This window comes from Nonomuraea sp. B5E05 (assembly GCF_039880665.1).
Lineage (GTDB): Bacteria > Actinomycetota > Actinomycetes > Streptosporangiales > Streptosporangiaceae > Nonomuraea.
On the sequence record NZ_JBDPMJ010000029.1, the window covers coordinates 57672 to 103842 of the forward strand.

Consider the following 46171-nt stretch of genomic DNA (forward strand, 5'->3'; position numbering starts at 1 on the left):
TGCTGGCCGACCGCTACCCCAAGCGGCCGATCCTCGTCGGCGCCCAGGTGCTGATGGCTTCGCTCGCGCTGACCATAGGCGTGCTGACGATGACCGGCACGGCCCACGTGTGGCACGTGTACGCGATGGCGTTCCTGCTCGGCATGATCTCCTGCGTTGAGGTGCCGACGCGGCAGGCTTTCGTGGTCGAGATGGTCGGCCGTGACGACCTGTCCAACGCGATCGCCCTGAACAGCTCCATCTTCAACCTGGCCCGCGTGGTCGGCCCGGCGCTCGCCGGTCTGCTGATCTACGTGCTGGGCGGGACGGGCCCGATCTTCCTGATCAACGCGCTGACGTTCGGCGCCGTGATCTCCAGCCTGGTCTTCATGCGCGGCTCGGAGCTGAACATCACCGAGCGCGTGCCCAGGGCCAAGGGCCAGCTCCGCGAGGGGTTGCGCTACGTGGTGCGGCACGAAGAACTGCTCATGCCGGTGCTGCTCATCGGGTTCGTGTCGATGTTCTCGCAGTCGTTCTCGATGTCGATCGCGCTCATGGCCCGCGAGGTGTTCAAGGCCGGCGCGTCCTCGTTCGGCCTGGCCTCCAGCATGTTCGCGGTGGGCGCGCTCGGCGGGGCGCTGCTGGCGGCGCGCAGGGCGCGATTGTCGCGCAAGGTGCTCTTCGCCGGGGCGATCGGCTTCGGCCTGTTCCAGATCGCGACGGCGCTGGCCCCGTTCTACCCCGTCTACCTGCTGCTGCTGGTCCCCACCGGCATCGCGTTGATCACCATCAACACGGCCGCGAACGCCAGCGTCCAGCTCGCCACCTCCCCCGACATGCGAGGGCGGGTCATGGGCATCTACATGCTGGTCTTCACCGGCGGGGCGCCGCTCGGGGCGCCGCTCATCGGCTGGCTGTCCGAGCTGGGCGGGCCGCGGGCGGGCGTCATGTTGTCGGGCGTGCTCGTCCTGGCGGGCACGGGGCTGGCGGTCCTCGTGACGCGGCTGATCAGCACGCGGGTACGCAGGCCGGCGCTCGCCACGGCTTGAGCGACCCGTCTCCGCCACGGGGCACAATCGGATGGCATGAGGCTCTTCGCGGCCCTGGTGCCGCCCGACGAGGCGCTGGACGAGGTGTCCCGCGCGATAGCGCCGCACGTCGGGCAGGTGCCGGGCCTGCGCTGGCCCGACCGGGCCACCTGGCACATCACGCTGGCCTTCTTCGGTGAGGTGCCCGAGCGGGCGCTGCCCGAGCTGGAGCTGCGCCTGGACCGTGCCGTGCGCCGCTACAGCGTGCTCGACCTGGCCTTCGCCGGTTTCGGCGCGTTCTCGTCCGCCCGGCGGGCCAGGGTCCTGTGGGTGGGCGTCACGGGCGACTCCATGACCCGGCTCGCCGACTCCGTCAAAGCCGGCGCCCGCCGGGCGGGGGCCGCGCAGACGGACGGCAAACGGTTCCACCCGCACCTCACGCTGGCCAGGACCAAGACGGAGACGGACCTTCGCCCGCTGATCGAGTCGCTGTCGGGATTCAGCGGCTCGCCGTGGCGGGCGGAGCACGTCCGTCTCGTCCGCAGCCACACCGGACCGCAGGTGAGGTACGAGTCACTCGCCGAATGGGCGCTCGCACCCTCCGAGCGGGGCTAGGCTCCAGGGCGTGGATCGTCCTCGTTCCTGGTTGTTGCCCCTCGTGCTCGGCCTGCTGCTGCTGATCGTCGTGATCGGCGCCCTGCTGACCTGAGCGCTACCAGGCGTAGTCCTCCGGCGCGGTGCGGTGGCCGGGGAAGATCTCGTCAAGCCGGGCCAGCGCGGGCTCGTCCAGCTCGATCTCCAGGGTGCGCATGCTGCCGTCGAGCTGCTCCAGCGTGCGCGGGCCGATGATCGGCGCGGTGACCGCCCGCTGCTTGAGCAGCCAGGCGAGGGCCACGTACGCCGGGTCCTCGTTCAGCTCGTCGCAGAACTTCTCGTACTGCTCGATCTTGTCGCGGTGCTTCTCGAGCTGCTTGACCATGGCGTCCGAGGCCGACCGGCCCTTGTCGATCTTGCGGAGCACGCCGCCGAGCAGGCCGCCGGCCAGCGGGCTCCACGGGATCACGCCGAGGCCGTAGTCCTCGCAGGCGGGCAACACCTCCAGCTCGACCGCGCGGGTGAGCAGGTTGTAGTGCGACTGCTCGCTGACCAGCCCGGTGGTGTTGCGCCTGGCGGCGCTCTCCTGGGCCTTGGCGATGTGCCAGCCGGCGAAGTTGGAGGAGCCCACGTATATGATCTTGCCCTGCTGGCGCAGGGTCTCCATGGCCTCCCAGAACTCGTCGAACGGGGTGTTCCTGTCGACGTGGTGGGCCTGGTAGATGTCGATGTAGTCGGTCTGCAGCCGCTTCAGCGAGGCGTCGCAGGCCTTGCGGATGTTGAGCGCCGACAGCTTCTGGTCGTTGGGCCAGTCGCTCATCCCGCCGTACAGCTTGGTCGCGATGACCGTCTTCTCCCGGCGCCCGCCGCCCTGAGCGAACCACCGGCCGATGGTGTTCTCGGTGATGCCCTCGCCGAGTTTCCAGCCGTACACGTTGGCGGTGTCGAAGAAATTGATCCCCAGCTCATGCGCCCGGTCCATGATCGCGAAGGAGTCTTCCTCCGTGGTCAGCGGGCCGAAGTTCATGGTGCCGAGGCAGAGCGGGCTCACCTGGAGGCCGCTGCGTCCGAGATTGACGTAATCCATGTTTGCAACCCTAAGTACCTGGAGTGCGCTCCAGGCCATAGGATCCAGTCGTGATCTACAGAGAAATGGGGCACTTCCCGCCGCGCCGTCTCTCCCTGTGATCGCCCTGCTCCGGGCGGCCGTCCCGCTCTTCCTGGCCATGGTCACGGGCATGATCGGCTCGCTGGTGGTCACCTCCGTGCTCGGCCGGTACGACACCGTCGCCCTCGCCGCCTTCGCGGTCATGACCGCCGTGCTCAACCCGGCGTCCGCGACCGTGCAGGGCGCGCTGCGCGGGCTGGGGCCGTTCGTCGCCCAGCACAGGGACTCGCCCGCGGCGGCCGTGCCGATCGTGCGGGACGCGCGCTGGCTCAGCATGGCCGCCGGCGCGGCCGGGGCGCTCGCGGTGATCTGCGTTCCGCTGCTGGCGCACGCCACGGGGGTGCCCGGCGCAGTGGTGCGCGAGCTGGGCGCGCTGCCGTACCTCGTCGCGGTCTACCTCGTGGTCTTCGCCTCCACCGGCGGCGCGAGCACCATCCTGGTGGCGCTCGGGCGCAACCGCAGCGTGCTCTGGCCGTCCCTGACCTTCGGGCTGCTGCTGAGCGTCCTCACCGTGGCGCTGGTGCCGTCGCTCGGGCTGACCGGGGTGGGCATCGCGTGGGTGGCCGGGGGAGTCGCGGCGGCGGTCGTGGCGAGCCTCCTGCTGCGTCGCGCGCTCGGCGGCCCGATCGGGCAGGCCAGACCACGGATCGGCGAGATCGTCAAGCTCGCGAGGGTGAGCGTGCCGCTGGCGGGCACCGTACTGATCAAATTCGCGGTGCTCGGGGTCGTCACCCTCGCCGCGGGCGGGACCGGCGCGCGTGACACCGCCGCCCACGCCGTGCTGACCACGCTCACCGCGCTCATGATGATGGCCTCGCTCTCCATCGGCCAGGTCGCGGTCCCGGAGATCGCCCGCGCCGCCGACCCGGCAGGGGCGCGGCGGGCCAACAGGACGGCGGCCCTGCTCGCCCTCGCGGCCTCGCTCGCCGGCGCGGGCCTGCTGCTGGGGTTCGGCCCGGCGCTGGTCACGCTGTTCAGCGACGATCCCGGGGTACGCGAGCGCGTGCTCGCGTTGCTCCCGCTCATGGCGCTGGCGTCGATGGCCGACGCGGCCCAGGCCGTGCAGGGGACCGGGCTCACCGCACTCAAACGTTCGGGGGCCAGCCTGGGCTACTTCGCCATCGGGTACGGGCTGCTGGTCCTGGCCGCCGTGCCCGTGGCCAGGACCTGGGGCATCACCGGGCTGTGGGCGGCCATGGCGGTGGCCAACGTGCTGCTGGTGGTGCTCCAGGGCACCGGCTTCCACCGCCACAGCGCCAAGGTGTCCGGTTGAGGCTCAGGAGCGGCACTGTCCCGCGCTGGTGAGGTCGGTCGCGGTGGCCCAGTAGCCGGAGGTCGTCTTCAACCGGCCGAACTTGCCGGAGCCCTGGTAGACGCTGACGATGTCCTGGTAATTCCACCAGCCCTTGATGTAGACGGTGGTGGCGGACAGCCACTTGGGAGTCGTCTTCGTCTTCACCTGGTAGGGGCAGATGACGGCCGCGGCCGCGGATGAGGTGGCGGCGCCGGCGGCGGGCGCGGCCATGAGTGCCCCGCCTCCCGCCAGCACGGTCGCGGCGAACACGGTGGCCAAACGGCGATTAGTGATGATCATTCGGTCAGGTTAGCTCGGCCGGCGCGAATGTCCTTGTCGGAGCGTGGCGAGACCTTGACGCTGCGTCTTCATCGATGCGGCTGCCGGTGCTGTCGTGCGGACCGGGTGGCCGGTGGGTGGGGCATGATGGCCGCGTGGGGGATGTCGTGATCAGGATGCTCGCGGTCGTCACGGCGATCTGCTGTCTGTCCGCCGTTCCCGCCTACGCGGCGGACGACGGCACGGAGAAGCTCTTCACCTTCCGCGATCCCGCGATCACGGAGTCCAGCGGCCTGGCCGTGTCGCCGACGCACGACGGGGTCTTCTACACGCACAACGACAGCGCCGCCGCCCCCACCTTCTACGCCGTCGACGGGAAGGGCCGTACGAAAGCGACCTTCCAGGTGCAGGGCGCCCAGGCGCGGGACTGGGAGGCGATGGCGGCGACCAAGGACCCGGAGACGGGCCGGGGGGTGCTCTGGTTCGCCGACATCGGCGACAACCTGGACGGCGCCTGGCCCGATATTTCCGTCTATCGCGTGATGGAGCCGCAGACTCTGCGCAACGCCACCCTGCCCGCCACCCGCTACCGCTTCCGCTACGCCGACGGAGCCCGCAATGCCGAAGGGCTCATGATCAACCCCAGGACCGGCCGGCTCTACGTGGTGTCCAAGGAGTTCGCCGGCTCGGTCTACGCGGCGCCGAAGAAGCTCCGCACCGGCCGGACGAACATCCTGCGCAAGGTCGCCGGCGCCCCCCTCATGGCCACGGACGCCGCCTACGCCCCCGACGGCTCGTCGTACGTCATCCGCACCTACTTCTCCGCGACCCTCTACCGGCCCTCGGGCGAGACGATCGCCAAGGTGACGATGCCGGAGCTCGAACAGGCCGAGTCGATCACCTACACCGCCGACGGCACGGCGCTGCTGGTCGGCTCGGAGGGGCCGCGCAGCCCGGTCTACCGTGTCCCGCTGCCCGAGCGGGCCACCCCCACCCCGACCCCGACCCCGGAAGAGACCCCGGAAGAGACCCCGGACGAGAGTCCTGACGAGGTGGCCGCCGACGCCGGCGCGTCCGGGTTGACGATCAAAGACGTGCTCATCTGGCTGGCCGCGGCCGCCACCGCCGTGGGCGTGATCACGTTTCTCGCCCGCCGCACCCGCTGAGGGCCGGTCATCTGCCGGAGCGCCGCATCGTGGCGGTGAACAGGTCGCCGCGCAGCGCCCGCTCCACCACCTCGACGGAGCGCGACAGCCGGACCAGCCGGGGGCCCTCCTCGCGGTAGACGTCGAGCACCGCCTCGATGGTGTGCGGCGGCAGGTGTCCTTTGAGGTCGACGGCCGCCGCCCGGTAGCCCGCGCGGGCGGCTTCGATGGCCGAGGCGACGTGGTGCCTGGCCATGCTGGCGAGGGCGATCGGGTGCCGCCTGAGCACCTCGTGGGCGCGGTAGTCGGGGGGCACCGCGTCGAGCAGCCAGGCCACCGCGGAGGTCTCCCAGTCGGGCACGCTCGGCGGCCGGACCTCGGGCGGCCACTCCGGCGGAACGTACATGGCGACATCGTACTCATGTTCGATTCGTCCGGATATGGCGGGGGAGGGCGGTAAGTCGGAAAATTGTCATGTGACGGAGAAGATCGGGATCGTGGGCGCGGGCATCGTGGGCCTGGCGGTGGCGCGCGAGCTGGCCAGGACCAGGGGCGCCGAGGTGACCGTGCTCGACAAGGAAGACCGCGTCGGCGCCCACCAGACCGGGCACAACAGCGGCGTCGTCCACGCGGGCATCTACTACCCTCCGGGCTCGCTGAAGGCGAAACTGTGCCGCGAGGGCGTGGCGCTGCTCAAGGACTACTGTGCCGCGCACGCGCTGCCGTACGCCGAGGTCGGGAAGCTGGTCGTGGCGAGCACCACGGCCGAGCGGCCGCGGCTGAGCGCGCTGGCCGAGCGGGCCAGGGCCAACGGGGTGCCGGGCATCTCCGAGCTGGACGGGCTGGCGCTGCGCGAGATCGAGCCGCACGCGGTCGGCGCCGGCGCGATCCACTCGCCGCACACCGCGATCTGCGACTTCCCTGCGGTCGCGCGCCGGCTCGCGCGAGACGTCGCGGAGCTGGGCGGGTCCGTACGGCTCGCGCACCCGGTCAGGGCGATCAGGGAACGCCCGGGAGGTGTGGAGGTGCTGGCCGGTCGGCGCAAGCTCGTCTTCGACCGCCTGGTCGTGTGCGGCGGGCTGAGCACCGACGCGGTGGCCAGGATGGCGGGCTCGCCGGGAGACGTCAGGATCGTCCCGTTCAGGGGTGACTTCTACGCGCTCCAAGGGGCGGCGAAGGACCTCGTCCGGGGGCTGATCTACCCGGTGCCCGATCCGCGCTATCCGTTCCTGGGCGTTCATCTGACGCGGCAGACCGACGGCCGGGTGCTGGCGGGGCCGAACGCGGTGCTCGCCCTGGCCTATGAGGGCTACGGTTCCGCCGTGCGTTGGCGAAATTACTGCAATTTCCGGCAAATTCTTGGCTGGCCGGGGACGCTGCGTCTGGCCCGCGCCCACTGGCGTACCGGGCTCAAAGAACTCCACGGCTCCCTCGTCAAACGCGAGTTCCTCCGCGCCACCCGCCGCTACGTCCCCGCGCTCACCGCCTCCGACCTGGAAAGAACCGAAGGCGGCGTACGCGCCCAGGCCGTGGCGCGGGACGGCCGCATGGTCGACGACTTCGTCGTGGACGTGCACGGCCGGGTCGTGCTCGTGCGTAACGCGCCCTCGCCCGCCGCCACGTCCAGCCTGGCCATCGCCCGGCACATTGCCGGAATTGTCCCGGCACCCGTCCGATGAGTGCATCCTTGTAGGTGATGGAAGCACGCCTGCTGATCGTCGAGGACGATCCGAACATCCTCGAGCTCCTCGCCGCGAGCCTGAGGTTCGCGGGTTTCGACGTGACCACGGCCAAGAGCGGTCTCGACGCCGTGGCCGCCGTGCAGCGGCACCGCCCTGACCTCATGGTGCTCGACGTCATGCTGCCCGACCTCGACGGATTCGAGATCGTCAGGCGGCTGCGCGGCGGCGGGCTGCACACGCCGGTGGTGTTCCTGACCGCTCGTGACGAGACCGAGGACAAGATCCGCGGGCTCACCATCGGCGGTGACGACTACGTGACCAAGCCGTTCAGCCTGGAGGAGGTGATCGCCAGGATCCACGCGGTGCTGCGCCGTACGAGCGGGGAGCAGCAGTCGCCGCCGCCGAGGCTGACGTTCGCCGACATCGAGCTGGACGAGGAGAGCCACGAGGTGTGGCGCGGGGGCAACGCCGTGGCGCTGTCGCCGACCGAGTTCAAGCTCCTGCGGTACTTCATGACGAACGCCGGCCGGGTCCTGTCCAAGCCGCAGATCCTCGACCACGTGTGGGACTACGACTTCAGGGGCGAGGTGGGCATCGTCGAGTCGTACGTGTCCGTGTTGCGCCGCAAGATCGACAACCGCAGCCCGCGGCTCATCCACACGCTGCGCGGCGTCGGCTACGTCCTCCGCCTGCCGCCGAGCCCGTGATGCGCGGCCTGCCGCTGCGGATCAAGCTGATCGCTTCGATGCTGGCCCTGCTGGGGTTCGGTATGACCTTCATCGGCCTGGTCAGCGTCTCGGTGCTGCACGGCTACCTCATCGACCGGGTCGACAGCCAGCTCCACCTGCTCAGCCTGCGCATGCACAAGAAGGTCCTGAGCGACTGGAAGAGGGACAGGGAGACCTCCGACCGGCCGATCGCCATCGAGTCCGACGCGATCGTACTGGTCAAGGAGCCGGGCGGCGCGTTCGAGCCGATGCTGATCGACCGTGACGTCGACCTGAAGCCGAAGCCGGTCCTGCAGTCCGCCCCTGATCGCGAGCCCTACAACGCGCCCGCGATCAGGGGCAACGGCGAGTGGCGGGTGCTGGAGAGCATGGTCCGCCGGCGCACGCTCATCGTCGCGGTGGACCTGGAGGAGGTCGACGCCATCACCCGGCGGCTCGTGCTCATCGAGCTGCTCGGCGGCGGCGGCATCCTGCTCATCCTGGCCGTCGTGGGCATCACGATCGTACGGCGCAGCATGCGTCCCCTCGCCCAGATCGAGCGCACGGCCGAGGCCATCGCGGCCGGCGAGCTGGGGCGGCGGGTGCCGGACGGCGACCCGCGTACCGAGGTGGGCCGCCTGGCCAGGTCGCTCAACGGAATGCTGGCGCAGATCGAGACCGCGTTCGCCGCCAGGTCGGACTCCGAGGCCGCGGCCCGGCGCTCCGAGGTGCGCATGCGCGAGTTCGTCGGCGACGCCTCCCACGAACTGCGCACCCCGCTGACCTCCATCCGCGGCTTCGCCGAGTACGCCAGGCAGAACCCCGGCGCCGACCCCGCCGAGCTGATGCAGCGCGTGGAGAAGGCCGCGGGGCGGATGAGCCTGCTCGTGGACGACCTGCTGCTGCTGGCCAGGGTGGACCAGCAGCGACCGTTGAAGATGCGCCCGGTCGACATGCTGGCGCTGGCCGCGGACGCCGTACACGATGCGAGGATCCTCGCGCCCGACCGTACGGTGAAGCTCGACGTGATCGGCGGCGCTGCCCTGATCGTCGCCGGCGACGAGGTGCGCCTGCGGCAGATCGTCAGCAACCTCGTCACCAATGCCATCACCCACACCGAGCCGGGCTCGCCGATCACCGTGCGTGCCGGGGCCGGCGACGGCACGCTCTTCATCGAGGTCGCCGACAGCGGCCCCGGGCTCTCCCCCGACCAGCTGGAACGGGTCTTCGAACGCTTCTACCGGGCCGACTCCGCCCGGTCGCGCCGGTCGGGGGAGGACCGGGGCAGCGGGCTCGGCCTGGCGATCGTGCAGGCGCTGGTGGAGGCGCACGGCGGCACGGTGACGGTCGAGAGCTCGCCCGAGGAGGGCTCCACCTTCCGGGTCGAACTCCCACTCGCCTTGGAGTGAGCCTTCAGCAAACCCTCAGGTGATTTTGTCACGCTGAGTAGGTGACGAAACCCGAGGCGCTGATCATGGTGGTGGACGACGAACCCAGCATCAGGGATCTCCTCTCCGCCAGCCTGCGCTTCTCCGGTTTCGAGGTGCTGACCGCCGCCGACGGCCAGGAGGCCGTGGAGGTGGCGGAACGGGCCTCGCCCGACCTGGTCGTGCTCGACGTCATGCTGCCCGACCTCGACGGGTTCGAGGTGGCCAGGCGGATCGGCGCGCCCGTGTTGTTCCTGACGGCCCGCGACGCCACCGAGGACAAGATCGCCGGGCTGCGGGTCGGCGACGACTACGTGACCAAGCCGTTCAGCCTCGAAGAGGTGCAGGCCAGGATCCGGGCGGTGTTGCGGCGCACCCGCGGGGAGGGCGGGCCCGCCAGCAGGCTCAAGGTGGCCGACCTGGAGCTCGACGAGGACGCGCGCGAGGTGTGGCGGGACGGCAGGCAGGTACGGCTGTCGCCGACCGAGTTCAAGCTGCTGCACTACTTCATGGTCAACGCCGGGCGCGTGTTGTCGAAGGCGCAGATCCTCGACCACGTCTGGAACTACGACTTCGGCGGCGACGCCGGCGTGGTCGAGTCGTACGTCTCCTATCTCAGGCGCAAGGTCGACGACGTCGAGCCGCGGCTCATCCACACGCTCCGTAGCGTCGGCTACGTGCTGAGGGAGCCGCCCGCGGGCTGAGCGCGCGACACCATCGGCGCCGCGGGCCGGTGAATGTCGTTCACGCTGGGTAGCGTGGGGTTCATGGACCTGCTGGGCGCGTTGGAGACACTGCGCCGTCCCCTCGACCGCGACTTGTTCCAGCTGGCGATCGGGGAGACCGCGGCCGACAGGCGCGCGCTGCGCGAGCTGACCGGCCAGCTCGACGACTACCTGCTGCCCCGGCTGCGCTCCCTCGACGCGCCGCTGCTCGCCGTCGTCGGCGGATCCACCGGCGCGGGCAAGTCCACGCTGGTCAACTCGCTGGTCGGCGCCGACGTCGCCGAGCCGGGCGTGCTGCGGCCCACGACGCTGGTGCCCACGCTCGTGGTCAGCCCCGCCGACCGCGACTGGTTCATGGGCCAGAACGTGCTTCCCGGCCTGTCCCGCGGCACCGGCGCCGGCCCCGGCACGCTGCGCGTGGTGACCTCCGACGCGCTCGGCGCCGGGCTCGCGCTGCTCGACGCGCCCGATATCGACTCCGTGGTGACCGCCAACAGGGAACTCGCCGCCCAGCTCCTGGCGGCGGCCGACCTGTGGTTGTTCGTCACGACCGCGGCCCGCTACGCCGACGAGGTGCCGTGGGGCTTCCTGCGCTCCGCCCGCGAACGCAGCACCGCGCTGGCCGTCGTCCTCGACCGCGTGCCGCCCGACGCCCTCGACCCCGTCTCGCGCGACCTGTCCCGCCTCCTCACCGAGAACGGCCTGGCGGACACCCGGCTGTTCACCGTCCCCGAGGCGCCGCTCCCCGACGAGAAGGCCCGGCTGCCCCGTGAAATGGTGCGGCCCATCGTCGCCTGGCTCACGGGGCTGGCCTCCGACGCCGCGGAAAGGTCCCGCGTCGTACGCCAGACGCTGTCGGGGGCGCTCGACAGCCTCGCCATCCGGGTGCCGTCGCTGGCCGGGGCCGTCGACCGCCAGCGCGCCGCCTTCGACGGCCTGCGCTCGATCGTCACGGCGGCCTACGCGGGCGGCATGGCCGACTTCGACGAGGGCATGCGCGACGGGTCGCTGCTGCGGGGCGAGGTGCTGGCCCGTTGGCAGGACTTCATCGGCACCGGCGACCTCATGCGCTCGCTGGAGAGCCGGGTGGGCCGGCTGCGCGACCGCGTCGTCGGCTTCTTCACGGGACGGGTGCCGGAGGTCAAGCTCAGAGACGCCCTGGAGAGCGGCGTCGGGGCGCTGATCAGGGGCGCGGCCGACGGCGCCGCCGAGCGTGCCCTGGAAGGGTGGTCCGCCGCGCCCGGCGGCCCCGGGCTGCTCGAACGGCTCGGCGCCGTCGAGTCCGCCCGGCTCGGCCGCGCCTCGCCCGACCTGGCCAAGCGGGCCGAGGTAGCGGTGCGGGGGTGGCAGGAGTTCGTGCTCGACCTCGTACGCGAGGAGGGCGCCGAGAAGCGCACGGCCGCCCGCGTGGCGTCGTTCGGGGTGAACGGGGCGGGGCTGCTGCTCATGCTGGCCGTGTTCGCCTCCACCGGAGGGCTGACCGGGATCGAGGTGGGGATCGCCGGCGGGACGAGCGTGCTGACGCAGAAGCTACTGGAGGCCGTCTTCGGCGACCAGGCGGTGCGGACGCTCACGGTGCGGGCACGGGAGGATCTGCGCGAGCGGGTACGCACGTTGCTGGCCGAGGAGGCCGCCCGGTTCACCGCCCAGCTGGAGGCGGTCGAGCCGCCGGCGGACACGGCGGGGGCGCTGCGCGCGGCGCTGGCCCGCATCCAGGCCCACCGCACCGAACTCCCCGCGCCCGCCCTCGAACCGCCCACCGCCGACCATCCGGCCGTCGAACCCGCTGGACCCGCCGAACCGCCAGGACCGCCCACCGCCGAGCTTCCGGTCGTCGGGCCCGTGCAAGGTCCGATGCCGCCCGACCCGGAGGAGAGGCCGTGAAGCTGCTGCGCCGTAAGGAGGGCCCGTCTCTCGACTCCAGGCTCGCCGCCCTTCTTGAGGCGGCGTCACTGGCCGAGGGGCGGCTGCCCGAGCAGGCGGTGTCCGGCGCGCGTTCGGTCGCCGAGCGGGCCGGGGCACGCCGCGACCTGTCGGTCGACCACACCGTGGCCGCGCTGGCGGGGGCGACCGGCAGCGGCAAGTCGTCGCTCTACAACGCCCTGGCCGGTGCGGAGCTGGCGGCCGTGGGCGTCACCAGGCCGACGACCTCGACCGCGCAGGCGGCTCTGTGGGACGGCGAGGGCGCGGGTCCGCTGCTGGACTGGCTCGACGTCCCGCAGCGCCACTCCGCCACCGCCGCCGGCGACCTGTCCGGGCTCATCCTCCTGGACCTGCCCGACCACGACTCCATCCGGCTCTCCCACCGCCTGGAGGTGGATCGCCTGGTGGAGCTGGTCGACCTGCTGGTGTGGGTGGTGGATCCACAGAAATACGCCGACGCGGCGCTGCACGAGCGCTACCTGCGCCCGCTGGCCGCGCACCGGGACGTGACGGTGGTGGTCCTCAACCAGGTGGACCGGCTGCCCGCGCAGGCCGTCGACCGCTGCCTGCGCGACATGCGCCGGCTGCTGGACGACGACGGGATGCAGGGGGTTCCGGTGCTCGCCGTCTCCGCCAGGACCGGGACGGGGCTGCCCCAGCTCCGCTCGCTCCTCCAGGACCGGGTCTCAGAACGTAAGTCGTGGTCCGCCCGCCTGGCCGCCGACGTCACCACCGCCGCCACCCACCTCACCACCGCCGGCCCGGCCTCGGAGGGGTTGCCGGGTGCGGCGGACGAGCCGGACGGCGTCCTGGCGGCCGGGCGGGGCACGGAGGGGGCGGCGCAGCTGACGGGAGGGCCGGGCAGGGCGCTCACCGGGGCGCTGTCGCAGGCGGCCGGGGTGCCGCTGGTCGTCGAGGCCGTGGCCAAGGGGCACCGGCACCGGGCGATCGTCGCCACCGGGTGGCCGGTCACGAGGTGGCTCAGGAGGTTCCGGCCCGACCCGCTCCGGAGGCTGCGCGTCGACGGCATGGCCCTCCAAGGCGCGGTGACCGGCGGGGCGGGCAGGGAGATCGAAGGGCCGGGCGGGGAGCCTGGGAGCGAAATCGTGGGCCGCACGTCGGTTCCGGCGGCGTCGGCCGTACAGCGGGCTCAGGTCGAGACGGCGGTCAGGGACGTCGGCGAGGCGGCCGCGTCCGGGCTGCCCGGCCCGTGGGCGGCGGCGGTGCGGCACGCGGCGCGCTCGCGCTCCCAGGACCTGGCGGACGCGGTGGACCGGGCGGTCGCCAGGACGTCCGCCGGCGCGACCAGGCGACCTCGGTGGTGGCGGGCGGTGAACGCGCTGCAGTGGCTGGTGTTCGCGGCTATGGTGGCCGGCGCGCTGTGGCTGGGCGTGTTGTTCGGGATGGACTACCTGCGCCTGCCGCAGCCGCCGCTCCCGACCGCCGGCGTGGTGCCGTGGCCGACGGTGCTGCTGGTGGGAGGCGCGCTCGCGGGCGTGCTGATCGCGCTGCTGGCGAGGCTGGCCGCCTGGGCGGGTGGCAGGCGCAGAGCCCGGCGTACGTCCCGGGCCCTGCGCGCGGCCATCGGCCAGGTCGGCGAGGACTTCGTGCTGGATCCGGTGAGGGCGGAACTGGACAGGTACGCCCGCTTCACCGAGGCGCTGGAACTGGCCCGATCCTGAACCGGGGCCCGGTCTGCTGTCAGGTGCGGCCCTTCCTGAGCAGCACGGTCGCCAGCCTGCACGTTCGCGTCGTGAACAACCACGAGGGCCATAGTCAGATGCCCAGATCTTGCCCTGGCTCAGCAGGTTGGTCGGCAGCCGTGCGGCGCTTGGCGTCGTCACGGCGCTTGTACTTCTGGAGATCCTCATAAGTGATACGCCGATGCTTGCCGATCAAGCGGAAGGGGATCTCTCCTGACTCCAGGAGCGGCCTCACGAGGAAGGATCAAAGGATCCTCACCACCATGCTCGCCGGCGACGCGAAGGGTCGACTGCTCGGGATAGCGCATGAGCTAGGGCGTTCCGAGCGAACCGGAAATCGTACGGAGCCCCGACAGGAGCGGGCGCAGGAGGGGATGGGAGTCGGCCCCGCGGCGTACGGCGGCGAAGACGCGGCGCTCCGGCCCCGGCGTGTGGCGTACGACGACTCCGGGCAGCGCCATGTCGCGCAGCGCCAGCCGCGGCACGAGAGCCACCCCCGCGCCCGCGCCCACCAGGGCGACCACGGCGCGGAAGTCGTCGGAGCAGTGGGCGAGGTCCGGCGTGAAGCCCGCCTGCCGGCAGGCGAACGCGATCACGTCGTGCACCGGATTGCCCGGATAGGGGCCGATCCACGTCTCGGAGGCGAGCGACTCCAGCGTGGCCGACCCCGCCAGGAGATGGTCGCGGGGGAGGACCAGGTCGAACGGCTCCGCGTACAGCGGCATGCGCGACAACCGGCGGTCGGAGGCGTCGGGCGCGTCCCGGTATTCCACCGCGATCGCCAGGTCCACCTCTCCGTCGAGCAGCATGGCCAGGCTCTGGTCGCCCTCGGCGTCTCGTATGCGTACGCGCAGGCCGGGGGCGGTGGAGCGCAGGGCGGCGATCGTGGGTGAGAGCACGGCGCTGATCGCGGTGGCGAAGCAGGCCACGGTCGCCTCGCCGGCCTCGCCTGTGGTGTACGCGGCCACCTCGGCCTCGGCGCGTTCGAGCTGGGCGAGGACCTCGTTGGCGTGAACGAGCATGATCTTGCCCACCGCGGTCAGGTGCACGCCGCGCCCGTCACGCGTGAGCAGGCGGTGGCCCACCTCGTGTTCCAGGGCGGCGAGTTGCTGGGACACGGCCGAAGGGGTGAGGTGCAGCGCCGCCGCCGCGGCGGTGACCGTGCCGTGGTCGGCCACCGCGCGCAACGTACGCAGCCGCCGCGTGTCTATCACGCAGCGAGAATACTGACTCGCCCAGCTCGGTCACACGTCGAGGAACACCGTCCGTGGCCGGCAGTTGGACGCGGATCCTGGCTGGCCATGAGGCACGACAGGGTGTGAAGAGCCGGCCACGTAGGTGCGGCCTGGCTGGGCGCTGTCTTAGTCAGCCTCCGGTCGACGAACTTTTGAGCGGCTGGTCTTCGCCTTGGGAAACTTCGGCCCAGGCCCGTATCGGACGGCCGTCCCTCGCTTCTGCTCGGACGTCCGGGTCAGCAGTTCTCTCCCGACCAGGTCTCGGATGATGTCCCGGGCTTGGTAGACACCTACGTCGAACAGTCGCTGAACGGTCCGGCTATTGACCTCGCCATAGTCGCGCACGTGCTCGATGATCTTCCTGTCGATGTCATCCGCCGCACGGCTGTGGTACGCGACGGCGCTTCCGAGGTGAGAAACCACCTCTGCTCGAAGCCGATATGCAGGGTAGTGATGTTGCATGGTGGCTCGAGTGGGCTCCAACACGCCCGCAGGTTCCGCTGCCAGTCGATGGAGTGCCGCCTGCGCCTCATCTTGTGACCGTTGAATGACGGGCGCGACCTCGGAGGAGCGAACCGTACGCTTCGCGCACAGCATGCGAATGATGAGCATCGCATCCGTGTCGTCCTGCTCTTCTTGGGGGAGTGAGGCCACGAATTTCGCGATCCGGGTGTTGGGCGGCTCCCCTCGAAACAGCACAACTACGTGTTCGGCCCCTTCGGTGATCACTGGCACATCCCGCCCGGACTTGATCATCTCCCGGTACATTCGATCGACTCCCTGCCCGACCTCCTCTGCCAGGCCTAGCAGTCGAAAGCCGGAGGCCAGCGCGGGGAAGCGTGCTCTCGACCCTCTCGTCAGAATGTTGTTCGTGGTCACTCCGGAGACCAGAGGGCCTGGTGATTCAATACGCAGGTATTGCGGTGAATGCTCTACTTCTACGGTGCCCCTCAAACGCCAATCGCCGTGGATGAACGCGTTGACCAGGGCTTCACGTATCGCCGCCGACGGATAGTCCTCGATCTGCAACTGGCGTCCGTCGGCAAGGGTTACGGGGGTGATGCCTTGCCGGGCCCTGATGGCCTGGAGGACCTCATCGAAAGCCAGCACCAGAGGAGCGCCGACGCGCAACACCGCATCGGCCTCACCGGACTGAGTGCGCTTGTGTTGGTAGACCGCTGCGTTGATCCCGACGCTCGATGGGTTCTGGCAGAGCATCAGTTCCCCGCTGCGAGACAAGCTCCCATCGTCCGCGATCGCGTGTAGTGCGTTCAGCAAGTCCCTGTCCCCGAACTGCGAGTATCGCTGCCGAGCCGGATCGGTCGAACCGGCGAGAAGCCTTCTGCAATATCTCAGGGCCAGCGGATCCACGTCGTCCAACGACCGGCCGCTCGCGGTGGCAGACCAGTCGAATCCGCGACGTTCTTCCGAGAGTCGGGTCACATCGAGAGGACGCATCGGCAGACAGTCCGTGTTGATCCGCTGATACGTATACCCCTTTGCCGTGGAATACACCTCAAGGCCTTCCGGGATGATGATCTCCAGAAGTCGCCTTCCGGCGAACTTCAGCTCCCGCACGTCCACGAGCAGGGAAGGCATGGTGAGCTGGTGAACCTTGCTCCGCAGGATTGATGCGTCCATGTCGCAGCCGATGAACGCATCTTCACCCGACTTGTTGTCCGCCACACCGACGATCACGGTCCCCCCGCCGGCATTGGCGAAGCAGACGCACGCCTCCGCGAGGTCTTGGAACGCCTCTTTGAGGTTGGGCTTCGCCTGCTTGAAATCGAGGGTGTCCGTTTCGCACTTGGCGGCGGTCGTCCCCGACAGGATCTTCTTGAGGACCGGCATTGAAGACGTCACCTTTGGGGCTCCTTTGAGATTTCCGTTGGACCAACGGTATCCCCAAAGGGTCCCCAAAGGACAGCGTTTCGACTGCCCCTTCCCCTGGCGTGGCAAGTCTGATGGGCTATGGGAACCTGTCCGTCTTGCGACCTATCTCAGTGCCTATCCATCTGTTGACCAGCACTTTGCGTCCAGTGCGCAGGACTGAAGCGGGTCGCCTTTGGCGACTCCTTTGACAGGGCCGTTGGGCCAACGCGTTGCCCAAAGAACGTTCCACGCGGTGCACAAAGCGACTCAGCCGCGGGCCTGGATGAAGGCCTGGATCGCGCGGTCGACGTCCGCCTGCGAGTGCGCGGCCGAGAGCTGGACGCGGATCCTCGCCTGGCCGTGCGGCACGACGGGGTAGGAGAAGCCGATCACGTAGACGCCGAGGTCGAGCAGGCGCTCGGCCAGGGCGCCCGCCTCGGCGGCGTCGCCGATCATCACGGGCACGATCGGGTGGTCGCCGGGCAGGATGTCGAACCCGGCCTCGGTCATCCGGTCGCGGAAACGGGCGGTGTTGGCGCGCAGCCGCTCGCGGGCGTCGTTCGAGGTCTCCAGCAGGTCGAGGATGCGCAGCGACGCGGCGGCGATGACGGGCGCGAGCGAGTTGGAGAACAGGTAGGGGCGCGAACGCTGGCGCAGCAGCTCGCAGACCTCCTTGCGGGCCGAGACGTAGCCGCCGCTGGCCCCGCCGAGCGCCTTGCCGAGCGTGCCGGTGATGATGTCGATCCGGTCGGTGACGCCGTGCAGTTCGGGTGTGCCGCGCCCGGTGGGCCCGACGAAGCCGACGGCGTGCGAGTCGTCGACCATCACCATGGCGTCGTACCGCTCGGCCAGGTCGCAGATGTCACGCAACGGGGCGAGATATCCGTCCATGGAGAACACGCCGTCGGTCACGATCAGCCGCCGCCGCGCCTCCGACGCCTCCTTCAACCTGGCCTCCAGCTCGGCCATGTCGCGGTTGGCGTACCGGAACCGCTTGGCCTTGGAGAGCCGGATGCCGTCGATGATGCTGGCGTGGTTGAGCGCGTCGGAGATCACCGCGTCCTGGGCGTCGAGCAGCGTCTCGAAGACGCCGCCGTTCGCGTCGAAACAGGAGCTGTACAGGACGGTGTCCTCCATGCCGAGGAAGTCGGACAGGCGGGATTCGAGCTCCTTGTGCACCTCCTGGGTGCCGCAGATGAAGCGTACGGACGCCATCCCGAACCCCCACCGGTCGAGCGCCTCCTTGGCGGCCTCGACCACCGTGGGATCGTCGGCCAGGCCGAGGTAGTTGTTGGCGCAGAAGTTCAGCACCTCGCGCCCTGCCACGCTCACCTGGGAGCTCTGCGGGGTGCTGATCACGCGCTCGGGCTTGAGCAGCCCGGCCTCGGTGATCTCGTCGAGCGTCGTACGCAGCTGCTCGCGCACGTTCGTGAACATCAGGCGCTCCTGTCGGTGGTCGTGGCCGCTTCGGCCGGCGTTGCGCTCCAGTCCAGAATGACCTTGCCCGTACGGCCGCTGGCGGCCGTGTCGAAGGCGGCGTCGAAGGCGTAGTAGGGGAACCGGTCGGTGATCACGGGGGAGAGGTCGAGGCCCTTCTCCAGCAGCACGGACATGTTGTACCAGGTCTCGTACATCTCGCGGCCGTAGACCCCCTTGATCGTGATCATGGACGTCACGACGGTGGACCAGTCGACGGCGAACTCCTCGGCGGGCAGCCCGAGCATGGCGATCTTGCCGCCGTGGGTCATGCAGGCGATCATGTCGCGGAGCGCCGCCGGGCTGCCGGACATCTCCAGCCCCACGTCGAAGCCCTCGCGCAGGTGGAGCCGTTGCATGCCCTCGGCGATCGACGATCTGGAGACGTTGAGCGCGAGCGAGACGCCGAGTTTGCGGGCCAGGTCGAGCCGCTCGTCGCTGATGTCGGTGATCACTACGTGGCGCGCGCCGACGTGCGTGGCCACGGCCGCCGCCATGAGCCCGATCGGGCCCGCGCCGGTGATCAGCACGTCCTCGCCGACCAGGGGGAAGGAGAGCGCGGTGTGTACGGCGTTGCCGAACGGGTCGAAGATGGCGGCCACGTCGGGATGGACGGGGACGCGGTGCACCCAGACGTTCGAGGCGGGCAGGGTGACGTACTCGGCGAACGCGCCGTCCCTGTGGACGCCCAGCCCGATCGTGTTGCGGCACAGGTGCCGGCGGCCGGCCATGCAGTTGCGGCACTTGCCGCAGACGAGGTGCCCCTCGCCGCTGACGAGGTCGCCGGGGGTGATGTCCTCGACGTCCGGCGCCACCTCGACGACGTGGCCGGAGAACTCATGACCCACGATCAACGGAGGTTTCAGGGTGTGCCGCGCCCAATCGTCAAATTTCCGGATATGCAGGTCGGTGCCGCAGATGCCGGTCCGCAGGACCCGGATCTTCACCTCGCCGGGCCCCACCTCCGGCTCCGGCACGTCCACCAGCGCGAGGCCGGGTTCGTCCCGCTCCTTGACCAGCGCCTTCATGCGCGTCCCCCTACGTCGAACCATCAGTAACGCACTGTGCCCGTTCCCCGCCGAGCGTGTCCATCGAGGGTTTCTTAAGTGCCCCCACAGCACAGCTTCACGCCGCCGCCCGGTAGCAGGTGCCCTGTACTATTTCGTCCGCCTTCGGAAGGAACACTGGTGAACGACCTGCGTATCGGCGTCATCGGCCTCGGCCTGCGCACGAGCCTCGCCCTGACGGCCCACCGCCCCGGCAAGGGCTCGGTGGTGGCCGCCCTGTGCGACTCCGACCCGGCGGTGCTCAAGAGACAGGCCGGCCGTTTCCAGGCGGAGCTGCTGACCGAGCACCACCACGAGCTGCTCGGCAGGGACGACCTCGACGCGGTCATCGTGATGACGCCCGACGACACGCATGAGCGCATCGCCATCGACTGCCTGGAGGCGGGCAAGGCCGTCTACCTGGAGAAGCCGCTGGCCATCACCGTGGAGAGCGCCGACCGCATCCTGCGCGCCGCCCGACGCACCGGCACCCGCCTGTACGTCGGCCACAACATGCGCCACATGGGCGTGGTCCGCCTGATGCGCGACATCATCCGCAAGGGCGTCATCGGCGAGCCGAAGACCGTCTGGGTGCGCCACTTCGTCTCCTACGGCGGCGACTACTACTTCAAGGACTGGCACGCCGACCGCACCAGGACCACCGGGCTGCTGCTGCAGAAGGCGGCGCACGACCTCGACGTGATCCACTGGCTGGCGGGCGGCTACACCACCAGGGTCAACGCGTTCGGCGACCTGATGCTCTACGGCGACCTGCCGCGCCGGGACCCCGGCACGCCACGGCCGTACGGCTGGCTGCAGGACTACACCTGGCCGCCGTCCGGGCATCGCGACCTGTACCACGTCGTGGACGTCGAGGACGTCTCCGTCATGAACATGCGTCTGGACAACGGCGTCATCGCCGCCTACCAGCAGTGCCACTTCACGCCCGACTACGTGCGCAACTACACGGTCATCGGCACCGAGGGCCGCCTGGAGAACTTCGGCGACGGTCCCGGCGACACGGTCAAGGTGTGGAACACGGGGCCCACGGGCTACCGGGGAGAGGGCGACATCACGTACAAGGTGCCTGCCGCGCTGGGCACGCACGGCGGCGCGGACGCCGAGATCGTGACGGAGTTCCTCAGGTTCGTCAGGGACGGCGGCGTGACGGACACCTCGCCGGTGGCGGCGCGGATGAGCGTGGCGGCCGGCTATATGGCGACGATGTCGCTGCGGAACGGCGGCATGCCGTACGACGTGCCGGACCTCGACCCCGAGCTGGCCGCGTACTTCGACCGGGGGCAGGTGGAACCGGAGTAGGCGGGCGGACAGTAGACATATGTGGATATACGCACCCGGATCCGGGATGGAGACAGGGCGGCCTTCGGCGAGCTCTTCGATGAGTGCTCCAAGGCCGTGTACAACCATGCCTTCCGCCTGACCGCCAACTGGTCCACGGCCGAGGACGTGACGGCGCTGACATTTCTCGAAGCCTGGCGGTTACGCGGGCGCATCGACCCCAGCGGCGGCTCCCTGCGGCCGTGGCTCCTGGGCATCGCCACCAACGTGACCCGCAACATGCGCAGGGCCGCCCGCAGGCACGACGACGCCCTGGCCAGGCTGCCCAGAGGCGAGCCGGTGCCCGACTTCGCCGACGAGGTGGTGGGCCGGATCGAGGACGCGGAACGGCTGGCCGCGGTTCGTGCCGCCTATGGCCGGCTGCGCCGCCAGGAGCAGGACGTGTTCGCGTTGTGCGTCTGGGCGGGCCTCGACTACGCCCAGGCGGCCGAGGCGCTGGGCGTCCCGGTCGGCACGGTGAAGTCGAGGTTGTCACGGGCTCGCGGGAAACTCGCCGCCGCGGGGGAACCCGCGCCGCCGGACCGACAGGTAACAGGTGACCGTGGCCCTCGTCAGAAGTGGGAGATTCGATGAACTGGCCGACCGAACGTGAACTTCCCGAGGGCCGTCACCGACTGCTCAAGGAGTTCGTGATGACCGAGATCGACAAGCGGCCCGCGAAGCGGCGGGTCCCGCGCCTCGCCGTGCTGGCGCCCGTCCTGGGCCTCGCAGTTGCCGCCGCGGTGGCCGTGCCGGCGCTCTTCGGCGGCACCCCCGCGTACGCGGTGGAAAAGCGCCCCGACGGCCTCATCGACATCACCATCAACGAGGCCAAGAACCCCGAGCAGCTCCAGGAGGACCTGCGGGCCATGGGAGCGAACGTGGTGGTGACCTACATCCCCCGCGGCAAGAAGTGCAGCCCGCAGCCGCGCAGCAGCCACTTCCTGAGCCAGGAGGACGCGCCGTTGGCGCCGTTCCCGGTGCCCGGAGGTAAGACCGAACCGGGCTTCGCCATCGACCCGCGGGTGATCGGCGAGGGGCAGACGGGGGTGCTGGAGTTCAGCGTCTCTGAGAACAACGGTGGGGTCGTCGCGGGGATCTGGGCCCGCGTGGGCCAGGACCCGATCGCCGAATGCGAACTGGTGGACACGACGGACGCACCTCTGTCGCACTGATCCCAGCACTCCGGCGCCCGCCACACGCTTTCGTGTGGCGGGCGCCGTCGTGTGTCAGCTGGAACGCCAGGGTTGGAATCGCCGTACTAAACGTGCAACACTGTTGCAAGGTTGGTACATGGTCAGTAGAGGAAGACATCAGCACAACGAGATCAATGCGGCGATCAAAGCGCTTCGTCAGCTCAGCGCCGCCTTCTCGGTTGTGGAAGATCACAACGGGCACCGCTGGGGATGGATCATCTGTGTCTGCGGACAGAACCCCTTCGCGGTCAACTCCACGCCCCGGAATCCCGGCGTACACGCGAAGCAGATTCGCAGGTGGGCCATCACCCACTGCGCATGTGGCGAAATAGACAAAGAGGAGATGTCATGACTGTCTGGGACTTCCGGGTCATGCTCAACCGCGAGCCGGACACCGACGAGTTCAACCGGCTCTTCGAGGCGGGCATGGACGACTGCGCGCTCGTCGGAGGGTCCACGCCCTACTTCATGTGCGACCGGGAAGCCGAGACCCTGCTCGACGCCGTTGCATCCGTGCTCACCCAGATCAGGACGGTTCCAGGTCTGTGGGCCACCGGGGTCGGCCACGACGACGGGGTGACGCTGGGGGACGCGGCGCGCCGGCACGGGGGCCGCACACAGGCCAGCCTCCGGCAGCTCGCCACGGGCCAGCGCGGCCCCGGTGGTTTCCCGAAGCCGCTGATGGAGGCCGACAACATCAGCCTCTACTCCTGGGCCGAGATCTCGGAGTGGCTGCGCACCAAGATGGGCGATGACATCGCCCCGGCGAACCGCGACCTCGTCATCGCCGATGCGGCGGTCAAACTGGCCTGCCGGGCCCGTGACGCCCATCGGGAGAGCCAGGTGGCCGCCATCTTCGAGATCGCCTCCTGATCCGGTGGCGGCCGGCCTCCCACCCCTCAACTGACCTGCCGGCCGCCCGGAGCAACTCTCTTGATCGAAAACCTCAGCGCTCGGCCTCCGTCGGCTTCTTGTCCAGGTCGGGGAATGCGGCGGGCTCCCGGGCGCCCTGCGTGAGCTGGCGCGGCCCCTTCGGGCTCTCGGCCTGCTGGGCGTCGGCCACGGCCTCGGCAGCGGCCTCCGCGGCCTTGGCGGCCTCCTCCTCCGCGGCCGAGCTCTCCGGCATCTCCTCGCGGGTGGCCGCCGACTTCGGCAGGGCCTCCGTGAACGCCTTCGACACCCCCTGCAGCGCCGACGTGACCTCGCTCGGGATCACCCAGAACGTGTTGCCGTCGCCCTGCGCGAGCTGCGGCAGCACCTGGAGGTACTGGTAGGCGAGCAGCTTGGGGTCGGGGTCGTTGCGGTGGACGGCCTGGAAGACCTGGTCGATGGCGCGCGACTGGCCCTCGGCCTCCAGGATGGCGGCCGTGCGCTGGCCCTCGGCGCGCAGGACGCGGCTCTGCTTCTCGCCTTCGGCGGTGAGGATCTGCGACTGCCGCTGGCCTTCGGCGTTGAGGATGGCGGCGCGCTTGTCGCGCTCGGCCCGCATCTGCTTCTCCATCGCGTCCTTGATGGTCTTCGGCGGGTCGATGGCCTTGATCTCGACGCGGTTGACGCGCAGCCCCCACTTGCCGGTGGCCTCGTCGAGGACGCCGCGCAGCTGGCTGTTGATGGTGTCGCGGGAGGTCAGGGTCTTCTCCAGGTCCATGGAGCCGACGACGTTACGCAGCGTCGTGACGGTGAGCTGCTCGACGGCCTGGATGTAGTTGGCGATCTCGTACGCCGCCGCGCGCGGGTCGGTGACCTGGAAGTAGAGGACGGTGTCGATCTCGACGACCAGGTTGTCCTCGGTGATGACAGGCTGGGGACGGAAGGAGACGACCTGCTCGCGGAGGTCGATCATGGGGTAGACGCGGTCGATGTAGGGGATGACGAAGTTGAGGCCGGGCTTGAGGGTGCGGTGGTATCGGCCGAGCCGCTCCACGTTGCGCGCCCGCGCCTGTGGGATGATCCGCACTGCTTTGAGCACGGTGAACACCGCGAAAAGGATGATGAAGATTCCGACCAGCAAGAGCGGATCCATGAGTCACTCCCGGGGATAGACGAGGGCTGTCGCCCCTTCGATCTCGATGATGTCGACGGTCGCCCCTGTGGGGATCACCAGGGTTTCGTCGTACGCGCGCGCGGACCACTCCTCACCCCCGACGCGCACGCGACCGTCGTGGCCCGTCACCTCCGAGATCACATAGGCGGGCTTGCCGACGAGTGCTTCCACCCCGAATCGTTGCAGTGCCGGCTGCTTGACGTGGCGCATCGCGATGGGCCTGAGCACCAGCAGGCCTGCGGCGGACGAGGCGGCGAAGAACATCAACTGCAGAGGAACGGGCAAGCCCAGCGCCGCGGTGGCGGCGGTCAGGAGAGCGGCCGCACCCAAAAGCCCGAGCGAGGCCGTGAGCGTGAATATCTCGGCCACGCCAAGAACGACAGCCAGGATTATCCAGATGATCCATTCATCCATATCGGCCCTCCTACTAGGACAACGGGCCTGGACCGGCGGGTTGTTCCCTTGCTCTAAGGTAGCCCTGGATTCACCCTTGCGGCACCCATGAGTGCGTCGCGCCCGGCTTTCTGAAGCGCGCTCCCTTGCCGCCATTTCTCCCACGGGAGTTGCCAGAAACCCCACCCGTTGTCCCATTCGAGGGTGCGGTCGGTGCCCGTGATGACGACCGGATCGCCGCGCAGGGTGGTGGTGTAGAACCACTCCGCCTGGTCTGGCCGGGCATTGACGCAACCGTGGCTGACGTTTTCCCTGCCCTGTGCCCAGAGATTGTCCTTGGCGTGCACGTATTCGCCGGTGTCGGAAATGCGTACGGCATGCTCGATCATCATGTCGTAAAAGTCGGGTTCACCCTCGTCGCGGCCCGGTGAAACCATGCGGACCGGATTGCCTTTGTCCATGGTCAGGTGGATGCCGCTGGTCGTGGTGTATTCCTCAGTGGTGGCCATGCCCGCGCTGATGGCCATGCGCTGCACGATCTGGCCGTCGCGGCGGACGACCATCCGGTGGGTCCTGGTGTCGATCGTGCTGGTCTGCGAGCGGCCCACGGTGAAGACGAACGTGGAGTCGACGGCGCCGTGGAGACCGTCGGCCGCGCGCACGCCCGCCAGGTGCGCCGTGACGGTGACCTGCTGCCGGGGCGCCCAGAACTCCCGAGGGCGGAAGGCCACCCGCGTGTCGCTGGTCCACCGCCACACGCCCTCCACCGGGTGCTCGGCCGTGACCTCGAGCGCGCGCTCGACGGCCGCCCGGTCTTCCACGGGGGTGTCGAAGTCGATGATGATCGGCATGCCCGTGCCGACCGTCTCTCCGGGCAGGGGGGCGGTGGCGGCCACCTGGAACGTACGCCCGGCCGCGCGGGTGCGGAAGCGGCCCAGCGCCACCGTCGCGGGGCCGCCGGCGACCGTGGCCGTGGCGCTCACCGTGTATTCGGCCGCGGGTCTGAGCGTCCAGCGGGAGCGCCAGACCGTGCCTGATCGGTCGAGCCCGCCGGGCACGGGCTCGCCGCTTTCGTGGACCGTGACCTGGGAGAGCGTGCCGCCCTGCGCTTTGATCACCAGCCCGCGGTCGGGGCGGGCGCGCTTGGCGTCGAGGGGCGGCCACACGCGCACCACGGGCGGGGCGGGCGAGGTCTCGGCCGGGAACGACGCGCAGCCACAGACCAGGAGGAAGGCGACAAAGGTCACCACGGCACGCCGCATGTCCACTCCTGCTTTCCGAGGGTGAGGGGCTCCCTAGAGTAGCGGTGTGTCAGCATGCAAGCACGCGGAGTGACTTATCGGACGGTTCCGGAAACCTCCCCCAACGTCAGGTCGCCGGCCGTCGCCCGGATCGTCACGGTGTCGCCGTCCTGCAGGAACGCGCGGGTCTCGCCGCTGGCCAGCTTGATCGGGTCGGTGCCGTTCCACGTCAGCTCGGTGAGCGAACCCCGCTCGCCGCGTTCGGGGCCCGAGACCGTGCCGCTGGCGAACAGGTCTCCGGTGCGCAGCGAGGCGCCGTTCACCGTCATGTGCGCCAGCATCTGGTCGGGCGTCCAGTACATCGCCGCGTACGGGGGCCGCGACACGACCTCGCCGTTCAGCACGATCTCCAGCGTGATGTCGAGCCCCCAGTCGCCCTGCCTGCGCAGGTAGGCGGCGGGCTCGGGGTCCTGGGCACGGCCGGGGATCCTCGGCAGCGCCTCCAGCGGCGTGACCCACGGCGAGACGGACGTGGCGAACGACTTGCCCAGGAACGGGCCGAGCGGCACGTACTCCCAGCCCTGGATGTCGCGGGCGCTCCAGTCGTTGACCAGCGTCACCCCGAACACGTGCTCCTCGAACGCCCCCGCGGGCGAGCCGTGATCGGACGGCACGCCCACCACGAACCCCAGCTCGGCTTCGATGTCGAGCTTCCTGCACGGCCCGAACACCCCAGGGCCGAGCTGGCCGTGCGGGCGCTTGACCGGTGTGCCCGACACGACGACGGTGCCCGACCTGCCGTGGTAGCCGACCGGCAGGTGCCGCCAGTTGGGCTTCAGCGGCTCGTCGCCGGGGCGGAGGATCTTGCCGAGGTTGCTCGCGTGGTCGATCGAGGCGTAGAAGTCGACGTAGTCGGCGACCTCGAACGGCAGGTGCAGGCGCACCTGCTCCAGCGGGATCAGGTGCGCCTCCGTCACCGAGAGGTCGCCGGTCAGTTTGTTCTGAATCAGGGTCCTGGTGTCGTGCCAGGCGGCGCGGCCCCTGGCCATGAACGGGTTGAGCGTGGGAGCGGCGAACACCTCGTCGTGCAGCGCCGGCGCCAGGTCGAGCACTTTGTCGCCGTACCGTACGCCGACCCTGGGCGCCTGTCCCGGGCAGGAGAAGACCCCGTAGGGCAGGTTGTCGACCCCCCAGCTCATGCGTTCACCTCCACGAGTCCGAGTGCGCGCAGGTCCTCGACGGGCGTGCCCGTGCTGCACGAGCCGTAGCTGACCAGCAGCTCGCGGGCGCGCTTCGCGGTGTCCTCGGTCACGGACCGCGCCAGGCGTACGAGATGGCCGACGTCGGTGGTGCGCAGCGCCGGCCCGGGGTCGCGCCCCTCCACGGCCTCGCAGACCGCCACCAGCAGGTTGAGGAAGCCGTGCCGGTCGACGCCGAGCGAGGGGTCGAAGTGGCGTACGGCGTGGTGCAGCCCGGCCGTGGCCTTGAACGGGATGCCGTGCTCCACGCACGACCTGATGAACGCCGCGAGGTGGTCGACCGGCGGGAAGTCCTCAGGCGACGGGCCGCCGCAGCGCACCTTCAGCCCCACCCCCGCGGGCGGTTCGAAGGTCACCCTGTGCGGCGGGACCTCGACGAAGAGCCGCACCCCCTGCGGCAGGGACAGCCGGGCCGCCACCGCGGCGACCGGGGTGTCGGCGGGCGCGCGGATCTCGACGATGTCCACGGGCAGGTCGTCGAAGGCGGGCAGCTCGTCGGTGTCGAGGATGAGGCCGATCCGCCGCGGCCTGAACTCCATGCCGCGCAGCCGGTCGAGCCGGCTGGCCGGGCAGAGGAACCGGTGCGTGAGGACCGGGCTGCCGGCCTCCAGGTCGCGCCGGTTGCGGGACAGGGCCTCGTCCATGTGCAGCGACGTCGGCGGGAACAGGCCCGCGTCGTCGATCAGTGCCGTGAAGATGCTCATCGTGCCCAGGTCCAGGCGTATCCGGGATCCTCGCAGGACAGCGCGGCCGGGCCGAGGTCGAGCGGGCGGAACGTGTCGACCATCACGGCCATCTCGCTCGTCGTCGTGACGCCGCGCCCGACCGCCTCGATCACCGCCTCGACCGCTCCGGGCTGCGGCCCGTGCGTGAACCCGGCGGGATGCAGGGAGATCGAGCCGACGTCGATGCCGGACCCCTTGCGCGCGGAGTAGTCGCCGCCCGCGTAGAACATGAACTCGTCGGAGTCGACGTTGTGGTGGTTGTACGGGATCGGGATGGCCTCGGGGTGGTAGTCGAGCGGCCGAGGGCAGAACGAGCACACCACGAACCCCGGCCCCTCGAACGTCTGGTGCACCGGCGGCGGCGCGTGCGTCTTCTTCACGATCGGCTCGAAGTCGTTGATGTTGAACGCGAACGGATAGAGGCAGCCGTCCCAGCCGACCACGTCGAAGGGGTGGTTGCGGTAGACCAGCCGGGTCAGCCCGCCGCGCGTGCGCACGTGCACCGGCACCTCCTCGCCCTCCACGACGAGCGGCTCGGCAGGGGCGCGCAGGTCGCGCTCGCAGTAGGGCGCGTGCTCCAGGAACTGTCCGTGCTGCGACAAGTAGCGCTTGGGCGGCCTGATGTGCCCGCCCGCCTCGATGGCCAGCACGCTGACCTGGCCCTCGGGCACCCAGCGGTGGATGGTGCCGGTCGGGATGACGACGTAGTCGCCCTCGCCTGCCTCGATCACGCCGTACGTGGACTCGAAGCGCACGGCGCCGCGCTGGACGTAGACGCACTCGTCGCCCATGGAGTTGCGGTAGAGCTCGCTCGGCCGGTCGCTGGTGGCGTACGACAACCGGACGTCGCCGTTGCCGGCCAGCAGCATGCGGCCAGTGACGAGGTCGCCCGCGCTGGACAGCTCCTGCGTGCGGAAGTGGCGGGGCGAGAGGGGCAGGTTGGGTTCGAGGCGGGCCTCGGCCGTGGGCGTGACCGCCTCCGCCTTGACGATGGCGGTGGGCAGGTGGCGGTGGTAGAGCAGCGAGGAGTCGGACGAGAAGCCCTCCTCGCCCATGAGCTCCTCCGCGTAGAGACCGCCGTCCGGCCGTCTGAACTGCACGTGCCGCTTGCGCGGCACTTCCCCCACGACCCGGTAGTACGGCATCTGCCCCTCCAATGTGTCCGTTAATCGGACGGCAGTGTCCTCTATACGCGACTACCGTCCGCTATCGGTCTGGAGATGTCAACCCAGGGCCTCGGCCAGCTCGGCCGCCGCCGCCACCACCCGCGGCCCCGTGGACACCTCCAGCGGCCCGAACGTCACCACCCCCACCGACGCCTCAAGCCAGGGCAGCCCGGTGACGGGCGCGGCGACACCCCGCGCACCCTCCTGCAACTGCCCTTCCGTGACGAAATAGTCGTCGCCGCCCTCGCGAAGCCCCAGGATCGCCCGCCCCGCCGCGCCTTTCGCCAGCGGATGGCGCGAGCCCTCGCGGTAGGCCACGTGCATGTCGGTCCAGGACGGCTCCACCACCGCCACGGCCAGCCCGTCGTCGCCCTCGGCCACGGTCAGGTGCGCGGTCGCGCCCACCTCCTCGGCCAGCCGCCGCAGCGCCGGCATCGCCGCCGCCCGCAGCAGCGGCTGCACGGCCTGCGCCAGCACCAGCACCCCGAACCCCAGATGCACCCGGCCGTCGGCGTCCCTGCGGACGAACCCCTCCTTCATCAGCGTCGTCAGCAGCCGGTAGACCACCGGACGGCTCAGCGACAGCTCGGCGCTCAGCTCGGTCGGCGTGCGGCCGTTCCTGCCGTCGGCGAGCAGGCGCAGCAGGCGCAGCCCGCGCTCCAGGGTCTGGGCGGATTCAGCGGCCATGCGACCGATTATCCAGCCGCGGCGGCATGGGGCGATCGAGCCCGCCTTACGGAGTGAGGCCATGAACATGCGAGGGAGCGCCGTCGCGTGGAGGAGTGTCGGGAGCGGAGCGACCAGAGCGGGGGAGGGCGGCGGCATTGGGCGATCGAGCCCGCCTCACGGAGTGAGGCCATGAACACGCGCGGGTACGTATCGGAGGGAAGAGCCTGGGGGTGACGATGCGGCACAGATCGCTGCTTCTGATTGCCGGTCTGACCATGTGCGCACTGATTCCCGCGGCGCCGACGCTCACCGGCCCCGTGGCCACGGTGTCCACCCGGACCTCGTACGACCAGGCCGGCGAGAGCCTGGTCGAGGACACCTTCCACTTCACCCAGGGCATCGAGGTGCGCCGGCGCCTGCTGCCCATCGCTGAGGGCGTCACGTTCCGCCCCGGCCACGTCGCGGCCGGGGTCCGGGTCGACGGGAGCGGCCTGCTGCACGGCACGCCGCAGCGCTCCGGCACCTTCGTCGCCCCCGTCGGGATCTGCTCGGAAGGGTCGTGCCGGGAGCAGGAGCTGACCCTCGTGGTGCTCGGCTACGAGCCGTGGGAGCCGCGCGAGCTGACCTTCCCCGGCAGGGTGGGGGTCGCGCTCGACGGCGAGATCGGCATCGAGGGCGGCCCGCCCGGCGTGCTCCCGACGTTCACGGTGACCGACCAGGCCAGGCTGCCCGCGGGCGTGAGCATCGGGCCCGACGGCCAGGTGGGCGGCGTCCCCGCGGCTCCGGGCGTCTTCGAGGTCCCGGTACGGATCTGCGTGGCGGGCAACTGCGCCGGCGTGGTGGCCCGGATCATCGTCGGCTGAGCCTTGCGGGCACGTGCCTTTTGCGGTCACCTGGTGTCATGAAATCGGTCATCGTGGTCGGAGCGGGCATATGGGGGTCATCACTGGCGTTGCGGCTGGCCGAAACCGGCTGGCAGGTGACGCTCGTCGAGCAGCACAGGCCGGGGCACGTCCGGCAGTCCAGCGCCGGTGAGACCCGGCTCCTGCGCTGCTCGCACGGTGACGACGCCTGGTACGCCCAGCTCGCCTGGCAGGCCAGGGACGGCTGGCGCAGGCTGGAGGAACGGGCCGGCGAGGAGCTGTACCACGAGTCCGGCATGGTGTGGTTCGCGAGGACGCCCGACGGGTGGGAGCACAAGAGCGCTCAGGTGCTAGAAAATCTGGACATCCCGTGTGAGGTGCTGGACCCGTCCGACGGCGGCCGCTTCTTCCCCGACCTGCGCGCCGACGACCTCCGCTTCCTGCTCTGGGAGCCGAACGCGGGCGTGCTCAGGGCCAGGCGTGCGACCCAGGTGACCGCCGCCCTGGCGGTGGCGTCCGGGGTCCGGCTGGTCAGGGCGCGGGCGGTGCCCGTGGCGGGCGGCACAGCGGGCGGCACAGCGGGCGACGCGGCGCCGTACCGGGCCGCGGTCGAGATCGACGGCGAGGTGCGGCACGCCGACCGGGTGGTGTGGGCGTGCGGCGCGTGGTTGCCCGCGCTCTTCGGCGACGTGCCGGTGACCGTGACGAAGCAGGACACGCTGCACTTCGCGGTGCCGTCCGCGTGGTCCGTGCCCGAGACGCCCGCCTGGGTGGACCACGGGGCCTCCGCCTACGGGCACGGCGACGTGGACGGGGTGGGGATGAAGGCCACCTCCGACGCGGAGGGGGAGCCGTACGAGCCGGAGCACGGCTCGCGGGAGGTGGACGCGGCCGCCGTCGAGCGGGCACGCGCGTACCTCCGGCGCAGGTTCCCCTCGCTGGCGCAGGCGCCGGTGCTGTTCAGCCAGGTGTGCCAGTACGCGCTCACGCCGGACGCCGAGTGGATCGTCAACGAGGTGTCGCCGGGGGTGTGGCTGTTCGGCGGGGACTCGGGGCACGGGTTCAAGCACGGGCCCGCGCTGGCCGGCTACGTGGCAGGCGTGCTCGACGGTGACCACGCGCCCGAGCCGCGCTTCGGGCTGCACGGGCGGATCTCGTCGCGGGGGCTGAGGACCAGCGGCAACGTCCTGTAGGCCCGGGGGTGGTAGGGCCTGCCCTACTGGGCATTCGGGGGACGGCGGGCATGATCGCGGCGGTGCTCCCGGTGGAGACTTCAGAGGTCACCACGTCTTTCCAGGAGTCCCGCGATGAGCACCGTCACCCGGCAGTCCACCACCCCGCCCGTCCAGCCTCCTCCCGTCGTGCAGACGGCCGCCACGCTCTGGCTTGCGGCGGTGGCGCTGGGCGCCTTCGAAGCCGTCCTGATCGTCTCCGGGATCCTCGGCGAGGGCTCGGCCACGCTCGCCGAGCTGCTGCCCGGCCTCGGGTTCCGGGTGGCCGTGTTCGCCGGGGCGACCTATCTGGCCCTGCGGCTGCGGGCGGGGGCCACCTGGGCGCGCTGGGCGCTGGCAGGGACGCTGGGCGTGTTCGGCACGATCTCGCTGCTGATCGAACCGGTCGAATGGCTGCTCGCGGGCGGCTCGATCAGCCAGGCCGTGGCCGGGATGGACCTGATGGGCGTGGTAGGGGCCGCCGCGAGGATCCTGCACCTGGGGGCCGTGATCGGCGCGCTGGCCCTGATGTTCCAGCCGCGGGCCAATGCCTATTTCCGGGCCTCTCGCAGGTCAGGTTGAGGCCGGCTCCAGCGGCGCCTTCGGCTCCGGGGCGCGCAGGTTGCGCACCCCTGGGGAGAGCAGCGCCGCCAGCGTCGACAGCACGACGATGACCGCGCACCCCAGCAACGCCGCCTCGATGCCGAACAGGCTCGCCGCCGGCCCCGCCAGCAGCAGGCCGAGCGGGCCGAACATCAGGGACCCGAGCATGTCGTACGAGCTGACCCGCGACAGCGACTCGGTGGGGATCTCGCGCTGCATCGTGGTCATCCACAACACGCCGAACACGTCGAAACACACGCCGAGTACGAACGCCCCGGCCACGATGCCCCAGAGCGGGGCGTCGAGCCCGAGCAGCGCGGTCGGCAGCGCGGTCGGCAGGCAGAGCAGCACGGCCACCAGGATCGGCCGCTTCGGCCGCAGCCGCAGCGACACCAGCACCCCGGCGATCGTCCCCACGGCCTCGCCCGCCAGGAACGCCGACCATGCTGCGGGGCCGCCCAGGCTCTCCTTGGCCAGCAGCGGGCCGAGCACCCCGTGCGAGGCCTGGATGGCCATGATCATGAGGGAGAACTGCGCGACCACCACCCAGATCCACTGCCGCGAGCTGAACTCCCGCCACCCGTCACGCAGGTCGGCCAGCACCGAGTGCCGCTCGCCCCTCGGGCGCTCGCCCGGCTTCATGCGCAGCAGCGCGACCAGCACGCCGGCCACCGCGAACATCGCGCCGCTCACCGCCAGCGCCCAGCCGCCGCCGAACAACACCACGGCGCCGCCGCCCAGCACCGCACCTGCCACGCGGGAGACGTTCATGCCGAGGCCGAGCAGCGCGTTGCCGGTCTGCAGACGGTCCTCAGGCACGACCTCGGGGATGATGCCGGTCAGCGCGGGGAACGCGACGGCCGTGGCCACGCCGCTCAGCGCCGCCGCCACGCTCAGCGCGGGCAGCGGGGTCCAGCCGGTGAGCATCATCACCGCCAGCGCGAAGAAACCCGCGGCCATCAGGAACTCGGCGGCCATCAGCACCCGATTGCGCGGCAGCCGGTCCGCGATGACGCCGCCCACCAGGGTGAACACGACCATCGGCAGCGCTTCGGCGGTGAGCACGACCGACAACGTCGAGGCGGTGGCGCCGGGCAGGTTGAGCACGCCGAACGCCAGGGCCACCGGCGCGAACGCGCTGCCCAGCACGGAGATCGTCCGCGCCGCGAGCAGCAGCGCGAACCTGCGGTCGCGGAGCAGCCCGAGATCGCTCATGAAACTGTGCACCCGCGGCCCCCTGTGAAGGTCAAACCCCACCATTCTCCAGGGGTGTCGCGCTGTTGTCGCGCGAATATTTCTTGTCACGCCGGTGACAAGAGCGGCCCCCGGAATGTGCCGGCGGCGGGCAAGAATCGAGCCCGCCCGTCCCGTAATTTGCTAGGTCCCTGCAGTCGGCGAGGGGATCGGGCCATGCGGTACACGCGGATCGCCCGTGTGCTGCTACTGCTGGGCCTGGTGGGGGCGGTCCTCGCCGCGCCGCCGGGGCTGGAGCTGTTCGGGCGGATGACGGGCGGCGCCGGGGACCCGCGGTCCGGCTCGGCGACCGCCGCCCGCTGGAGCGAGGAGTGGTACGCCGCCCCCGACGTGGTGGTCCTCTACCGGCACCCGTCGGTCAAGGTGCGCGATCCCCGGTACAAGAAGGCGGTGCACGACTCGCTGCGGCGGCTGCCGGCGGCGCACGTGAGCGGGCTGGCCACGTACTGGACGACCGGGTCGAAGGCGATGGTGTCCGGCGACGGGCACGCGACGTACGCGCTGGTCACCCTCCGGGACGGCGCCGCGCTGGAACGCTACGCGGCGATCGCGGACCGGCTGAGGAGCGTCGAGAACCTGCACGTCGGGGTCGGCGGGCCGGTGCCGCTGCTGGCGGAGCGCAATGCGCAGGCCGCCGCCGACCTGGCCCGCGCCGCGGCCGTCGCCGCGCCGGTGCTGCTCGCGCTGCTCGTCCTGGTGTCAGGGAGCCTGGTGGCCGCCGCGGTGCCGGTGCTCGCCGGGCTGCTCGCCGTCGGGGGCACGGTGATGTTGCTGCGGCTGCTCACCGAGGTGGTCGAGATCTCCATCAGCTCGCTGTACGCCGCCGCCGTGCTCGGGTTCGCCCTGGCCGCCGGGTACGCCGTGTTCATGGTCAAGGCGTTCACGGACGCGCTCGGCGACGATGCGTCCTGCGAACGGGCTCTTGGCGCGGCCGGACGGGCCGTGGCCCTGTCCGGGACGGCGGTGGCCGTGTCCCTGCTCGGGCTGCTGCTGTTCCCGCGGGCGTCCCTGAACGCGTTCGGGCCCGTGGCGGCGGCCGTGGCGCTCCTCGCCACCGGCGTCGCGCTGGTCGTGCCCGCCGCCCTGCTCGGGGTGCTCGGCCGGGGCGTTGCCGGGCTGCGGATCGTCCCCGGACTCTGGTGGCGGCCACGCCCGGTCCTGCCGCACCTGGTCGCGACGGGCGCCGTGCTGGCGGCGCTGACGGTGCCGTACGCGCAGGCCCAGCTCGGCGGCGTGGACCGTCGTGCGCTGCCCGCCGGCGCGGAGAGCCGCAGGGTCGCCGAGATCGTCGAGCAGGGCTTCCCCGGGAACCCGCTCGGGGCGCTCGACGTGCACGTCCTCGTCGAGCGCTCCTTCGCGGGCAGGCCCCGCAAACCCGGGCCGCTCGGGCAGGGCCACACGCCGATCAGCGCCGTCACCCGGGTGACCGCCTCCGACGTACGGTCCCTCGCCGGCCGGCTCGAACGGCTGCCGCACGTCACGGGGGTCTCCGTGGCCGGGCTCTCCCACGAGCACGGCGCGGTCCGCCTGTCCGTCCACCATGCCCTCGACCCCCTGTCCGCCGCCGCAGGGGAACTGGTCGCCTCGATCAGGTCGGTGGATCCGGGGCCGAAGGTGCGCGAGGTGGTGGCCGGCGGCCCTGCGGCGGCCCGTACGGACCTGCTGGCCGCTTACACGGGGTCGCTGCCGTGGGCGGCACTGGTGGTCTGCGCGCTGTCGTACGCCCTCCTGGCCCCCACCCGTCTCCGCCGCCGCTCCGCGCCCCTGACACGCCCTTCCCGAGCGCCGGCCCGCCTCTCCGCGCTCCCGGCCAGCCCGTCCGGAGCGCCCGCCCGCCCTTCCGCGCCTCGGACGCGCCCCTCCGAGGAGCCGGCCCGCTCCGCCGCGCCGCCGGCTGTCGCGCCTGGGCCGGTCGGCGCAGGGAGGGGCGGGCAGGAGGCGGCGGATCGGCCGGTCGTACGTTTCGGGAGCGGCGCCGGGGTGCTGCCGGTGACCGTGAAGGGGCGGCCGGCGGTGTTCGGGGCGGACACCGATCCCGTGCCGCTGGCCCAGGAGGATCGCGAGTTGTCCGAGCGGCCCGCGTGGGTCAGGGTGACGGCCGGGCGTACGAGGGTGGTCCGGGCCACCCGAAGCGGATGGACGTGGGCCGAGGTGGAGGAGGGACCCCGGTGAACATGACGCAAACGCCTACTTCGCGTCGGAATAGCCGTGAAGTAAAGGCATAGATTTCATTGAACGTTGTTGATCGTCCGGATATTGTGCGAATGCCCACGATCACCCCCTGGAAGTAAGGTGCCATGCGACTGCGGCAGCTCTTCGTCATCGGACTGGCCCTCTCACTTTTGGGCATCGGCGTTCCCGCGTGGTCGGAGGACGACCCGAGGAGCTGCAACGACCTCCTCTCCGAGGACACCCCGGCGTACGTCGTCTGCCGCTGGATGGCCACCCCGGAAGAGGCCGCCGACATCGCGAAGTTCTGGCTCGACAACGACGGCGAGCACATGGTCGAGGCCGGCCCGATGGACCCGATCACGATCGACTGCACCCAGCCGGGCAACGAGTGCGCGACGGACTCGGAGGGTGACGGCGAGGCGCACGACGCCGGCTCGCCGGACGTCCCGGGCGCCGAGGACGGCGGCACGCCCGAGTGCCAGAACGGCGAGCAGTGCTACGTCGACGGCAGCGGCATCACCCCCGAGCAGAAGGCCGCCGCCAAGCAGACCGCAGCGGGCCAGGCCGCGCAGACCGTCTCCCGGACGAACATGCGGATCTGGATCGACACCGAGCTCGCCGACGACTACAAGGCGGGCAAGCTCGCCGAGGCCGCCAAGAAGGTCGCCGCGCTGGCCGCCGCCCAGCCGGGGGTCGTGGGTGTCAGGTTCACCTCGAAGCTCGGCGTCGACAACCAGGCGTTCGGCAGTGCCGACGAGCTGGACGCGTTCGTCAGCGAGGCCACGACCACGCTGCGCGGGCTGCTCCCGGGCAAGAAGCTGGCCGCGCACACGGTGGTGCCGCTCTTCGGCTGCGGCTCGAACGACGCCTGCAAGGCCGAGATGAGCAAGAAGTATCCGCTGCTCGACCCGGAGCGCATCGGCGGCTGGCTCGCCAAGGGCCTCATCGACCAGCTCGCCCTGGACAGCGGCCACCTGGCCACGGAGTACGCCACCTGGAAGATCGACGCCGCCGAGGCCCAGCGTAACCAGTGGATCCAGGTCAGGGCCCGCGCCTGGGACGCCTACGGCCAGATCGCCGCCGAGGACGCCTCCTTCGCCGCCGCCGGCAGCGCCCAGCTGAACGAGGAGCAGGCCACCCAGGCCATCACCGACCGCATCGCCGCCCCCCTGCAGGACGACGCCGCCGAGACGGTCACCCTGTGGACCCGCTGGCAGAACGACCAGGGCCAGGTCAACCGCGTGTACGGCGAGAAGTGGGCCGCCAACACCACCTGGGACCAGCTCAAGAAGCTGGGCACGGTCCGCGCCCGCCTGGCCACCGTCTACGACCCGGCCAACCCCGAGGTGGACATGGCCACGGACCTGAAGAACCTGTCCGAGGTCTTCGGCCAGATCTACCTGCACGCCGCCTGATCATCCGACCGGTAAGCCGGGCATCGCCTCCCGCAGGCGGTGCCCGGCTTTCTGTCATGGGTGGACATTCCGGATGTCCAGGGGCGGGTTTCGGTATGTTACGAACCTCGAACCACCCAAACCCCGACAGAAGGGAACGGCACGTGTCGGACGACGCCGGCCTTCAGGCGCTCCGCGAGGCGGCGCGTCTATCCCCGGACAACCTTCCGCTGCGCCGGCACCTCGCCGGTCAGCTTCTCGCCGGCGGCTACCTCGCCGACGCCGAGGCCGAGTTCCGCGGGGCGCTCGCGCTCGCCCCGAGGGACGCCGAGCTCACGGCCGGGCTGGCGGAGGCGTTCATCAGGCAGAGCGCCCACGGGGCCGCTCTGGCGGCGCTGGAACCGCTGCTCGACACGCCCGGCCACCCGCCCGTACTCGGGGTGCTGGCGGCCAGGGCGCTGCTGGGAGAGGGCGACCCCGCGCAGGCGGCCCGCCGCTACCAGGAGGCGGTCTCCCGCGACCCGTCCGTGGGCGACGCCGACCTCGCCGCCCGCCTGGCGCCCCCACCCCCACCCCCGCCGCCGCAGGCGGCGCCCCACGCCGGCCCTCACGCCGGACCCCACGCCGCGCCTGCCCCCGCCTACCACGCGCCCTCCCCGGGGCCCGCGGACCGGGCCACCGCCGAGGTCGAGCACTCCCAGGTGAGTTTCGCCGACGTGGCGGGCATGGAGGCGGTCAAGGAGGCGCTGCGCGTCAAGCTGCTGCTCCCGCTCCAGCAGCCGGAGTTGTTCGCCGCGTTCGGCAAGCGCGCGGGTGGCGGCGTGCTGCTCTACGGCCCTCCCGGCGCGGGCAAGACCCACCTCGCCAGGGCCGCCGCCGGGGAGCTCGGCGCGAAGTTCGTCAACGTCGGCCTGGCCGACATCCTGGACATGTACATCGGTTCCAGCGAGCGCAACCTGCGGGCCACGTTCGACCTGGCCCGGCGCAACCGGCCGTGCGTGCTCTTCTTCGACGAGGTCGACGCGCTGGCCGCCCGCCGCTCCGACATGCGCCAGGCGCACACGCGGCAGCTGGTCAACCAGTTCCTGGCCGAGCTCGACGGCGTGGACGAGCACGCCAACGAGGGCGTCCTCGTGCTGGCGGCCACCAACGCCCCCTGGTACGTGGACCCGGCCTTCCGCCGACCCGGCCGCTTCGACCAGCCCGTGCTCGTCCCGCCGCCGGACGCCGCGGCCCGCGCGGCCATCCTGCGCATCCTGTGCCGTGACAAGCCCCTGGCCGAGATGGACTACGACGCCGTCGCCCGGGTCACCGACCACTTCGTCGGCGCCGACCTCAAGGGCCTGGTGGACCGGGCGGTGGAGGCCAAGCTCCAGCAGTCGATCAGCGCCGGCCGTCCCATCCCGCTGACGACGCCCGACCTGCTGGCGGCCGCGCAGACCATCCGCCCCACGGCGGTGCACGAGTGGATGGCCACGGCGCGCAACTACGTGATGCACGCGAACGACTCGGGCGCGTGGGACGAGCTGCTGCCCTGGGTCAAAGGCAAGCGGTGACGACCACGGGCGACCCCCTGGAGCGGGCGCGGACCCTGCTGCGGCTGCGCAGGCCCGCCGACGCCGAGCGCGAGCTGCGAGGGGTGCTCGCCCAGCAGCCGCAGTACGCCACCGCGCACGCCTTCCTGGCCCTCGCCCTGGTGCTGCAGGGCAACGCGGCCGAGGCCGTCGAGGAGTCCGACGAGGCGGTACGCCTCGCGCCCGACCACTGGTTCACCCACTACGCGGCCGCGCAGGTGCACCACAGGGCCCGCCGCCCCGCCGCCGCGCTGGCCGCCGCCACCACCGCGCTGCGGCTCAATCCCGAGCATCCGCCGATCTGGAACCAGCTCGCCCGTACTCACCTGCTGGCCGGCCAGCGGCGTGAGGCGGCCGAGGCGGCGCGGCGCGGGCTGGCCATCGACCCGGAGGACTGCGACCTGGTGAGCCTGCTGGCGGTGGCCTGCACGGTGCTCGGGGACGCGCAGCAGGCCAGGGCCGCCGCCGCGCACGCCGTACGGCTGGATCCGGAGAGCGCCATCGCGCACCTCGCCTACGGCCGCGCGGAGCTGGCCTTCGGCGAGCCCCGGCAGGCCGCGGAGGCCTTCCGCGAGGTGCTCCGCCTGGATCCCGGCTACGGCCAGGCCCGGGACCTGCTGGTGACGGCGCTCAAACAGCGCAACCCCCTGTACCGGTGGTTGTCGGGGGTGCGCGGCAGGTACCGTGGCAGGTGGTGGCTGGTGTTCCTCCTGCCCACGATCCCGCCGGTCATCCTGGTCTTCGTCATCGTGGCGCTGCTGCACTGGGCGGCCTGGGTCGCCGAGGCGGTCACGACGCTGCGGCTGGCCCGTGGCAGGACCACCCAGCTGCTCTTCGAGGCCGTCGAGTCCCGCATGGCGGTGCTCTGCTGCGGCCTGGTGGCCGTGGGCGCGGTGGCGCTCGGGCTCGGGATCGTGTTCGGCAGCGAGCCGCTCGGCACGGCGGGTGTCGGGGCCATGGCCATGGTCACCCCCGCTCAGGAGGCCGCGCACACCGGCTCGGAGCGCCGGCGCATGATTCTCTACGCCTGGGCGGTCCTGCTCGCCGTGGCCGTCGTCGTGTCGGCGTTCTTCGCCGTGGCGGGCGTGGCGCTGCTCAGCGTGTACGCCTGCCTGGCCACGGTCTGGGTGGCGGCCGGCGTGCGCGGCAGGCCCGAGCTCCTCTGACTAGAGGAGGGTCCCGCCGGACACCTCGAACGCGGCCAGCGCCTTGCCGATCGCGTCGAGCGTGTCCGGGTGCAGGGTGAGGTCGGCCGCCGCCAGGTTCTCCTCGATGTGGGAGGGAGTGCGGCTGCCCGGGATGGTCACCACGTGCTCGTCCTGGTGCAGCAGCCAGGCCAGGGCCAGCTGGGCGGGGGTGATGCCGAGTTGCGCGGCCACGGCCCTGATCGGGGCGTAGCGGTCGTTGTTGCTCTCCAGGTTGCCCGCGTCGAAGCGCGGGGCGTTGTGGCGGAAGTCGCCCTCGCCGAGCGAATGGACCGTGCCCGTCAGGAAGCCGCTGCCGAGAGGGCTCCACGCCACGATGCCCACGCCCAGCTCACGTGCGGTGGCCAGGAGGTCCTGGTCCACGTGCCGCCACATCGACCACTCGTTCTGCACGGCCGAGACCGGGTGGACGGCGTGCGCCGCGCGCAGCTGGGCGGCCGTCACGTTGGACAGGCCGACATGCCTGATCAACCCGCCGCGCACCAGGCCGGCCATCGCGCCGACGGTCTCCTCGATCGGCACGCCGGGGTCGGGGTAGTGCGCGTAGTAGAGGTCGATCACGTCCGTGCCGAGGTTGCGCAGGCTGCGCTCGGCGTAGCGGCGCACCAGGCGGGGATCGGCGTTCACCCGGAGCTCGTTGAAGGCGTAGCCGACCGGGTGCGACCTGCTGGGCTCGCCCTCCGGGACCGCCAGGCCGAACTTGGTCGCGACCACCACCTCGTCGCGGCGTCCCTTGATCGCGCGGCCCACGAGCCGCTCGTTGTGTCCGTTCGCGCCGTAGGCGTCGCTGGTGTCCACGTGGGTGCCGCCCGCGTCCAGCGCCGTCCTGAGCGCCGTCTCGGCACGGTCGTCGTCGATGTCGCCGTACACGCCGGGGGAGAGCACCATGGCGCCGAAGCCGATGGCGGGGACCCGCAGGTTTCCAAGAGTGCGTGTCTTCATGACAGCGAGCCTGCCGGGCGGGCGGGACGTACGTCCAAGACCCTTTGCTATAACCAGTGGCTATGGACGTGCATCTGCGGGAGCTGCGTTACTTCGTGGCGGTGGCCGAGGAGCTCAACGTGACGCGGGCCGCCGAGCGGCTGTTCGTCTCCCAGCCCGCCCTGTCCAAGCAGCTCAGGGTGCTGGAGCGGCAGCTCGGGTTCGGGCTGTTCGAGCGGGTGCCCAGCGGGATGGCGCTGACCAGGCAGGGCGAGGCGCTGCTGCCGGTCGCCCGCGACCTGCTCGGGCGGTGGGCCGCGGGCGTGGAGGAGGCGCGCGCCGCGGCGCCGGCGGGGACACTGGTGATCGGCATGCAGACGGCCGTGGGCAGAGGGCTGCAGCAGGCGGCCCTGCGCCGCTTCCGTGAGCGGCTGCCGGGCTGGGAGGTTTCGTTGCGGCTGGTCGGATGGGACGACCCCAGCGGCGGCCTGGCCGACGGGAGCTCCGACGTGGCGTTCATCTGGCTGCCGGTGCCGCCGGGGGTGCGGACGTACGTGGTGGCCACGGAAAGGCGTGGGGTGGCCATGCCGGCCGATCATCGGCTCGCGGGGCTGGCGGAGGTGCCGTTCCCGGCCCTGCGCGACGAGCCGTTCATCGCGCTGCCCGTGGTGTCGGGGCCGCTGCGCGACTTCTGGCTCGGGCTCGACGCGCGCGACGACGAGCCGGTCGTCGGGGTCACCGCCAACACGCCCGAGGAGGTGTTCGAGTCTGTGACCAGCGGGCTCGGCGTGGTGCTCGTGGCCGAGGGCAACGCCGAGCTCTACAGCAGGCCGGGGCTGGCCTACCGGCCGGTCACGGGGCTGCCTCCAGGCGAACTCGCCATCGCGTGGCGAGTAGGCGACACGAGACCACAAGTCATGGCATTCATCGACGCACTACGACAAGTCGCTACTAAGGTCTGACGCGACAGCGGATCCCGCAGAAGGGCGACCCATGAGCGACTACGCGACCACCTTCGACCTGATCGACGCCGACAAGGACGGGAGGATCTCCGCGGTCGAGCTCGTACGGCTGATGGAGGTGCTCGGCCGGCCGGTCACGCTGGAGACCGCGCAGGCAGGCGTGCGACAGCTCGACAAGGACGGCGACGGCCTGATCGACGTGGAGGAGTTCGCCGCCTTCCTCCAGAAGTGATAACAAACAAGCTCTTGCTACACAACTCTTGTCGCCTGGGTCACAATGGGTGTCAGGAGGGACGATGGTCATCAAGAGTGACAGCAGCGAAAGCCGTACCACCGCGGACATCGCGAAAGCGCTCAGGCCGGGGATCGGGCGGGTCTCCGACGAGGTGATCGAGGAGATCCAGACCAGGATCCCCGAATACGCGAGGCCGTCGGACGAGCTCTACATCAAGGTCATCAGGATCGCGGTCGAGCAGGCCGTCGAGGGTTTCCTCGACCGCGTCGAGGACCCGGACGCCCCGTGGGACCCCGAGCCGTTCCGCATGATCGGCAGGGGCGAGGCGGCCGAGGGCCGCAACCTGGAGCCGCTGCAGGCGGCGATGCGACTCGGCGCCAGAGTGGGCTGGCGGCGGCTGACCGAGCTCGCCGGCCCGTGCGCGTTGTCCCCGCAGAACCTGTACGACCTGGGCGAGGCCATCTTCGTCCACCTCGACCAGCTAGCCGACGCGGCGGCCGAGGGCTTCGCCGAGGCCAGGGCGCACGCCGCCGGCGAGACCGAGCGCCGCCGCGCCCGCCTGCTCGACCTCCTGCTCAGCCGGCCGCCCGCCAGCGCCGAGGCCATCGCCGACCTCGCCAGGGCCGCAGGGTGGCGGCTGCCGAGAACGGTGGCCTGCGTGGCGCTCGACGACGGGCTCGGCCCCTGCCCCGCGCTCGCGTTCCCCTCCGACGTGCTCACCGCCATGGACCGGCCGGAGCCGTGCCTGCTGGCGCCCGACCCCAACGGCCCCGGCCAGGCCAGGATGCTCGACCAGGCCCTGCGCGGGCGCCGGGCCGCCATCGGCCCCGCCGTGCCCCTGACCGCCGCCGCGACGTCGTTGCGGTGGGCCAGGCAGGCGCTCGGCCTGTCGCGCCGCGGCGTCCTGCCCGGCGGGCTGGTGCGGTGCGCCGACCACATGGCCACGCTGGTGGTCTTCAAGGACGAGGAGCTCGTCAGCGCGCTGGCCGAGGTGCGGCTGGCGCCCCTGGCCCACCTGCGGCCCACCCAGCAGGACCGGCTGGCGGAGACGCTGCTCGCCTGGCTGCGGCACGGCAGGGGAGCCGGCGAGGTGGCCGCCCGGCTGCACGTGCACCCGCAGACCGTGCGCTACCGGCTGCGGCAGCTCGAAGAGCTCTACGGCGACCAGCTCACCGACCCCGACATCCGTTTCGAGCTGGAGATCGCCCTCAGGGCCCGGCAGGCGGTCAGAGCCTGACTAGTGGGGTGACCACGAAGGTTCACCGGGTCGGGTGAGGCACCGATTCAGGGGTGCGCGGTGGCGGGGCTGATCGGTCACTCTGCGACCCGCGTTCCGCAGCTAACGGCTGATCCGGGACGCAGCGAGACGCTGAACTGCAGGTCAGGAGGCTACGGGCTGGTGAAAATCGCGAAAAGCCCTAGTGACACGACTTCCGAAAAACAGGCTTCAACCTGCGGCGATGCTGCTATGTTCTGGTGATATGCCTGGTCAGGCAGTGGGCAGGAGACGAACGAAGTCGGCGTGCGCCTGGTCGCCCACCGTGAAAGCGGTCGAGTCGCTGCTCGCTCCCCACTGCTGGACCTCGCTAAGTGAGTGCCTCAGATCCCTTGGCGGAGATCGTTGAGGTCTCTTGGCCTCAGGCGCGTGACCAGCCACGATGCTGGCCCCTAGTGACACGCCGTATCTGTGCGATCAGTGGCGTTTCCGCAGTTCAAACCACGGATCCATGTGCTTTTCCTCGCGCACATCTGCGGAACCCGGATGCGATGGCAGCAGGTTGTCGTCGCAGAGTGAGGTGCATGGGTGGCAGAGCCGGTCAGAGCACGACGGTTGAGCGAGGCGGCGCAGGATGCCCCAGATTCGGGCGGCTCTGAGGTCGTGGACGGAGCCGGGCAGGGAGCCGCTCCAGGCGGGGTGAGCGGCGAGCGAGCAGGGTGACGGCCTCGCGGATGTAGCGCCAGGCGGTTGCGATGCCGACGCCGAAGCCTGCGGCGACCTCTGCCAGGGTCTCGCCTTTGCGCAGGTGGACGAGCACAAGCAGGGCCTGCTGGCCGGGGTTGAGGCGGCGCCACGGCGAGCCGATCGTCTTGCGGTGCCGGCGCAGGACGCCGGACAAATAGGACAGGGCCTGAGGTGACAACGGCAGCGCGGCGCGGTAGAACAGCAACTCGGAGCCTCTGGTCTAACGGTTGATCTTGGTCGACAACCCTTCTACCAGGGGCTCTTCTACTTGTCGATCAAGCTCTGCCGCGCAGCATGCCCGCGATCTGCGGCTTCAGGTTGGGATAGACCTTTCATGGATGCGTCAGTCTTCACATAGCTCCATGACTACGATTTGATTCTTTTTGAGCATCTGTGCAGCTTCCCGCCAGTCCGAGTCGGCACAATTGGCGATAACAGACTTTCGTTCATCTGCTATAACCGTGGCCACAAATTTGTGGTCGGATGGATCAAATGCTTGTAAGCTGTCGGGGATCTCTTCGTAGGATCCATTGCCGTCAGGAGTTATGTCGACCTTTTGGACGTGGCGAGAGACGGCCTGTCGGCGATGCAGGTAAAGAAAAAAGTGGTCGCCTACCCCGGGCTGCCCTTTGAATGAGCAATATTTCTCATACTCTTCGAAGATCAGCCAAGAGTTGTCGAGAACGACAACCCCATGATTCTCGATGTGCTCTAAGAACTCGATTGCTGACTCCGTGCAGCTGGAGCCCACGTGATCGGCCTTGCCGTTGGCAACGATCAGCACGTTAGTGTCGATAACGACACGTGATGGATGGTTCAAGCGGTTTGCTCTTCAATCGCTCGCCTACGCGCTGCGCGACTCATGGCAGCAGCTTCTTCGAACTGATTTCCGAAGAAATCATCCGGCCAGTTAGTGATATTACCAAAGGGATCGATACCAAGCCGGCTGATCGTAGATGCTGCGCCGTCCGTCTGGCAGAAATAAAGAAGGCAATCCTCTGGCTCGAGGCTGATTCCCCTGCCAACGTCTTTTTCGGCGATTCGGCGTTGCAGGCGCATGAGAAAGTGCTCGGAGTGGCTCTCGACAACAACTTGAATGCTTCGAACTTTTGCGGCCTCGATGATAACGTCCGCCAATCCACTTTGCACTGCAGGATGCAGATGAATTTCAGGCTGCTCAAGAAGGATCGTAGACCCTTCGGGCGCATAGGCCAGAATAACCAACACTGGAAGTACTTGGCTAACGCCGAAGCCGACATCTGTGAGAAGAACCGGTGTGCTTCCAGTTGAGCGTCTTACTTGAACACGATACAGGGTTCCCCTGTCGTCAACTGATTCCACCGCAAAGGAATGAATCAACCCGAGTTCTTGAAGCCAGGAGGCGACATGTTCTTCCACTGTGATCAGCTTGGTGCGGCGTGGGCCATCTTTTCGATTAACAAACCCGCGTGCATTGGACTTCTTGTCCGCTTGAGATGCGATCAATGCCTCAACCGCAAGTTCACCTCTTCTGCCTACATCAATAGGCCGACCTCCTGACCAAATGTACTGGCGTGCGGGATCTTGCCTTAGTGGGCCAAGATAGTAGATTCGACTGCAGAGTTTTTCGAATTGAAGCTCCAGATCGGATAGGAAGGCGGCATTTTGATAGTATGCGCGCACTTGGTCGGGAAAGCTATAGAACTTACCAGGTGAGGGCAATGGCCATGGCCTCCCTGTTACGCGTTTGAATGGGTAGTCATTAGAATCGAGTGCGTATTCGTCCTTGCCACTTCTGCTGCGCGTCAACCAGAACCGCAGATCGCCAAGGCCATACTCGACTCGTTGAACAACCGGGAAGCTTCGTATTTCACGGACTAGAGCGGACAGGCTGAGATCGTTGCTAGTGGCAATTGCATTCCGTCTCTTTGTCTCCGTATTTCGAATCTGAAAAGGTTCGTCTTCGTGCCATCCGATCTCGATGCCGACTGTACGATCGGAATCATGCTGGAAGGTAATGTCATTAAATGTTCCCAGACTTACCAGCGATGCTGGACCGCCTAGGTCGAAGACGCGACCTCTATCCGCTGATTCCGCTGTCTGTTTGAGTAGCAGCATGCTCTGCAGAAAGCTCGTCTTTCCAGACGAATTGCTTCCAAAGAAGGCGGTAATGGGGCCAAATTTCACGATTCCGCTATCTGCCCAAGCCTTGAAGTTTTGCAGTCTAAGGTGTGTTATCATTGAAATTTTCCTCTTCAGTGATCCATGCTGAGCGCCCATAGCATTCCCAGCTAGCACCTTAGTAGTTATGGGCAAGCAAGTCACCGATCCCGTCAGTATAAGAGGCATCCAAAGTCATGCGGTGTGGCGGGAACGCATCGATCTAGTCCCCATTGAGCCCTTCCGCGTAAGCCCCCGCGACAGAGTGTGATCCTCGGGCCGCCCCGACGCCGGCGCCCCCGATGATCGAGAAGCGTAAAGCCCCTGGTAGAAGTTGGTCTTGCGACAGATCGACTTCGGA

Annotated in this window: 42 protein-coding genes and 1 pseudogene (1 of these 43 running past the window's edge); 24 read left to right on the forward strand and 19 right to left on the reverse strand. The window is 70.1% G+C overall.

The window, feature by feature from the left end; genetic code table 11:
- Both ABGB01_RS37810 and thpR read left to right on the forward strand, forming a co-directional pair.
- Positions 1-1028 carry the 3' portion of an MFS transporter gene (locus ABGB01_RS37810; RefSeq protein WP_347778400.1) on the forward strand. It extends 196 nt beyond the left edge of the window, so only the last 1028 of its 1224 coding nucleotides appear in the window; its start codon lies beyond the left edge, outside the window; it ends in the stop codon at positions 1026-1028.
- A gap of 36 nt (positions 1029-1064) precedes the next feature.
- Positions 1065-1622 carry an RNA 2',3'-cyclic phosphodiesterase gene (thpR, locus tag ABGB01_RS37815; RefSeq protein WP_347778401.1) on the forward strand — a complete coding sequence of 186 codons (558 nt, stop codon included), beginning with the start codon at positions 1065-1067 and terminating at the stop codon, positions 1620-1622.
- Between the two features lie 97 nt (positions 1623-1719).
- Here the strand turns inward: thpR and ABGB01_RS37820 are convergent, their stop codons facing one another.
- Positions 1720-2688, reverse strand: coding sequence for an aldo/keto reductase (locus ABGB01_RS37820; protein WP_347778403.1), 969 nt, complete (start codon positions 2686-2688; stop codon positions 1720-1722).
- Between the two features lie 97 nt (positions 2689-2785).
- Here ABGB01_RS37820 and ABGB01_RS37825 point away from each other — a divergent pair, with 97 nt between their 5' ends.
- Positions 2786-4042, forward strand: a complete 1257-nt coding sequence (locus ABGB01_RS37825) for an MATE family efflux transporter (protein ID WP_347778405.1) — start codon at positions 2786-2788, stop codon at positions 4040-4042.
- Between the two features lie 3 nt (positions 4043-4045).
- Here ABGB01_RS37825 and ABGB01_RS37830 read toward each other — a convergent pair whose 3' ends face one another.
- A complete protein-coding gene (locus ABGB01_RS37830; RefSeq protein WP_347778406.1) occupies positions 4046-4363 on the reverse strand; it encodes a hypothetical protein in 318 nt (105 codons plus the stop codon).
- Between the two features lie 134 nt (positions 4364-4497).
- Between ABGB01_RS37830 and ABGB01_RS37835 the strand changes: the two genes are divergently transcribed.
- On the forward strand, positions 4498-5508 hold the full coding sequence (locus ABGB01_RS37835) for a hypothetical protein (protein ID WP_347778407.1): 1011 nt from the start codon (positions 4498-4500) through the stop codon (positions 5506-5508).
- Positions 5509-5515: 7 nt separating this feature from the next.
- Here ABGB01_RS37835 and ABGB01_RS37840 read toward each other — a convergent pair whose 3' ends face one another.
- A complete protein-coding gene (locus ABGB01_RS37840; RefSeq protein ID WP_347778408.1) occupies positions 5516-5893 on the reverse strand; it encodes a hypothetical protein in 378 nt (125 codons plus the stop codon).
- Between the two features lie 70 nt (positions 5894-5963).
- Between ABGB01_RS37840 and lhgO the strand changes: the two genes are divergently transcribed.
- The 6 genes from lhgO to ABGB01_RS37870 all read left to right on the forward strand — a co-directional run bounded on the left by lhgO (position 5964) and on the right by ABGB01_RS37870 (position 13633).
- Positions 5964-7166, forward strand: coding sequence for an L-2-hydroxyglutarate oxidase (lhgO, locus tag ABGB01_RS37845; protein ID WP_347778409.1), 1203 nt, complete (start codon positions 5964-5966; stop codon positions 7164-7166).
- A 17-nt stretch (positions 7167-7183) separates the two neighbouring features.
- Positions 7184-7876 (forward strand): response regulator transcription factor, encoded by a 693-nt coding sequence (locus ABGB01_RS37850; protein ID WP_347778411.1) that lies wholly within the window; start codon positions 7184-7186, stop codon positions 7874-7876.
- The gene (locus ABGB01_RS37855; RefSeq protein WP_347778413.1) at positions 7876-9285 is read left to right on the forward strand and encodes a HAMP domain-containing sensor histidine kinase; all 1410 of its coding nucleotides are present in this window, start codon (positions 7876-7878) and stop codon (positions 9283-9285) included. Before ABGB01_RS37850 ends, ABGB01_RS37855 begins: the two co-directional genes overlap by 1 nt.
- A gap of 65 nt (positions 9286-9350) precedes the next feature.
- Positions 9351-10007: a response regulator transcription factor gene (locus tag ABGB01_RS37860; protein WP_347778462.1), complete on the forward strand. Its 657-nt coding sequence runs from the start codon at positions 9351-9353 to the stop codon at positions 10005-10007.
- 63 nt (positions 10008-10070) lie between these two features.
- Positions 10071-11912, forward strand: a complete 1842-nt coding sequence (locus ABGB01_RS37865) for an ABC transporter (protein ID WP_347778463.1) — start codon at positions 10071-10073, stop codon at positions 11910-11912.
- On the forward strand, positions 11909-13633 hold the full coding sequence (locus ABGB01_RS37870) for a YfjP family GTPase (protein WP_347778414.1): 1725 nt from the start codon (positions 11909-11911) through the stop codon (positions 13631-13633). Before ABGB01_RS37865 ends, ABGB01_RS37870 begins: the two co-directional genes overlap by 4 nt.
- Before the next feature lie 332 nt (positions 13634-13965).
- On the opposite strand, the gene ABGB01_RS37875 is transcribed toward ABGB01_RS37870, so the two are convergent.
- From ABGB01_RS37875 to tdh, 4 genes are all read right to left on the reverse strand, one after another.
- Positions 13966-14868 (reverse strand): LysR family transcriptional regulator, encoded by a 903-nt coding sequence (locus ABGB01_RS37875; RefSeq protein ID WP_347778416.1) that lies wholly within the window; start codon positions 14866-14868, stop codon positions 13966-13968.
- Positions 14869-15015: 147 nt separating this feature from the next.
- Positions 15016-16740, reverse strand: a complete 1725-nt coding sequence (locus ABGB01_RS37880; RefSeq protein ID WP_347778418.1) for an RNA-binding domain-containing protein — start codon at positions 16738-16740, stop codon at positions 15016-15018.
- A gap of 288 nt (positions 16741-17028) precedes the next feature.
- The gene (locus ABGB01_RS37885) at positions 17029-18198 is read right to left on the reverse strand and encodes a glycine C-acetyltransferase (RefSeq protein ID WP_347778420.1); all 1170 of its coding nucleotides are present in this window, start codon (positions 18196-18198) and stop codon (positions 17029-17031) included.
- The gene (tdh, locus tag ABGB01_RS37890) at positions 18198-19265 is read right to left on the reverse strand and encodes an L-threonine 3-dehydrogenase (protein ID WP_347778422.1); all 1068 of its coding nucleotides are present in this window, start codon (positions 19263-19265) and stop codon (positions 18198-18200) included. The genes ABGB01_RS37885 and tdh overlap by 1 nt, the downstream gene beginning before the upstream one ends.
- A 159-nt stretch (positions 19266-19424) precedes the next feature.
- Here tdh and ABGB01_RS37895 point away from each other — a divergent pair, with 159 nt between their 5' ends.
- From ABGB01_RS37895 to ABGB01_RS37910, 4 genes are all read left to right on the forward strand, one after another.
- On the forward strand, positions 19425-20603 hold the full coding sequence (locus ABGB01_RS37895; RefSeq protein WP_347778424.1) for a Gfo/Idh/MocA family oxidoreductase: 1179 nt from the start codon (positions 19425-19427) through the stop codon (positions 20601-20603).
- A gap of 21 nt (positions 20604-20624) precedes the next feature.
- Positions 20625-21215 carry an RNA polymerase sigma factor gene (locus tag ABGB01_RS37900; RefSeq protein ID WP_347778425.1) on the forward strand — a complete coding sequence of 197 codons (591 nt, stop codon included), beginning with the start codon at positions 20625-20627 and terminating at the stop codon, positions 21213-21215.
- Positions 21212-21796, forward strand: coding sequence for a hypothetical protein (locus tag ABGB01_RS37905; protein WP_347778427.1), 585 nt, complete (start codon positions 21212-21214; stop codon positions 21794-21796). Before ABGB01_RS37900 ends, ABGB01_RS37905 begins: the two co-directional genes overlap by 4 nt.
- Positions 21797-22165: 369 nt before the next feature.
- Complete coding sequence (locus ABGB01_RS37910; protein ID WP_347778429.1) at positions 22166-22690, forward strand: hypothetical protein; 525 nt, start codon at positions 22166-22168, stop codon at positions 22688-22690.
- Positions 22691-22763: 73 nt separating this feature from the next.
- Here the strand turns inward: ABGB01_RS37910 and ABGB01_RS37915 are convergent, their stop codons facing one another.
- The 7 genes from ABGB01_RS37915 to ABGB01_RS37945 form a co-directional block, all read right to left on the reverse strand.
- Positions 22764-23840: an SPFH domain-containing protein gene (locus tag ABGB01_RS37915; RefSeq protein ID WP_347778431.1), complete on the reverse strand. Its 1077-nt coding sequence runs from the start codon at positions 23838-23840 to the stop codon at positions 22764-22766.
- A gap of 3 nt (positions 23841-23843) precedes the next feature.
- The gene (locus tag ABGB01_RS37920) at positions 23844-24275 is read right to left on the reverse strand and encodes an NfeD family protein (protein ID WP_347778433.1); all 432 of its coding nucleotides are present in this window, start codon (positions 24273-24275) and stop codon (positions 23844-23846) included.
- Between the two features lie 53 nt (positions 24276-24328).
- Positions 24329-25516: an Ig-like domain-containing protein gene (locus ABGB01_RS37925; protein WP_347778435.1), complete on the reverse strand. Its 1188-nt coding sequence runs from the start codon at positions 25514-25516 to the stop codon at positions 24329-24331.
- 74 nt (positions 25517-25590) lie between these two features.
- Positions 25591-26694: a fumarylacetoacetase gene (gene fahA, locus ABGB01_RS37930; RefSeq protein WP_347778436.1), complete on the reverse strand. Its 1104-nt coding sequence runs from the start codon at positions 26692-26694 to the stop codon at positions 25591-25593.
- A complete protein-coding gene (locus ABGB01_RS37935; protein ID WP_347778437.1) occupies positions 26691-27458 on the reverse strand; it encodes a hypothetical protein in 768 nt (255 codons plus the stop codon). The genes fahA and ABGB01_RS37935 overlap by 4 nt, the downstream gene beginning before the upstream one ends.
- Entirely contained in the window at positions 27455-28624 is a 1170-nt protein-coding gene (locus tag ABGB01_RS37940; RefSeq protein ID WP_347778438.1) for a homogentisate 1,2-dioxygenase domain-containing protein, read from the reverse strand. The genes ABGB01_RS37935 and ABGB01_RS37940 overlap by 4 nt, the downstream gene beginning before the upstream one ends.
- Before the next feature lie 78 nt (positions 28625-28702).
- Complete coding sequence (locus ABGB01_RS37945; RefSeq protein ID WP_347778439.1) at positions 28703-29332, reverse strand: helix-turn-helix domain-containing protein; 630 nt, start codon at positions 29330-29332, stop codon at positions 28703-28705.
- Positions 29333-29589: 257 nt separating this feature from the next.
- Between ABGB01_RS37945 and ABGB01_RS37950 the strand changes: the two genes are divergently transcribed.
- The 3 genes from ABGB01_RS37950 to ABGB01_RS37960 all read left to right on the forward strand — a co-directional run bounded on the left by ABGB01_RS37950 (position 29590) and on the right by ABGB01_RS37960 (position 31970).
- A complete protein-coding gene (locus tag ABGB01_RS37950; protein WP_347778440.1) occupies positions 29590-30177 on the forward strand; it encodes a hypothetical protein in 588 nt (195 codons plus the stop codon).
- 38 nt (positions 30178-30215) lie between these two features.
- Positions 30216-31370: an FAD-dependent oxidoreductase gene (locus tag ABGB01_RS37955; protein WP_347778441.1), complete on the forward strand. Its 1155-nt coding sequence runs from the start codon at positions 30216-30218 to the stop codon at positions 31368-31370.
- Between the two features lie 114 nt (positions 31371-31484).
- The gene (locus tag ABGB01_RS37960; RefSeq protein WP_347778443.1) at positions 31485-31970 is read left to right on the forward strand and encodes a hypothetical protein; all 486 of its coding nucleotides are present in this window, start codon (positions 31485-31487) and stop codon (positions 31968-31970) included.
- Here ABGB01_RS37960 and ABGB01_RS37965 read toward each other — a convergent pair.
- A complete protein-coding gene (locus ABGB01_RS37965) occupies positions 31962-33206 on the reverse strand; it encodes an MFS transporter (protein ID WP_347778444.1) in 1245 nt (414 codons plus the stop codon). The genes ABGB01_RS37960 and ABGB01_RS37965 overlap by 9 nt on opposite strands.
- A gap of 195 nt (positions 33207-33401) precedes the next feature.
- Here ABGB01_RS37965 and ABGB01_RS37970 point away from each other — a divergent pair, with 195 nt between their 5' ends.
- The 4 genes from ABGB01_RS37970 (at position 33402) to ABGB01_RS37985 (ending at position 39551) form a co-directional block, all read left to right on the forward strand.
- Positions 33402-35417: an MMPL family transporter gene (locus ABGB01_RS37970; protein ID WP_347778446.1), complete on the forward strand. Its 2016-nt coding sequence runs from the start codon at positions 33402-33404 to the stop codon at positions 35415-35417.
- A 125-nt stretch (positions 35418-35542) separates the two neighbouring features.
- Positions 35543-36832 (forward strand): hypothetical protein, encoded by a 1290-nt coding sequence (locus tag ABGB01_RS37975; protein WP_347778447.1) that lies wholly within the window; start codon positions 35543-35545, stop codon positions 36830-36832.
- 143 nt (positions 36833-36975) lie between these two features.
- The gene (locus ABGB01_RS37980) at positions 36976-38367 is read left to right on the forward strand and encodes an AAA family ATPase (protein ID WP_347778449.1); all 1392 of its coding nucleotides are present in this window, start codon (positions 36976-36978) and stop codon (positions 38365-38367) included.
- Complete coding sequence (locus tag ABGB01_RS37985; protein ID WP_347778451.1) at positions 38364-39551, forward strand: tetratricopeptide repeat protein; 1188 nt, start codon at positions 38364-38366, stop codon at positions 39549-39551. Before ABGB01_RS37980 ends, ABGB01_RS37985 begins: the two co-directional genes overlap by 4 nt.
- On the opposite strand, the gene ABGB01_RS37990 is transcribed toward ABGB01_RS37985, so the two are convergent.
- Positions 39552-40532 carry an aldo/keto reductase gene (locus ABGB01_RS37990; RefSeq protein ID WP_347778453.1) on the reverse strand — a complete coding sequence of 327 codons (981 nt, stop codon included), beginning with the start codon at positions 40530-40532 and terminating at the stop codon, positions 39552-39554. It abuts the gene before it with no gap.
- Between the two features lie 62 nt (positions 40533-40594).
- Between ABGB01_RS37990 and ABGB01_RS37995 the strand changes: the two genes are divergently transcribed.
- The 3 genes from ABGB01_RS37995 (at position 40595) to ABGB01_RS38005 (ending at position 42945) form a co-directional block, all read left to right on the forward strand.
- On the forward strand, positions 40595-41473 hold the full coding sequence (locus ABGB01_RS37995; RefSeq protein ID WP_347778455.1) for a LysR family transcriptional regulator: 879 nt from the start codon (positions 40595-40597) through the stop codon (positions 41471-41473).
- Between the two features lie 31 nt (positions 41474-41504).
- The gene (locus tag ABGB01_RS38000; RefSeq protein ID WP_347623637.1) at positions 41505-41705 is read left to right on the forward strand and encodes an EF-hand domain-containing protein; all 201 of its coding nucleotides are present in this window, start codon (positions 41505-41507) and stop codon (positions 41703-41705) included.
- A gap of 64 nt (positions 41706-41769) precedes the next feature.
- Entirely contained in the window at positions 41770-42945 is a 1176-nt protein-coding gene (locus ABGB01_RS38005; RefSeq protein WP_347778457.1) for a helix-turn-helix domain-containing protein, read from the forward strand.
- 670 nt (positions 42946-43615) lie between these two features.
- Here ABGB01_RS38005 and ABGB01_RS38010 read toward each other — a convergent pair.
- The 3 genes and pseudogenes from ABGB01_RS38010 to ABGB01_RS38020 all read right to left on the reverse strand — a co-directional run.
- Positions 43616-43876, reverse strand: a pseudogene (locus ABGB01_RS38010) (transposase family protein); the annotation flags it as partial.
- Between the two features lie 138 nt (positions 43877-44014).
- Positions 44015-44455, reverse strand: a complete 441-nt coding sequence (locus ABGB01_RS38015) for a hypothetical protein (RefSeq protein WP_347778458.1) — start codon at positions 44453-44455, stop codon at positions 44015-44017.
- Positions 44456-44487: 32 nt separating this feature from the next.
- Positions 44488-45891, reverse strand: a complete 1404-nt coding sequence (locus ABGB01_RS38020; RefSeq protein ID WP_347778459.1) for a DUF3696 domain-containing protein — start codon at positions 45889-45891, stop codon at positions 44488-44490.
- Positions 45892-46171 lie beyond the last annotated feature (280 nt).

Bases quoted from the DNA above. Each gene is read 5' to 3' on its own strand.
- thpR (WP_347778401.1), top strand. From the start codon at position 1,065: ATGAGGCTCTTCGCGGCCCTGGTGCCGCCCGACGAGGCGCTGGACGAG.
- ABGB01_RS37820 (WP_347778403.1), bottom strand. From the start codon at position 2,688: ATGGATTACGTCAATCTCGGACGCAGCGGCCTCCAGGTGAGCCCGCTC.
- ABGB01_RS37830 (WP_347778406.1), bottom strand. From the start codon at position 4,363: ATGATCATCACTAATCGCCGTTTGGCCACCGTGTTCGCCGCGACCGTG.
- ABGB01_RS37840 (WP_347778408.1), bottom strand. From the start codon at position 5,893: ATGTACGTTCCGCCGGAGTGGCCGCCCGAGGTCCGGCCGCCGAGCGTG.
- ABGB01_RS37850 (WP_347778411.1), top strand. From the start codon at position 7,184: ATGGAAGCACGCCTGCTGATCGTCGAGGACGATCCGAACATCCTCGAG.
- ABGB01_RS37855 (WP_347778413.1), top strand. From the start codon at position 7,876: ATGCGCGGCCTGCCGCTGCGGATCAAGCTGATCGCTTCGATGCTGGCC.
- ABGB01_RS37860 (WP_347778462.1), top strand. From the start codon at position 9,351: ATGGTGGTGGACGACGAACCCAGCATCAGGGATCTCCTCTCCGCCAGC.
- ABGB01_RS37865 (WP_347778463.1), top strand. From the start codon at position 10,071: ATGGACCTGCTGGGCGCGTTGGAGACACTGCGCCGTCCCCTCGACCGC.
- ABGB01_RS37880 (WP_347778418.1), bottom strand. From the start codon at position 16,740: ATGCCGGTCCTCAAGAAGATCCTGTCGGGGACGACCGCCGCCAAGTGC.
- ABGB01_RS37885 (WP_347778420.1), bottom strand. From the start codon at position 18,198: ATGTTCACGAACGTGCGCGAGCAGCTGCGTACGACGCTCGACGAGATC.
- tdh (WP_347778422.1), bottom strand. From the start codon at position 19,265: ATGAAGGCGCTGGTCAAGGAGCGGGACGAACCCGGCCTCGCGCTGGTG.
- ABGB01_RS37905 (WP_347778427.1), top strand. From the start codon at position 21,212: ATGAACTGGCCGACCGAACGTGAACTTCCCGAGGGCCGTCACCGACTG.
- ABGB01_RS37910 (WP_347778429.1), top strand. From the start codon at position 22,166: ATGACTGTCTGGGACTTCCGGGTCATGCTCAACCGCGAGCCGGACACC.
- ABGB01_RS37915 (WP_347778431.1), bottom strand. From the start codon at position 23,840: ATGGATCCGCTCTTGCTGGTCGGAATCTTCATCATCCTTTTCGCGGTG.
- ABGB01_RS37920 (WP_347778433.1), bottom strand. From the start codon at position 24,275: ATGGATGAATGGATCATCTGGATAATCCTGGCTGTCGTTCTTGGCGTG.
- ABGB01_RS37925 (WP_347778435.1), bottom strand. From the start codon at position 25,516: ATGCGGCGTGCCGTGGTGACCTTTGTCGCCTTCCTCCTGGTCTGTGGC.
- fahA (WP_347778436.1), bottom strand. From the start codon at position 26,694: ATGAGCTGGGGGGTCGACAACCTGCCCTACGGGGTCTTCTCCTGCCCG.
- ABGB01_RS37935 (WP_347778437.1), bottom strand. From the start codon at position 27,458: ATGAGCATCTTCACGGCACTGATCGACGACGCGGGCCTGTTCCCGCCG.
- ABGB01_RS37940 (WP_347778438.1), bottom strand. From the start codon at position 28,624: ATGCCGTACTACCGGGTCGTGGGGGAAGTGCCGCGCAAGCGGCACGTG.
- ABGB01_RS37945 (WP_347778439.1), bottom strand. From the start codon at position 29,332: ATGGCCGCTGAATCCGCCCAGACCCTGGAGCGCGGGCTGCGCCTGCTG.
- ABGB01_RS37950 (WP_347778440.1), top strand. From the start codon at position 29,590: ATGTGCGCACTGATTCCCGCGGCGCCGACGCTCACCGGCCCCGTGGCC.
- ABGB01_RS37955 (WP_347778441.1), top strand. From the start codon at position 30,216: ATGAAATCGGTCATCGTGGTCGGAGCGGGCATATGGGGGTCATCACTG.
- ABGB01_RS37960 (WP_347778443.1), top strand. From the start codon at position 31,485: ATGAGCACCGTCACCCGGCAGTCCACCACCCCGCCCGTCCAGCCTCCT.
- ABGB01_RS37965 (WP_347778444.1), bottom strand. From the start codon at position 33,206: ATGAGCGATCTCGGGCTGCTCCGCGACCGCAGGTTCGCGCTGCTGCTC.
- ABGB01_RS37970 (WP_347778446.1), top strand. From the start codon at position 33,402: ATGCGGTACACGCGGATCGCCCGTGTGCTGCTACTGCTGGGCCTGGTG.
- ABGB01_RS37975 (WP_347778447.1), top strand. From the start codon at position 35,543: ATGCGACTGCGGCAGCTCTTCGTCATCGGACTGGCCCTCTCACTTTTG.
- ABGB01_RS37990 (WP_347778453.1), bottom strand. From the start codon at position 40,532: ATGAAGACACGCACTCTTGGAAACCTGCGGGTCCCCGCCATCGGCTTC.
- ABGB01_RS37995 (WP_347778455.1), top strand. From the start codon at position 40,595: ATGGACGTGCATCTGCGGGAGCTGCGTTACTTCGTGGCGGTGGCCGAG.
- ABGB01_RS38000 (WP_347623637.1), top strand. From the start codon at position 41,505: ATGAGCGACTACGCGACCACCTTCGACCTGATCGACGCCGACAAGGAC.
- ABGB01_RS38005 (WP_347778457.1), top strand. From the start codon at position 41,770: ATGGTCATCAAGAGTGACAGCAGCGAAAGCCGTACCACCGCGGACATC.
- ABGB01_RS38020 (WP_347778459.1), bottom strand. From the start codon at position 45,891: ATGATAACACACCTTAGACTGCAAAACTTCAAGGCTTGGGCAGATAGC.